The organism is Bacteroidota bacterium (assembly GCA_016706255.1).
Classification (GTDB): domain Bacteria; phylum Bacteroidota; class Bacteroidia; order Chitinophagales; family BACL12; genus UBA7236.
Window position 1 is genome coordinate 1 of record JADJJZ010000001.1, and the last position, 57,671, is coordinate 57,671.

Genomic DNA, 57,671 nt, shown 5'->3' on the forward strand with positions numbered 1-57,671 from the left:
TTACAAACCCTCGATAATATCATTCGTACTGTCAAACAGTATGGTTTTACAATTGTTTTTTTTCGGCTAAAGTGATGAATTACTCAGGCTTATATTCCAAGGCACGCCCACTGAAAATCGAGGCTATCTCCTACCTCACCCGAATGGACCGATTAACGCGGACAGTTGTCAGGGTGCTGACGGGGAATAGGGGTTGGATGATTTTCTTAAACCCTTAGAAAAGTGACTTCCAGCAACTTAGGACGAAATTAATCAGGTTTGGATCAGGTTCCAGATGAGCTGCTTGTTGAAATTCTGCTTCCTCACAAAGTAATTCAATCAAAACACGGCTGATTCAAAAGACTTATTTCCAACTTCCGAAAGGTACTTACAGAGGATAAGACCTACTTCACAAACTGTCATTTGAATAATACGGTTCTTAGTTAAGTAAGATAAAATTTATTGGTTTTAAGTGATGGGTTTGATTCACCTTCCCATTTATCATAGCAAGTTGACAACCATAATTACTATATGGCTTATCTACGATATTACATCACTTCTTTCTAGACTCCTGATAAGCACCCGATCTAAAATTCTGATAAGCGGGTAGTTTTTTCATTTGAAGGCCCTTCCCTTCTTCATAGAAACACAGATGCCATCCTTCTTCACATCACGACTGCATCGCATCTGAGGAAGTTGCCTGTATCTAAACCGTAAACAGTATTCGGTCGCTGGAATGCATGGAAGGTTTTGGTTGTCGGATTCCATTACGAGGGTATATTGGTTGTACCTACCGTATCGTTAATCACCTTTTTCTGCCCAGTTCGTTCCAATCGAAAGGCTTTGGTATGTTCGCCCACTTCCCACTTACCACCCATGGATTTTGCCCCTGCCAGGATTTTTCTACGCAGTCTTCGAGCTCGGAGTTTATTTTACCGTTGTCATAACCATCAACCACGCAATCTTTTAAAGGCAGCATCCGGTTGCAAACAAGAGCATTGGGATAACGCTATTTGCCATTTTTGTAAGACCTTTGTACAGATGTTGGAATTTCTACTAACACTGCGCCTGTTTTATGCAGTTATAGTCTCTCGGTTGCCTGTCGCCACCAGCTTTTGTTTTATAGTCCTCAAACATGGCATTGAAATGTCCAACCACAACGAAAATCCATCATCTCCCCATCCACAACCGGGTCAAAAACGCGACCGGTGCGACAAACAACGCAATAGGTAACCATTATTTCTTCCCCAACAACATCACGAACTTGATGATGGTAGCCGATTCTTTAAGTGGGATAAGCTTTCGCCTCTCCTTTTATCTGAACCCCGACAACCAATTTTGATATTTACATCATTGATGCGCCATGTGCAAGAGCATAGCTTGTTCGGGTTGGAGGAACATCTTATCTGCACTTAACCGAAATTGGAAATAAGCGATGAGACCATAAGGAGGATTAAAACGAACATGCTGATGCCCAATTTCCAGAATCGTTTGAACCTGATAAAGCAGGTACCAGTTGCCAGATAATCAAACCGAGTAAAAGCAAACGTATCCACCAAAAGGTTACGGAGAGGAAATAGGCCATGTTGATCGGTATTCGAATACTGACTGCCGGGAAAGGCGAGTGAAATAAACGCGAAAATTTCGAGGCAAATAACAAATCATTACAACAGGAACATCCATTTTCGTTTCTTAAATTTAAGCGGGAATAAAAAAACGCCGTTGGATTTACAATCCTTTTAAAAAAACTGCGGACAAATCACCATTTGCTATCTACCTTATCTCCTACCGTTCTTCTATCTTTTACGGCATGCTGAAGGAGTTACGCATTCCAGTGACGCCATAGTTAGTGGGGCGGAAATTGTGTCCATTGAGGGAATAGATATACATAACCGGAGAAACAGGGCCGGTAAATCTATTTTATTGGGTGCTTTTGGGTTTGATTTGGGTGAGCGTGCGGAAAGCAAGGTTTTGTTTAAAGGACAAAAAATGTGTTGTTGAGGGGTGTTTGATATCATTAATTACAAGCATTAAAGGTTTTGAAAGCAACGAAATAGATTACAAAAGCAGAAACCATTATCACGCCGCGAGCTGAGCGATAACGGAAAAGTCGTGCGTTTATAAATGATTCACCGGTTAATGTGAGCACCTTGCAGTTGTTTGCAGGGAAACTTATCACCATACACCCGGCATGACACACTGGATTTGGTTAATTCCGGATTTCAGTTAACGGTTATAGATGCTTTGGCAGAATCGGAAAATTGCTGAAACTTATCAGCATTATCACGCCTGGAAAATTTGTAATAAAAAACTGGAAGAAACCGAAGCACTGGCAGCTAAAGCACTTACTGAAAAAGATTTTATAGAATTTCAAATTTGGAACTGGATAAAGCGGAGTCGGAGGATATTGATCAGGTGCAAGTGGAAGCTGACCTCCACGCAACTTAGTCATGCCAAAGAAATAAAAACGCAATTGTTTATTGAGTGTAGATACACTCGAAAATGGTCGGGGTAATATTAATGACTAGTTGCGGATGGTGATAAATCAGTTGAATAGTATATCAAAATATTTACCTGATTGAAAATTACATAAGCGTTTAGAATCTGCGAATATTGAGTTTGCGGGATGTTACGCCGCGATTTGGATGACAATAAGCTACCTCTACCATTGCCGACCCGGTTCGCAGCAAACGGAATTCAAACACAGCTGAGTATGTTGTCGGATCGATTGCAGAAGAAACACAATACGAATTCGATGGAAGAGTGTATTAGACTGCGTGGTACGCTGGGTGAAAAATTGTTAGCCTGTAGATTCTGAAGCTACAATTTTGGCGCTGCAGCAGGAAATAGATAAATTATTTTCAAAATTATCGATAGCCGCAAAACAGTTATCGGATAAACGTGTAAAAGCATTCGACGGGTTGGAAAAATCCGTTCACAAATTACTCGGTGAAGTTGGTATGAAGGATGCCGTTTTAAAAGTGGAACATCAATTCAGCACCGAAACACATTTATCGGAAAGAAAAAAACACCACATCCACCCAAATAACATTATTAAATCCCGATGAACGGCTTACTGAAATTGCAAAAATGCTCAGCGGGGAGAGGCCGACGAAAGCGGCGATGGAGAATGCGAAGGAGTTGTTGGGGAGGGATTTTTTGATTGATCAGAAGTAATTTTTGAATTGATCAAAATTGAAACAAGATGGATTTTTGGATTGATCAAAATTGAACAAAATTGAATCAAAATTTGATTAACCGTAGGGGCGAATCAATATTCGCCCGAACGATAGGTTAATTGATTGATTGAACAAAATTGTTTGATTGAATCAAAATTGGAATACATCGTTGGGGCGAATCAACATTCGCCCGAACGATAGGTTAATTGATTGATTGAACAAAATTGTTTGATTGAATCAAAATTGTAATTCATCGTAGGGGCGAATAAATATTCGGCAGGACAGTCAGGTTAATTGATTGAACAAAGTTGTTTGATTGGATCAAAATTGAATACATCGTAGGGGCGAATCAATATTCGCCCGGACGATATGTTTATTGATTGATTGATCAAAATTGTTTTGATTGAATCAAAATTGGAATTCATCGTAGGGGCGAGATCAATATTAGCGGGGATGATGGTTTGATTTATTGATTAATCAAAATTGATTGATTGATTGAACAAAATTGTAATTTATTATACAAAAAAAATGGCCGTTTGATAACGACCATTTTTTTGGGATTAATATTTAATCCGTTTTGACGGAAATGTTATTCTACTACAATATTTCTTGAAGACGCTTGTCCGTTGCGGAGGCGGAGGGTGTAGACGCCGGCGCTGAGGTCTTTCTTTCGATTGTGTGGGTACAATAACGGCATTTAAATTACCATTCTGGTTACTTAACTACCTGACCTGTGATATCCAGTATTCGATATTTAAATCAGTTGATGTGGTTAAATTAAATTCGATGGTTGCAGCAGTTGTTACAGGGTTAGGAGAAATTTGTAAATCATTTAATCCTGTTATGTTATCGATACTGTTTGTCCGTAATAAATTCATCGGTTGAGTATATGCTGTTTCAACTAATGGTGATTCAACACAAATGGTTCTTACAGCCATTCGTAAGCTGTTATAGTGATAAATCGGAAATGGTTATTGACGTTTGCAGCAGTTGTTGTTAGTTTGCCATATTGCATCTGCTACACAGCCTTATATTCCACTTCATACATTACCACATACACTGGCATCCATGAAAGATTTGCCGTTGTTGCAGTTACAGTTCGTCCGCTCCGCAAATTCTTAAAACCCTTGCTGTGCAAGGGTTTTTGTTTTTTTGGTCGTGCTATTGTCGAGCAGTATGGTTTTTTCCCTCAACAAATTATCTGGTGTTATTCAATATTATCTATTTTTATGATTGGTATAGCAATAAAAACCATAATTAATATAAAAATAAAACCATGAAAGAAGATTTTGAATTTAATGAAGATGCCTTGTAGAGCTTTGGAAGCAGCAGCGGATAAGATTATTGAGAAAATGGTTAAAGTAAATAACAGTCCTACAAAGTAAAGAAAGTTGGATCTGGGGTTAATTCAAAACGCCAAAGACAATGTAGCCGCTGATTTTCCAAACAAAAAAGTTTCTATTTTAATTGAACTTAATAAAAATGAATTTATATTTTCCCATAACTACGGTTATTTTACAAATCCAACATTGAAGGTATTATCCGTCAAGTCAATAAAAGATTCAACAGTTGACGAAGTTGAGCATGAAAAACAAACTATTATTATAGGTAATTTTGGAACAGGATTCCTTACAACTCACCTTTTATCTAAGGTGATAGAAATAAGCGGATTATACAAAAGAAATGAAATTTTCAAAGAACTTGTATGTTTTTCAGTAGACAGGGGTGATATTAATAAAAATATTTTGGTGGAAAGTATTCGAAACTCGTTTATTGAAGCCGACAAAAGCGTTAAAAATGCAACTGCCATTTTAAAAGAAAATATAAATTTTTCATACCCTAATACAAAATTCACATATAGAATTGATGATGATAAACTAGCACTACTTGGTATAAATGATTTATATAAATCATTACCATATACATTAATTTTTGCAGAAGGAATTGAAAAAGTAGAAATTAAATCCTCAAATGGTAATGTTAAATTTTCCATGCTAGATCAACAACCACTAGATCAACAACCGCTAAATCAACAACCGCTAAATCAAGAAATTTTTCACATTAATCAAACAGTCCCGTCCCATTATAAGGACAAACCAATAGCAGTCAATGTTCGCATCGCAATTCAAGTAAAGACAATTGAAAATAACAAAATCGCAATCATTTCTTCTGATGATAGCCTACCCCATATTTTTCTTGATTTTCCACTTGTGGGTTCAGAAAATTTCACCTTTCCAGGTGTAATAAACTATGCCTTGTTTACACCCAAAGAACAACGTGATGGAATATTTTTAGATGAAGCGGGGAAAGAAAGCGCAGAAAATCGTAAAATTATTGAAATATGTGCTTTAGCCTATTTTTAAAACTAATTAAATATGCCACTTTAAATAAATGGTCTAATTTATTTAATTTGGCTAAAACTGATATCCCTAAAATTACCGATTCATTTTCTGCATCTTGGTATAAAAGGAAATACAAATTTTATTAAGAAAAAACTTACTTGAATCTGAAGTAGTAGAAACTGAAGTAGAAACAGCTGAAGACAGCAGGATAAACCTAAAGCAAGCGCTTTTCCCTTATGCTTCTGAAACTAATTTAACCATTCTTTGGCAATTGGCAATAAAAATCCATAAAAAAAGATTGCCAAAATTAGACCATGTAAAAATTTGGCACTCAATTATTGATAGTGAATGGAAAAGTGATTTCAAAATTGATTTAAGATATGATTTAGAAAAATGGTAATTGAAATTAGCAACCAGTCAAATATTACTAATTTATCCAAATTAATACATGAAGATAAGGCTTTAACATTAATTTGGTTAAATGAAGTAATTGAATATACTTTAAAAATAATGAAAGTCCACTTTCCAAATTCATGATTATTCCCAATCAGAGTGAGAGAATTTTTATAAAAAGATATTTTCTGGAAAGACAAAAACATACCTACTGAATTAAAAGAAGTACTCAAATATACTTGATCCAAAATTGGCTTGTCAATTTATTACATAAAGATATCCACACTTTTAAGCCTCAAATTGAAAAAGATGTGAAAGATTGTAGTGATCGTATTAATACACTAATCAAAGCAAACTATGACAGTAAAAAAATCTATACTGCAATTATGTTACTTTTAGCCTTGGATCCAAGTGATGAAAGTTTGTCGATTGATAGAAAAGAAATTAGCACTTTAGTTTCCGGCTTTTATAGGAATGAAAATGAATCTAAAAGTATAGAATCATGGTCGAGTGAAACTTGGGAACAATGTGATAAGTGGATCATAATAAAATTAATAACAGACCTAGAAAAGAAATCGAATGTACCAAACCTATACAATCACTTACAAACAAACAGCTTAGATTGGCTTAACAATTTGGTGCAGGCTATATCAAAATTAGGCCTTGAAAATCACATGAATCATTATTCAATACTCCCAAATCAAAATGGTGAATTTAGATTAAAAAAAGATTTGTCCGTAGATGATAAAATCGATCTTACATTGAAGGCAATTGCGGAAGAACTAGAATTAAAATGCAAACATGATTTATTAGCCAATGAGATCAAGCTGGAATTAGATGGTAAAAAACTTACTTCGCGGGAAATCGCAAATAAAATATCTGAGAAAGTTACAAGTATTTACTCAAAGGATTTGGGGAAGGAACAGAGAAGAAAAAGTAAAAGCAGCATTTTCTTCAATTTATAAGTGGTTTTACTATAACGATGCTAATGCAAAACTTTGGTTTAGGGAATTATATGAAAAACGGTCTATTATTTTACGGTCTGAGGAGGAAAATATTGAATCAATAGAATTTGAACAACAGTTAATAAACAATCAAAATAATTATTCAAAAGAGGAAATTATTAATTTGATAAATATTGATAGACATAAAATAAAACTGTTAAAAATATTTCAGATGAAGATTTACACGGCTTAGCAATTAATAGAGAGGAATATATATTAAAGGAGGCAGATAAATTAAGGAATAAACCAGTTGAAATTATAAACCAATTAGGAATGGTTGCTTCAGCACTTTCTACATTAGCAGAAGCAGAGGAAATGAATAAATCTTCAAAGAGATTACACTTTGAAAATACTCATTTCAATACAGGGAATTGGGAGTATGTAAAAATCATTATTACCAGAGCGGTTACAAAAGTTTTACAATATTTACAAACTAATACTAGGTATCATTTTCCAGAAGAACTCGGTGTTCTAATGGTCTCTTCTCAAACACCTACAGTTATCACAGGCGCTCTTAAAGATGGCCAACCGATTAATCTAGTAATTCGGCCAGCCGATGGTAAAAAAGTTCATGTTTATTATGGTGCTGAGTTTAAAGCCTTGCTTCAAGAAAATACAGAATTTTGGATTCAAAATGGAGATGACGTTCCAGAATTACTAACTATTGGAAAAATATTGCAATACACCGAAACTGAAATAATCCTCTGTATCCAAATAGGTTAATAAACTAATTGCAATTTTATAATTACTTAAATGCAAGCACTCTACACCAAAAAAACACGCCCACAACATCCTAATCACAATAGGCTATCTCGAAAACTTACTTAAATACAACCCTGAATTTAACAATACCCTTTCACTCAATTTAAAGCCTAGTGAAAAATCGAGCATATTAACAGATTACGAATCCATAAAGTATTTAAAATTGTTAATGGGGTCAGTTGTAGAGATGCCTAAAATGAATTTCACAAAGCCGTTAACAAAATGGGAATATTTAAGGAATGCTGTGAAAACGATACAAAATATTAAGCAGGATTATCTAAATGCGATAAACACTAAACTAAATGAGAATGAAAAAATTGACATTATAAAAGGTGTTAAAGCATTTTACAAATCAGGTAATCATAGGCTATTGTTTAGCTATTCCAGTCATAATGCAACAAACGAGGATAGAATTGGCCACTATGTTGTGACTATGGCTTTTACATTGGTGGCAGCATATTTTATTAAAGCCTTTTTACCTAAAAGTGATGATAGCACTGAGGTAGTTGAAACGGTTGAGAACGAGGAGGCAAATTTAGATGAATTTTTGATGCTATTTTTGACAACCCGGAATTAGAGGAATTATTAAGTGAAACGCTTAGAAGTAAAAATGAGTCAATTCGACTAATCTATAAAGAGTTGGAAAGTATTTTACCAAACTTCACCCCACATAGAAAATATATTATAACCGGCTATATTGCTGAAGGTTTTGGGCTGTTAAGCTTTGATGACAAAGCCGAATTTAATAATTACAATTCAAAGAACCACTATTTCGAAGCACGAGTAAAAAGCCTTGTTACAAGGTGACTACGAACAAAATTTAAAAAAAATAGCGTTTTTGTTCGTAGGCACAAAGAGTATTGTTTACGTTTTCATTCGTAAGTATAATAGTAAAAATAGTAAAATCATTGCATATCAGTTTCTTTTATTAAAGTTTTATTCGTAAGATCTTTGTGAAAAATAAATGACATGAGCCAATTTTTCACAACCTTAACAAAAGATGAACTCCGGGACATGTTTCGGGAGGAAATCAATCTCCTCAAAAAAAATGAGGCAAAAGAAACCAGCCAGTTAAAAAATCAGGATGAGTTTCTCACCGTTCAAGAAGCCTGCGATTTACTCAGGATTTCAAAACCAACCTTATATAAAAGAATGGATGATGGAACCATTAATTCTAAACGAATGGGCTCCCGTATTTTGTTCAACAGGGCAGAATTAATTAACACCATTAATAAATCAGGAGGTAAATAATGGAAAACGAATTATTGATGCCAACTGAGCAAGAACCTGCAACAAATAAAAAGGTATTCACCTTAAATGAGGATAAAATAAATGCCTTTGGCGGAAGAAAGACTGCCGAGCAGGTTATTCAAAACCTACTTGCCGAAATCAAACCTGTAAATTTCCGTGAATATCTGCAATTACCGGACAATGTTAAAACTGCTCAAAAACATTATGTAGTTGGAGTTGTAAAGCGGTTGCAAGAAATTGCAGAGGAAAACAGGTGGAATCTGGCAAAAGTTTACGATTATGTATACATTTTTAATGGTTGCTATTGGCTGCAATTAGAAAAGGATGAACTAAAATCCATGTTAGGGGAAGTGGCAATGGCTATGGATATTCCTTTATATGATGCACGCCACTTCGACTTTAAAGACAAACTCTTAAAACAGTTTATGACAGATGGCGATCTAAGTCCTCCAAAAAACAAACCGGATGCAATTTTAATTAACCTAACCAACGGAACCTTTGAATTTTCTCCTACCGGCGGCAAACTTAGAGATTTCGATCCTGTAGATTTTATAACCAATCAATTGCCATTTGATTATAATCCGTCAGCAAAATGTCCATTATTTGAAAATTTTCTGAATAAGGTATTACCCGATAAAAGTTGTCAGGCAGTTTTGCAAGAATATTCCGGTTATATTTTCAGTGACTTAAATCTTGAAAAGATATTGATGTTAACCGGTTCCGGGTCAAACGGGAAAAGTGTTTTCTTTAATATTATTTGTGCCTTAGTTGGAGAAGAAAATCTACTTAACTATTCCTTGGGTATGTTTGAACATGAATATAACTCGAGCAAAATTGACCAATAAACTGCTTAATTACAGCAGTGAAAAAGGAACGGAGATAAATCCTGATACCTTAAAAACACTGGCAAGCAGAGAACCAATGCAAGCTAGAGAACCTTACGGCAAAAGTTTTACCCTGTTTCCAAAAACAAGGTTTATACTCAACACAAATGAACTTCCTAAATTAACGGAACAAACAGAAGCGTATTACCGAAGATATTTGATTTTGCCCTTTGAAACAAAAATTTCAGATGCTGAAAAGGATATTGATCTGGCAGATAAAATTATTGCAAATGAATTACCCGGCATTTTTAATTGGTTACTAATTGGAATACATCGTTTGCATACTCAAAAAAAGTTCACACATAGCGAAAAAATTGATTTTGCAATAGAAGAATACAAAAAACAATCGGACAGCGTTGCATTATTTATTGATGAAAAAGCCTTAATACCCTCAACCACTAGAAAGGAAGCAGTTGCCGAGTTATACCAAGCATATAAAGCCTTTTGCTCTGAAGATGGATATAAGGCAGTTAGTAAAAACAAATTTTCTACCCGACTTGAAAACAAAGGTTTTGAACGCGCACGACTTAACGGTGGCAGTGCAGCCTTCCTTTTAGAAACTGACTATTCCCGCGAATAAAAATCTTTAAATCTCACTTTCACTGCTTCACTCTTTCACTGCTCGCATTGTAAATGTGTGAAGCAGTGAAACAGTGAAACATCAAAAACATAAGTATTTTATGAGTATTTTACATGCAAACGTAAGCTACTACCCTTCCATCCTTGCATCCGGTTCCGGCACAAATGTGCCACTTCTCAGGATTCTTGATACACGCAAACACCAATCTGCAATTATTAATTTAAGAAACGAACCAAATCCCGAACTTCAAAAAACCCTAAAAGAAAAGCTCCCCTGTTTCACCGTTGCAGGAATTTTCAATCGCAGAACTAATAATGGCCTCATCTCCTATTCCGGCCTTGCTGCCGTTGATTTAGACAGTGTAGAAGATTACGACCCGATTTTAGTGATGCAGGAGCTCAAAAAAATCCCTTATATAGCCTATTGCGGCCTTTCATGCCGCGGAAAACGGTTGTTTTGCATTATTCCATTTCTTTGCCCGGAACTATACCGCAGGCATTACACAAGGTTAATTCGTTCATTTGAAGATATTGGCCTGCCAATGGGTGATAATTGCCATAAAACCATTTCACAGCCGAGGTTTGTATCCTACAATACGAATGAAACGCACTTTTTTAATCATGATGCTAAAAAATATCACCTTTTAGAAACTGTAAGACAGTTCCACCAAGCAACCTATACCCCTAGCAAACAGTTTAATAATTCCAAAAACGCATTTCAATGGTGTGTGGAACAAATCAATAAGCAATATTCCTTTACGGAAAATCAAAGACACAATTACATTTTACATCTGGCAAGATATTGTAATCTAAAAGGTATAATTGAAACCGAAACCCTAAAAGAAATATTAAAGTTTACAGAACAGGATTTTACTGCACGTGAAATTACTAAAATTGTAAACCACGTGTATACAGCGCACAGCAATAGTTTCAATAGCTTCCCGTTTTCCAAATAAATAGAAATTTATTCGTGTAAATATGTTTTCACCATCAATTTACTATTGAGAAATTATAATTCTTTCGTGTAAAATTGCTTACAATCGGATTTCACTCGTTAAACAAAGTAAATTTTAGTAAATAAATACAAATACATCCGATTTTACTCTGTTTACAGAAAAATACTGTATATTTTTATGAAATGGAAACTTCATCAAGATCAAAAGTATGCCGAACATGCGGCGGCCTATTTCAAGGCAGGTTGAATGCATTTTACTGTTCCAACGAATGCCGATTTGAGTTTAACAATGACTTCGCCAGAAAGCAAAAATTAGAAATCAACGGAATTTACAAAATTCTTTTAAAGAACAGACAAATCTTAAAGCGATTCTTGGAAAACGGGCAGACTGAAGTAACAAGAGGTGATCTTATAGCCAAAGGCTATAATTTCACATACCTCACCCATCAATTGAAAGCAAGTCAAAACGAAAACTATGTGTTTTGCTTTGAATATGGGCATTCAATTTCTATTAACACTTTAAAACTCGTAATGTATGACCGAATCTTTTAGTCCTATGGACTTGTCAATTCCAGCCTTGCAGGCAACCAACCTCACAACTCCACCTTTCAGACAGTCAAAAGGTAACCTTGTCCTTATTCTGGCTGTTCTGGCAGCCATAATTATTTGGTCAATACTTTATTACAAGGCCAAAAGGAAATCCGTTGAAGTCGAATCCACGGAATTTCCCTTAGAAAAGAGGTATGGCTATTAATTAGATGCTTGATTGACATATCTACTTGATAATCAACATTAATTATTCATTTACCCTTTTCTGCACCAGCTACAACAAACACTACTCCGCATCCACGGAAATCGCCTCAAATTTTTCAGAATTATGATTATATTTGACTCAAATCCAAAGCACTCACCTTTAAATATCGGGGAATGCGCCGGTTTTAATCTTTAAACCCAATCTGTATGAAAATTTCACTTGTCGCATTAATTGCATTGTTCTCTATTGCACAAAGCTGCAAAAGCCTAGATGAAACCAATCCGGAGGAAGTATTGCGTGAATACATGGAACTAAGAATTAATCAGAATCATAAGGACGCCTATGATCTAATCTCAACAGACTCTAAGAAATTCGCCACTTTAAGTGAGTTTACAAAGTATTTTGAAATTCCGGATAGTATTAAACCACAAGGTATATTAATTAAATCAATAGTAGCGGCAGATGCAAATATTAACTTACCATCATATAGACGATTTAAAATAAACGGACAACAAATTTCACATGATGGAGATTCAATTAATTACTTGTCCTATTATACTCAAAAAATGAAGATGGAAATTGGCGAGTTGTTTGGGATGCCATAATCATGCAATTAGCCGTGGGATCAACCCGAAAGAGCTATAAGCTACCTAGATAAAGCCATTGAATGCAATCCAAATGGCCCATTTGTGTATTACAAATATGGTGTCATTTTGAACGACCAAGGAAAATATGAGGAGGCGAAAGAAAAATATGAAAAGGCATTGAACTTACCCGCAATGGAAAATGGCTTGCAAAGCGGTTTATATTATGCATATTCCAAATTATGCTTGAAACAATATGAATATCAAAAAGCTAAAGAATACATATTGAAGGCACTCGAAATGGACCCGAATAATGAATATTATCATGATCTTTATAAAAGAATAAATAACCATTCGGCGGATTTAAATTGGTAATTTTCCATCCTTCTTCAATATTTTTCTAGTTTAAATCAGGGCGGGGTGGTCAATTTGACCGGCGTTTGCACGAAATACCAATAAATCCAAAAAAAATTGCGCTGAAAGGCTGATTATTACCCCAAAAATGATACTTTTGACCAATGTAGTGCAATAGTATCTTTTACTTGCGCAGATACCTTGTTTTTTCCTTAAAGTTTACTAATTATTTCAAATAAATAACTTTTAAGCTAACAACTATGAATCACACACCTAAATTCACTAATAGAAATATTAGAAATTCTTAAAAAAATCCTATACTTTATTATTAGTTTCATTTATCCTTTTTAGCTCAAACTATTGCTCTGCGCAAAGTTTCTTTAAAGATGTCCCTGGTATTGATAGCCTCGCAATTATTCAATATCAAAATGGGAATTACTCTCAAGCTGCAAAATTATACACCAATGCAATTAACATTCTTGAAAAATATTATACCGATAGCTTAGAAAATTCTGATTACCTTATTACAATAATTGCTGATTTTAGAGAATTACTTGCGGGCGTTTATTACAAAAGGGCGCTCTGTCGTTCCAACTTAGGCGATCTAAATGGAGTTGTAATAGACTGTGAAAAAGCAGAAAAATATACAATAGTTAATTATGGTCCCATTTTGTATAAAAAATGCTTGTCAAGAATACAAGATGGGCAAGATATTGGAATAACTTGTCAAGAATTAACACTAGCATACAATCTCGGGGTCTATGAAGCCTACGAACTAAAGAAGCAGGTATGCAATCTTGACAGCGAGCTCAAATCTTATGAAACACCTGGATATGAGAATTACTCGCCACAAAAAAAAGCAATTATTCAAAACAACCTTGAAAGTTTACAGGAAGCGCTCAATCTTAAAGAATGGGACAATGTAATTTACTATGGTGAAAATTTAATAAAACAAGGGTATAATAATGCAAGTTTGTATAATAATATCGGCTGGGCCTACCTACTTAAAGTAAACCCTGCAAAAGCTGAAGAATACCTTTTGCAAGGATTAGAATACGACAAATCCAACTTATATATATGGTGTAATTTAGCCCATGCGTACCTTTTACAATTAAAAATAAACGAAGCCTATAACATTTACATGAAATTTAATTCACTTTCATTGGCCAATAAAACCACATGGACTTCTATGGTTATTGACGATTTCAACGTATTAACGAGTGCTGGAATATACATACCCTACATGCGAACTATTTTAAATGAGATCAAATAATCTAAGAACCGATAGGAATTTAGTAAAGGTATAGAAAAAACTATCTAGGTGATAAAACTGTTAAGTTGATTGTTTTGAATAACTTCAAACGAAGCAATAAACTTGATTCAATTACTTTATCAGACGCCTATTGATTTAGAGTCCATAATTATTTTGACTATGGTAATAACGAAGAAGTAATTTGTGATTTATCAATTTCTATTAGTTATGACCCTAAAAATGAATTAGCCCTTTTTAACACAGCCGGCATTTACAAATCCAAAGGAGCAAAAGATTTGGCTTGTGAGGAATATAGAAAATGTGCTGATTTAGGGTACGTCACCGACAATAAAATTAATGAAGGATATTGGAGAAATTAGTAATTTGTATATTAAGTGCCTTAGCTGACTAACTAATGCCGATTTCTCCTTATATCACTTTTTAATACAAAACTAGATTTGATCATGAAGGATTATATCATTGGCTAAATCCTAACTAATTTATAATTTCGTCCTGCATAATTAAATAAATATGGGAAAGTTAAAAAAAATATCAAATACTTCTTGGAGACAATTCTTTAATGGAAACAAAAAAAACTATTCTGCTATTAAATCTCAGAATGAGGTTGCAACTTTTTGCGGATTAAGGGATAGTACAAAAAGAAAATTGAACATTAAATTTGAAGATAAATTCAACATTAATGTGACAGATATTTTTACCATTACAAGCGGGCTTGAAATATTATTGCCTAAAGCATTTCGAGATAAAATTGGAAATATCATTTTGAATAATCCGGATTCCTTTTTTACGGTTACTGTCCTTGATCTTGTTCAAAAACCATTGTTATCAAAAGATGAAAAAGAACAAGAAGTAATTCAAAAATATTTACGAAAAAAATCTAAAGCAGAAATCATCAAAGAACTTTTAAACTTAAAAGATACTGATCCCGAAGAATATACAATAAATCACAAAACCTTTAAACGCGACAATTATACTATAACGCTGATTAAGAAAATCCGTGGTTATAAATGTCAAATTTGCGGAAATTCAATCCTAAAAGAAGATGGGGATAATTATATTGAAGCTGCCCATATTATACCAAAGCATGAAAAAGGCCGAGAAAAACCAGAAAATATTATTATACTTTGTCCTAACCACCATAAGGAGTTTGACCTTGGTAACCGTCAAATTATTAGTCATACCCATAAGCAAATTGTATTCTTATTAAATGAAAATAAACATAAAATAAAACTATCAATAAAGTAAAAATAAGGAAACAGATATACAAATTTGACTACTTTCAAGTTAAACTATGATTGAATTTCTACACTGAAACCCTTATATTTACTGCTCAATTTTTCATTAATTCCAATTATTGCACACCGAAAAGCACACCAGGAAAGAAATTATTGACCTCCGCCTTAAAAAAGCCGGATGGAATACCACTGACCGGACTCAGGTGATTGAGGAATTTGACATTGTAGTTGATAATGATCGTGTAGAAGAAGGCCTAACCCCATTTGCCGGACACCAATTCAGCGACTATGTGCTACTCGGCAAAGACGGGAAACCCCTTGCCGTGGTTGAAGCCAAGAAAACTTCCGCCGATGCTGCTATTGGCAGAGAACAAGCCAAACAATATTGCAATAACATTCAGACAACTAAAGGCGGTGAACTCCCCTTCTGCTTTTACACCAACGGTCACGACATTTATTTTTGGGACTTAGATAATTACCCTCCAAAGAAAGTTCACGGATTTCCAACCCGTGATGATCTGGAACGCTACCAATACATTCGTAAGGCACGGAAAATTTTAGCCGGTGAACTCATCAACACTAAAATAGCGGGCCGGGATTATCAAATCCGGGCAATCCGTTCCGTAATGGAAGCCGTTGAGAAACGGAAACGAAAGTTTTTATTGGTGATGGCGACTGGCACTGGTAAAACCCGTGTTTGTATCGCTTTGGTGGATGCAATCATGCGGGCAGGTTGGGCGGAAAGAGTTCTGTTTTTAGTGGATATAATAGCTTTGCAAAATCAAACGCTTGATGCGTTCAAAGAATATTTGCCAAACGAACCTCGTTGGCCAAAGCAAGGAGAAAAAATTATTACAAGTGATCGCCGTATATATGTTTCAACTTATCCAACAATGTTGAATGTAATACGAAACGAACAAAATACTTTGTCACCACATTTCTTCGATTTGGTGGTTGTTGATGAAAGTCACCGGAGTATTTACAATACTTATCAGGAAATATTGGACTATTTCAATACAATTACATTAGGGTTGACTGCAACACCAACCGATGTAATTGATCACAACACTTTTCAATTATTTGAAACCGATGATGGCGTTCCAACTTTTGCATATACTTATGATGAAGCTATAAATCATATCCCTCCTTATTTAAGTGATTTTCGGGTAATGAAAATCAAAACCAAATTTCAGGACGAAGGTATTAGCAAGAGAACAATTGCATTGGAAGACCAACAGAATTTAATTCTTGAAGGAAAAGAAATTGAAGAAATAAATTTTGAAGGAACAGAGATTGAAAAGAAAGTTATCAATAGAGGAACAAACGCTTTGATAGTTCGTGAGTTCATGGAAGAATCCATCAAAGATGCAAACGGCGTATTGCCCGGTAAAACAATTTTCTTTTGCATCAGCAAAGCACATGCAAGACGAATGGAAGAAATCTTTGATTCCCTATATCCCGAATACAAAGGAGAATTAGCAAAAGTAATTGTGAGCGAAGACCCGCGGGTATATGGCAAAGGTGGTTTGCTTGACCAATTCACCAATAATGATATGCCACGTGTTGCTTTAAGCGTTGATATGCTTGATACAGGAATTGACATAAGAGAAATAACAAATCTTGTTTTTGCAAAACCTGTTTACAGCTACACAAAGTTTTGGCAGATGATAGGCCGAGGTACAAGATTGCTTGAAGCCGAAAAAATAAAACCGTGGTGCACACAAAAAGATTCTTTTCTGATTTTAGATTGTTGGGACAACTTTGAATATTTCAAACTCAATCCAAGAGGCAAAGAATTGAAACCGCAAATTCCATTGCCTGTTCGTTTATTTGGTGTTCGCCTTGACAAGATTGTAGAAGCACAAAAACGAAATAAGACAAATATTGTAGAAAAAGAAATTGAAAAACTAAAAAAACAAACTGCAAAACTTCCGCAAAACTCAGTAGTGATAATGGAAGCCAGACATGAGTTGCAAAGATTGGATGATGAAAACTTTTGGAATAATCTTTCGCAAGACAAACTTGAATATTTGGATGGAGTTGTAAAACCATTGTTCAGAACCGTTGCTGATGTTGACTTTAAAGCCATGCGATTTGAAAAAGATATTGTTGGAAATTTCTTTGGCACACTTGAGAGAGGAAAAAGATAAATTTGAAACACTGAAAGAAAGTATCATTGAAGAATTAGGCGAATTGCCGTTGAGTATAAATATAGTTGCCAAAGAAGAAGAACTCATTCGCCAGGCACAGACAAATAATTTTTGGGCAACAATTACAGAAGCAAAATTTGATGAATTGATTCAGAAACTTTCACCACTGATGAAATTTCGTGAAGCAATAACTCCCTTAGCACCTGCTAAATTTAATTTGAAAGATTTTGTAAGCGAAAAAGAATTTATAGAGTTTGGCCCCGAACACCAAGCATTGAGTGTCGCAAAATACCGTGAGTTGGTGGAGCAGAAAGTAAATGAATTGGTTTTGGGAAATCCAATTTTGCAAAAATTAAAAGGCGGCATTGAAATCTCAGAACAAGAAGCTGAGCAACTTGCAGCCGAACTGCACGACGAACATCCACACATCACCATTGATTTATTGCGAAGAGTTTACAACCACCGCAAAGCGGTGTTTTTGCAATTCATCAAACACATTTTAGGAATAGAAATTTTACAATCGTTCCCCGCAAGGAATCAGAGGAGTTTTCAATCCAAATGAGATACAAGAAATATTAAAGTTTACCGAAAAATTAATAGCAGCATAAATGTTACAGAATAACTCCACACTAAAATCACTCATCGATAAACTCTGGCAAAACTTCTGGGAAGGCGGCATTGCCAATCCGTTGACTGCCATTGAGCAAATCACCTATCTAATCTTTATGAAACGCATGGATGATTTGGAAGCAAAGCGAGAAAGAGATGCCGATTTCACAGGAGAAAAATATACTTCAAAATTTAAAGGAAAATTCAAAATTCCCGGAAGCAATGCAGAAGTAAATAAAAACGAATTGCGTTGGAGTGTTTTTAAACACAAACCTGCCGATGAAATGCTGATACATGTGCAAATGAAAGTATTTCCGTTTTTGAAAACCATTCAGGACGGAGCATCAGGCGAGGGACTTTTCACTAAGCACATGGCAAATGCAGTATTCATTATGCCGAAAGCAAGTTTGTTGGTTACAGCAATAAATATTGTAGAAGATATTTTTAAAGAAATTGAAAAAGATGCAACCGATGGCGGACATGCCTTTCAGGATATACAAGGTGACGTTTATGAAATGCTGTTGAGTGAAATTGCAAGCGCAGGAAAGAACGGACAGTTTAGGACACCACGACATATTATTAAACTTATGGCCGAATTAGTTGCACCACAATTAGGACAACACATTGCCGACCCTGCGTGCGGCACTGGTGGTTTTTTGTTGGGTGCTTACCAATATGTGTTAACAGATTTAGTGCGGCAAAAGGATAAAAAGAAATTAGAAAAAGACGAAGATGGTTTTGAACGGGCAACCATGAGTGCAGCACTTACCGAAAAAGTAAAAAATATTTTAGATAAAAGTTTTACGGGTTATGATATTGACACCACAATGGTGCGTTTGGGTTTAATGAATATGATGATGCACGGCATTGACGAACCACAGATAGATTACAAAGACACACTTAGCAAAAGTTACAATGAAGATAACCGCTATGATGTGGTGATGGCCAACCCACCATTCACCGGCAACATTGACAAAGGCGATATAAACGAAGGATTTAAATTGCCAACAACAAAAACAGAATTACTTTTTGTTGAGCGTATATTTAAAATGCTGAAAATGGGAGGCACAGCCGCCGTAATTGTGCCAAGCGGTGTGATACAAAACAGTGGAAAAGCATTTGAAGCATTGCGAAAAATGCTGATTGAAAAAACAGAACTGAAAGCCGTAATTGCTATGCCAAGCGGAGTGTTTAAACCATATGCAGGCGTCAGCACTGCCATTTTTTTTTACAAAGGGTGGTGAAACAAATAATGTTTGGTTTTATGATATGCAAGCAGACGGTTATACATTGGATGATAAACGAAACAAAATCACCGACAGCGATTTGCCAGAAATTGTTCAACGCTACAAAACACGAAATATAAAAACCGACACTGACAGAAAACAGAAATATTTTTTTGTTTCAAAAAAAGAAATCGTTGGCAACACATACGATTTGAACTTAAGCACATATAAGATTGAACAATACACAGAAGTAATTTATGAAAAACCGAAATCAATTATTACCCAACTGGAAAAAATCGAAATTAAAATTCAAAAAGGACTATCAGAACTCAAAGAATTAGTATGATGAAATTTGAAACAAAATATTTAAGTGACGTTGTATTCTTTCAGGAAGGTCCTGGTGTTAGAAAATTTCAATTCAGACAGGAAGGTGTGAAACTTTTGAATGTTGGGAATATAAATAAAGGGAAATTAACAACCTCAACAACAAAGCTATATATTTCCAATGAAGAAGCATATGGCAAATACAAGCATTTTTTAGTAGATGAAGGCGATTTGTTAATTGCAAGTTCCGGTATTGTGGTTGACTATTTTCACAATAAAATTGCTTATGCAAAAAAGGAAGATTTGCCTTTATGTTTGAACACAAGCACAATTAGGTTCAAGACAATAAATAATAAACAATTTCATCTTGACTATTTAAAATTTTATCTTAAAACAAACCATTTTAAAATCAGTTACGAAAGTTAATTACTGGTGCAGCTCAATTAAATTTCCGGGCCTTCTCATTTGAAAAAAAAATAATTCTTCCAGATCCTTCACTACAAGACCAAATCAAAATAGCCAACATTCTAAGTAAAGCCGAAACACTTATTGAGCAACGCAAACAAAGCATTGGGTTACTTGATAAATTTTTGGAAAGCACTTTTTTGGAAATGTTTGGAGAACCTGTAAGAAATGATAAAAGTTGGAAATTGGAGAAGCTAGGATTAATAACCTCAATGAAATCAGGTCAATTTGTTGCAGCCTCTGATATTGAATCTGATTTCAGTAGCGAATTATATCCTTGTTATGGAGGAAATGGTTTAAGAGGTTATACAAAAACTTATACTCATAACGGTGAATTTGTGTTGATAGGAAGACAAGGTGCATTATGCGGTAATGTAAAAGTTGCTAAAGGAAAGTTTCATGCAACTGAACATGCAGTAGTTTGTGCTCAAATAATGAATTATGAAACATCATGGCTTTATTATCTTTTATACATAATCAATCTTAATAAATATGCAACAGGTGTAGCCCAGCCCGGTCTTGCAGTAGGCAAGTTAGAACAAATTGAAATAATATTTCCACCGATAGAAATCCAAAACCAATTCGCCTCCATTGTAACCAAAACTGAAACACTGAAAGAGCAATACAAAAACAGTTTGCAGGAGTTGGAAAATTTGTATGAAAGTTTGAGTCAAAAAGCGTTCAATGGTAAATTAAATATCAAATAAAAAAACTATTATGGCCGAGAATATAAGATTCAGTACCAATGAAATTCAGAACATGCAACTTAAATTTGAAGAGTTAGCGTTGATTTTTGAAAAAAACAATTTTGAATACATGTTTTACAAATCACACCCATTGAGATATTTAAGGAATTATGGAATAACAATAATAGGTTATATAACCAATGATGTTGACAAAAACAATACAAAGAAATATGTTCGTCAAACAGGAAACATTTTAAAGCATGAACCTATTTTCAATAGATGCACATGGTGTAAAGTAATTTCACTTACAGTTATTTACGCTATATGCGGTAAAGCGAGGTTAACGATTGATGTATTTTGGGGACTAAGTGAAGGCATACAAGAAGCTGTTCAAAATTTGTTTAACAATTCAAATAATCTTACAAATATCATCAACGAATTCTTTACAAGTTTTAGCAAATTTTTAAGTCCCTACGAATTTGCTAAATTATTGTGCGCTCAATTAGGTTATTGTCAATTTTAAAATAAAATCAGAGTGAAAACAATAATTAAACCTTACATAATTGAACAGTATTTTAACGAGATACCGAGTGAACTGACTAATAGTTCGAATAAAAAAAAGGCACTTTTAACATGGGAATGGACGAAATTATTTCCGGATGAAGCCGGAACCTATCTTGTATTTGAAAATGATAAATTAAAATATGTTGGGGAGACAGGTAATATTAAAGGCAGAATTGCTGATTTGTTAAATACAAAGAATCACACCTTAAGACGAACTTTGGGTGAGACTTATTTTTCAAATGTAAAAGGCTATGCAATGGCGAGTTCCCAAAAATCATTTGTACCTGATATTGAATTACAATTAAATAATTTTATCAAAATGAACTTGACAATTTCTTGGCAGACGTTGGAAATTGGGCGAAAAGAATTTGAAGAATGGGTGATTGAAAAGCACACAGATACCGTTTTTTATAATAAGCGTAAAAAGAAAATCCACTAAAAGATAATGCACAATCAAACCTATTATTAATTATGAACAATGATTTCCTTTTAGGCATATTTGCCGCACTTTTAAGCACCTACTTAACTTCACGATTTAAATTGGCTTATGATTTAAACAGAGCAAGAATTGCCTTACTTGGATATATGGATACCTTAATTTTAAGCAGCATTAATACATACAATAACCAATGTAATAAAGTGATAGAATATGTGCTTAATTTTGGAACAGAAAAAGGTAAAAGCATAAAGTATAACCACTTGCCCACATTAAATGCTGACTATTTTAAAAGTTTTGACATTACAACACTTCGAAAAGTAATACAGGCAGACTCTATTTTAGGCAAATTTATAAATATGCAATCATCGATCAATTATCTCCAAAATCCTTCTCCTTTTGAATTAGTAATGGAATTTCGAAGCAAAATGAACGAACACAAAGAGAAATATCACGAAAATGATTCAATTGATTTATTTAATAAATGCCAAGTCGTAATATCGTTAAAAGATGATTTAGAAACAGCACTACAATTTAAAGTAGAAGCGACTGTAGAAATGAAACGAGAACTGGAAGAAGTTACTAAATATCTAAACGGCAATTCCTTGAGTTGGATATTTATTTATGGGTTTTACAAAAAATCAATCTAATTTTTTATGAAAACGTTTTTAAAAAGCATTCGAAGACATTCTGATTTATTTCTTATTAATGGATTGGGACTTTTAATTGCGGGAATTATATACTGTGGGTCGAATCATAACTCGGACTTGTTTTTAGGAACTCTGGCAACAGCTATTTCCTTATCACTCGGATACAGGTCATATAAAATTGAAGATCATAAAATCTTCAAAGAATTGTTTGAATCGTTTAATAATAAATACGATGAAAAATTCAATGATAAATTAAATGGATTGGAGTCTGAATTGACAAATGAATTAATTGCAGATTATTTAAATTTTTGCGCCGAGGAATATCTTTGGTATAAAAAGAAAAGAATAGATGAGGACGTTTGGACTGCATGGAAAGCCGGAATGGAATTTCATTTTAAAAAATCAAAAATTAGAAAAATAATCGATGAAGAATTAAAATCACCTGATTCCTACTATGGCCTTTTTGACACAATAAATTTAATCCCCAATAATTGAAATAAAACTGCCTATGACTCGAATTACATCTATACTGTGCTGTTTTTGTTCAATTTTGTTTACAATATCATGTAGTGATAACAAGGAGTCTGTCAATCCTTCAGATGAACGGAGCATAATTAAGGTTAGTCCATCTATTTCATTAGAAAAAGATACTATATTCTTATCCTATATACATGGAATAAATAAGCAACAATTTGCAATAACAACTCAAAACCTCGAAGATTCCGGAATTATTAATAAGAACTGTTATAACTTTTATTTAGGCACTGATGAAAATGATTATTTTTCTTCTGAAATAGATGGACAATTCTCCAATGAACCAAATGAAAAACTAAATTTAATTACCTTGACCCTTATCGGGGACAAGATTGCAAATAAGGCCAGCGAAGACTTAACTTTGATGAGAGACTTTAATAAGGAAACCATTTTTTACTTTGATTCAAATAAAGTAACCAAGCTGATAAATTTATATAATTCAAAATATGGTAAACCGGCGGTACGTGTTGAAACTGAAGATTGGCATACAATTAGTGATTTAAAAAACTCAAGCAATGTTGATGAGGGATTTAAACCTAGTCCTATAAAATGTACAAAAAAAATCTATACCTACGAAAGTGCTGGAAAACACATTGAAATTCTTACATATAAATATACAACTCGGACAAATAATAATTATTCAGATGAATACCGTTTAATTTCAATAACCTACCAATCATTAAAATATTATCGACAAAATGAAAAACACAATTTAGAAACTAAGGATAGCATTGTAAATAGTATTAAAGAAAAATTAAAAAAACCTCGGATCAAATTTGATTTTATGTTTATATATTCTTACTACTGGACTAATTAAATCAATAACTCATAGGTCAGAAATCGCCATTTTCTCCCAATACTTCATCATCTCTCCTGCCGCCATCTCTCATCCACTTTAATATACTCCAAAAAGGCCTTTTCGGTCTTATGTCCACTAATTTTTCTAATTAGTAGATACAGCAATACCCTTCAAAAGCTGAATGGTGCGAAATGACAACCTTCAGGCTTGTGTTGAAATCTGATCAAATAAACTTATTAGTCGCTAGATTGCATGGCAAGATAATAGAAAAACTATTGAGCTATAATTATTGACTTTGTGATATTTATACCAGACGACTGAAACCTAATGATATACATTCCTGGTTGAATGTTTTCTAAGTTCAACACTGTGTTTCCCGACAACCCATTAAAAGCTCTAACCATAGCACCATAATTATCAATTAACACTGCATCAAATTGTGCGCCTAAATCCCCTCTGATTGTCAATTGACCATTGTAAACAGGGTTAGGATATAAACTGAAATAATCCTCAGTAATTATATTATTTGCACTCGTCCCTGTCACGACCGACAAAAGGGCCGCCTCTGTAGTGTCGTTGCAAGTCATAGAATATATCACGCAACGAAACTTCTGATTATTATTCGCCATGGTAACACTTGTAACTATCAAAGTGTCATTATTTACACCAAAGTATTTACCGGCATCTGATAGTAGAACAAATCCAAATCCCATATCTGATTCCCATTGGAAGGTCCCTTCCGGATCATTTGAGGCACATGTGAACTGGACGTCAGCACCAACTGAAGATTCCAGATCAATTGGGCTTTCAGTAATCTCAAGGTCACAACTTAGGTATAGTTGGTTTACTTCTAAATTCGAAAGCGGTCTCTCCCATATCCCAATATCATCAATGAAACCATTGAAATTGGCATTAATATCAGGCAAACAGTTACTTTCACCTATTAAAATCGGTAGTCCCGTGTTGGTATATGCACCAGCTGGGTAATCAATTTGATCTAATACAGAACCGTTCAAATAATATATTAATTTGCCTATACTTTCATTACGCACAATTACAATATGAAACCAGTTGCCAACTTCATTTATATCGTCAGGAATAATAAAATAGTCCGCACCTGTCATACCATATCTTATATTCAATTTGTTCTCAGAGTAGTATATAGACCAATCGTTGTCCGTGCCGCAAAATCTCTATCAATTAAATAGCCCGGATCAGCACTTTGCGGGTTAAACCAAAAACTAATAGAAAAATCATTAGTTATTTCTTCGTTACCTGCGAGGCTAATAAAATCGTCAACCCCATCACAACTGTAGGCACTATTGGATACACCGTTTCGATCGTTAACAAGGTTTGCGCCATAAACAATTCCATTATTATCATTAATGCTTTCATCGTTAGCATTGCCATTAAACGGATACCAAGAAACCAGACCTGCAATTGGCACATAACCGGGGACTTGACTCTAAAGAATTAAAACAAAATAAAACAGTCCAATGATAAAAAAAAGCACTTTTAAGATTTTTCGTATGAATTCATTTTTTTAAAATAAATATGATTATATCTATTGCTAAAATATTAGTGATTAATTGCAAAACATTTGACCGCTAAGATAATAAAAAGATAGTTAAAGAACTAGAAGGTCACTGGCTACTGTGCTTGAATAGGAATATTAGCTGATAAGTCCCAATACTTTATCATCTCCTTCGCTCCTAACTCCTGATCCACCTTTATATACTCCAAAAACGCTTTCTCAGTCTTATGACCACTTATTTTCCGGATTAGAATAGGTGGAACACCTCTCAAAAATTGATTTGTACAAAAAGAACGTCTACATGTGTGCGAAGCAATCATTTCCCATTTTTCGTATACCGCTTCCGTTGTTTTCGTTCCCTTTTTAGCAGGGACTACCACTTGTGATGTAAACCCCGCAAGTTTCATTATTTCCTTAATTTGCCTGTTAAAGTATTGATTGGTGATTTGGAAAACACCATAATCCTCATATTTGCTTAAAACTGTTCGTAGACGTTCTGAAATTGGAATAACAACCCTGTCCTGTGTTTTTAAGGTAGTAATTCGTATCATTTTGTCGCTGAGATGATCTTTTGTTAATCGGGAATAATCGGAAAACCGCAGCCCGGTTTCGCAGCCAATCATAAACAGGTCGCGTATAATTTCTTTTTCCGGTTTGTTACTTAGGTCGAATTTAATCAGTGTATCCAGTTCCTCTTCCTCGAGATATACATTAAAAGTCTTCTCTCCCATTTTCTTCATAAAGGATAAATCAATAAACGGAATAATTTCCCGGCGCATGCAGTTGTTGAGGAAGGTTTTTAGGTTCTTGTCTTGTTTCCCAACTGAGTTTGGCTTTAGACCACTACCACCGTTAGCGTTTTTCGCATTAATACGCAGGTAATCATTAAAATTATCATAGGTTTCAGCCTTTGTAATGGTTGTAAATGTTACCTTGGTTTTACTAAAGGCCTCAAATTCCATTAAATGTCGCTTCAGTGCGTTATAATCAGTAATTAACCCGGCACTAACCCTTGAACGTGCAGTATCTACATAACGGTCAAAAACCTCATAAAATCCGTAACCTTTTGGCGTTTCAGTTAATACCTCGGTGTGAAATTTTTCAATAACAAATGGAATGGTAGCATCAACCTTATTGAGAATTGCATCATCAATAATTGTTTCTAGCCTCAGCTTCAAGGTATTTACAAATTTATTAATTGCCTCAGCGTTTGGATGAGATCGCTTTACCCTTCCCTTTTCGCCATCCCAATAAGCAGGCTCAACACTCTTTCCGGTATTGAGCAAAGTTCGTTTTGTACGGTCATAGGAGAATTGAAAATAAATTGGCGTAGTGCCATCTGCTTTTGTGCTTTTACCTTTAGTAATAACTTTAATCGTTTTCATAGTTGTCGAGCATTTGTCGAGCAAATATAGGTAAAAAGCAATTAAAACTACTTAATGAAAAGGCAATTAAATTTCATAATTTACTGATTGTCAGTATATTTAGTAAAATAAGGTAAAGGCGAATAAAGTTAGTTCGAGTCCCGGTTGTAATTGAAACCGGTTTGCTGCAAGTGATAGTAATATTTGCACCGTTGTCTGTTCCAACTAATGTGAAATCAGGATCAAAAGCAACAGCACGCATTCTGTAATTTGTTCCATTTACGGTTGTTGCAGGAATGGTGCAAGCTACAACACCTGTTAGAGCAGTAGTTGCGAGACTGCCAATGTCAACCGATCCAGCAAAACTGCCTGTTTCATCACTTAATTGAATCGTAAATATGTTACCCGGATTGTAAGTTCCGGTTGCAGAATACGACACATTTAAATCTTCATCAGGACAATAAACCAGTTCAGGAACATTTATATTTAATGAAGGTGCGATGTAATCATATAAATCGCTTTTCCATACACTGCGGCCATATGTTGCTGCGTATATTTTATATTCAGCATAATCAATTTCCAATTCATGTACCATTACATTTGGTAAACCGGTCATATAAGGTTCCCAATCGCCTGAAATATCATCCATGTAAATACACCTAAATCGGTACCTACATATAACCGATTTGTTTCGCTCACATTTTCATAAACAATGGTATTTACCGGAACGTTTGGTAAGCTGCCGGAAATATTTGTCCATGTGCTACCGCCATTACTTGAAAAATATACTTTATTGCCATCATCATAACCACTTAAAGCAACATAAACATGTTCCGGATTTTCATCGCTGACAGCAATAAAATTAAATCCGATTCCACCTGTAGGTAAACCAGAAGTTATATTCGTCCAGTTAATACCACCGTCGGTTGAAACTTTTATACGTTGTAAAGCACAAGCATAAACATAATTGGTATTAGAAGGTGCAACGGCAATTTCAAAAACTTCTCCGGATAATCCGGCAGCAGAAGTTGACCATGAAGTTCCGCCATTGGTAGATTTTTGAATTGAACCGGATGATGTACCATAATACATGGTAAGATGATCAACAGGGTCCATAACGAAAGGCGTAAGCCATCCGCCGCCGGCTACAGGTAAATCAGTCCAGGAAAGACCACCATTGGTTGTCCGTGAAACATAACCATACTGATAAGAAGCATACATGCGGTCTTCATCAGTATAGTCGATTATAACGCCCATACCATCGCCACCTTGAACGCGTTCCCATTCGCTGCCATCCCACAAATTACATCCATTATCCTGCCATCCGCCTAAAACCATATCATTAACGGTAAAAGCCGGAGAAATACGGTAAATCTGAGCCACTTTCAGGCCTTCACTGATGTCTGTCCAGGTTTCACCTTTATCAGTTGATTTGAACACACCACCATCATTACAAGCATACACCACATTTTCATTTTGCGGGTCGCAGGTTAATCCTTTTTGGTCGGCATGCACATAATCGCTGCCGCCCCAGCCTGACCAATCCGATTTTCTGGACCAAGATGAACCACTGTTTGTAGAACGGGCTATATCAAGTCCACCTGTAAACACAAGTGCTTCATTAACAGGTGAAACACCTAATACGTTATCGTAATATCCATAATAAGAATTGGTTCCGCCGCCAATAGTATTGCTGGTCCAGGTGCCACCACCATCAGAACTTTTTTTAATTTGTGCATCAGGCCCAAACACATAAATTACGTTTGGATTGTCAGCAGTAGTTTCAATCGACATCCTGTCATCTGTTCCATAAAGATTATCTTCCAAAACAGTCCAGGTTGACCCTGCATTGTCTGAAACCAAAACATCTCTGTCGCCGACAGCATAAATTGTATTATTATCTGTTGTTTTAAATGCAAAATCGTAACAATGTGCTGCAGATACACTTGACCAGGTATCTCCCCCATCGGTAGTTCTGAAAATGCCATCTCTTGTAGCAGCCAATAATATATTGGTGTTTTCAGGATGCACAATTAAACGTTGTATGATTAACAGGTCAGATTGTATATAACTCAAACCGGTAGGTAACCAGGTTAAACCGCCATCCACAGATTTTAAAACGCCGGCAGAGTAAACACCGCCCCAAAAATCCTGATCCGCTTGCCAGGTAGCTTCATAACCGTAACCATCACCTGTTGCGATATAAATGATATCATTGTTTGTCGGGTCTACGGCAACGTCGGCAATGCCGGTTACCGGAATATTATCGGTAAGTGGCACCCATGTTCCACCAAGGTCCGGTGAACGCCATAAGCCGCCGCCTGCAGTTCCTGCATAAAGGGTATTTTCGTCAACAGGGTCAATCATAATCACATTCACGCGACCTACTCCCCCACCTGATCCGGGCACTTCTGCCGTTCCAACCGGTGTCCAGTTGGCAGCTCTTTCACCCGCAGCAAATCCGGAAGGATGTGTCTTGAGATAATTGTCATATTCCTTAAATAAAATACCAGGTAACGGGTAGTTACCATTTTCATCAACACGGGTTTTCATCATATAATCCCAGCGATTGAACTTGGAACGCAAGTCGTCAGATTCAATTTCCAGTCCCAACAAACCACTCTCCACCTCCAACGAATTCAGGTAGTTGAGGTAGTTTTCACGAACGGTGTAATAGTTGGGTGAATTTTGTAATACAGGTTTGTCTTTCTTCACCTGAGGCGGTGCCTGAGCAAAGAGAAACTGTGTGGTAGCAAGGGTGAGGAGTAAGGAATAGATTTTTTTCATGTTTGAAATATAAAAATTTTACTAAAGTTAATCTGAAAAAACGGGTTTAGAAAGTATGTCGTTCCAAAATGACATATTTCTGAACAAATGTTAAAAGTTGCCCAATAGTTATTAACAGGATATCAGGCCACCAAATTTTCACTAAAACAGCCGAAAACGAATATAGTTTACAAATCTGCTCCGATTACTCAATTACTAAAGGAACAGCATAAACTGCATTATCCGATTTAAAATTAATGGAATATATACCTGCACTCAAATCGTTTTTTTCAATTATAAATTGATGTGGACCGGCATTTAAATTGCCATTAAAAATGTTGCGTATTGCTTTACCTGAAATATCTACTAAAGTAATTTGTAACACTACCGGATTTAGTAATTCAAATTCAAGATTACTTTGACTGGTAAGTGGATTTGGTGAAATTAATAACGATGATAATCCTAAAGGTAAAATACCACTATTTGTAGCAGTAATAAATGTTATAGTATCTGCATTTTCAGTTGTAACATAGGGCAATTCAGAACAAATTGTTTTAACTGTCCATTCATAATTGGTTGCAGGTGTTAAACCTATTACTGTTGTAAATGTTGAAGTTGTTGTTGTTGTTAACCATGTTGCATCAAGTATTGGTTTATATTGCACTTCATACGCTGCTGCACATGCTGAACCACTCCATTGCAAATTGGCTGAAGTGGCAGTCACTATTGCTGTTACAGGCAATGAAGGTTTATCGCAAATAATACTAATATCACTGCCATTGTCAATACTCATAACAACGGGTGAACTACTTTTTACACGCATTCTATATGCTGTTCCATTTATTATTTCAGCAGGAATTACGCAACTGATAACGCCGGTTAAATCGGTTGAAATAAAACTGCCTATTATTGTTGGTGTAATAAATGCACCTGTCGCATCACTTAATTCCACTGTATAAATATTATCGGGTAAATATTCACCAAAAGCTGAATACGAAACATTTAATGTTTCACCCGGACATAAGGATAAATCGGCAACAGTTATTGATAATGTTGGTGCTGTTACATCATAATAATCAGACATCCATACACCGCGACCGTACGTTGCAGCATAAATTTTACTGTTGGTAGGATTTAACGTTAATTCATGCACCATCACATTCGGTAAGCCCGACATAAATGCCTGCCAGTCGGCTTCATCATCATCTTTTGTAAACACACCAAAATCAGTTCCGATATATAATCTGTTAGAAGTAGAATTTTTTTCAAATAAAATAGTATTTACCGGCACATTGGGTAAGGTTCCTGAAATATTTGTCCAGGTATTACCTGCATCATTTGAAAAATACACTTTATTACCATCACTATAGCCACTTAAGGCTACCCAAATCAAAGAAGGATCGCTATCACTAACTGCCATATAATTAAAACAAATTCCTGCTGTTGGCAAACCTGCTGTTATATTGGTCCAGTTTATTCCACCATCAAACGAGCGACAAACATTTTGAAATGCAGAAGCATAAACATAATTGGTATTAGAAGGTGCTACAATAATATCAGTAACGGTTCCACCCAAAGTTGTTGAATGGTCGTCCCATGAACTGCCACCATCATCCGATTTTTTTATGATGCCGGTTTCTGTTCCATAATACATGATTAAATGATTAACAGGATCCATTTCATAAGGTGTTAACCACCCTCCTTCACCGGGATTAATTAAGTAGGTCCATGTATCTCCAAAATTGGTAGAACGTGTTAATTTGCCATAAGGATATGATGCATATAAACGATTGTCGTTGGTATAATCAATTGCTACATCCATTCCATCACCACTCTGCACACGATCCCATGATGAGCCATCCCATAATATAGTCCCGCAATCCTGATATCCGCATAAAACATAATCGGGATGTAAAGGAGATGACGCAACGCGATAAATTTGAGCAATGCGCAAACCGGCGCTGATATTTGTCCATGTTGCTCCTTTATCCGTAGTTTTATAAATCCCACCATCAGTACATGTATACACCACATTTACATTTGTCGGATCAAATAAAAATCCTTTTGTATCTGAATGCACATAATTATCATCTCCATATCCGTCCCAGGTAGAAATTAACGACCATGAAGAAGCGCCATTTGTTGAACGAACAATTTCCACACCACCGGAAAACACCAAATTTGCATTTAAGGGTGAAACGCCCAATGCTGTATCCCAGTAACCATAATAGGTATTGAGATAACCCGGAATACTCAAATTGATCCAGGTATCTCCACCATTAATACTTTTTTTAATTTCACTATCCGGTCCGAAAATATAAATAACATCAGGATCATCCGGAGTGGTTTCAATCGACATTCTTGAATCAACATCGATTAAATCGTTTGCTTCAACAGTCCATGTTAAACCTGCATCTAAAGAAACCAAAAAATCTTTATCGCCAACAGCATAAATAATATTTGGATCGGCACCATTAAATGCCATATCGTAACAATGTGCAGATTCAACCAGAGTCCATGTGTCACCACCATTATCCGTACGATAAATTCCTGCTCTGGTGGCTGCTAGTAAAACGGCAGTATTATCAGGATGAATCAATAATTTCTGAATAATAATTTTGTCTTCTTGTAAATAACTTAATCCGGTTGGCAGCCAGGTCGCCCCATGGTCAACAGATTTAAATACACCTCCGGAATACAATCCACCCCAAAAATCCTGATCAGGATACCAGGTTGCTTCATAGCCATAACCATCACCTGTTGCAATATAAATGATATCGTTGTTGGTCGGATCAATAGCAATATCGGCAATTCCGGTTACAGGTATATTATCACTCAGTGGCATCCAGGTACCGCCTAAGTCAGGTGTGCGCCATAATCCGCCGTCTGCACTGCCGGCGTAAATCGTATTTGCATCCATCGGGTCAAAAACCATCACATTAATGCGACCAACAGCACCTCCGGACGTTGGTACTTCTGCATTACCTACAGGCTCCCAGTTTCCTGCGCGATTACCGCTGTTAGCGGTACTAGGGTGACTTTTTTGCCAGGCATCAAACTCGCGAAAAATAACTCCCGGGCTAGGGTATTCGCCATTTGGACTCACTCTCGATTGCATGAGGTAATCCCAACGCATATATTTCGCCCATAAGTCATCAGATTCTGCTTCGATACCCAACAATTCACTTTCCATTTCGAGGTTGTAGATATATTCCGTAAACCCGGCTTTTACATCATAATAGTTAGGTGAATTTTCCATTGCCGGCCAAACCTTTTTTTGATCGGTGGCGGTTTGACTATACAGTAGCCCTGCAGAAATCAGCAGGTAGCAGGTGGTAATTATGTGTTTCATAGTGGAATTTTACCTAAAATTAAATAAAATTGAAATTCTGAGCGGTTTTTAGGTAAGAAATTAGTGGAAAAAGCATTGTCCTTTTACATTATTACAAGGCGAAATGCCTTAAACCCAAGGATTCTCACATTTTAACAAACTATCACATTTTTTCGGTGACGCTTTAATATCTTCGCAACAATTGACAATCATTTTTAAATAAAATACTTACTGATGAAACAATTTTTTATTGCCGGTTTATTGTTGCTTTCGAGTTTTGGTTTAAGGGCAGATGAAGGTATGTGGCTCCCCATTTTACTGGAGCAATTGAATATTGACGATATGCGTGCAAATGGATTTAAACTAACTGCGGAAGACATCTATTCTGTAAACAAAAGCAGCATGAAAGATGCAGTTGTGTTATTTGGGGGTGGATGTACAGGTGCGGTTATTTCAAATGAAGGATTAATTGTAACCAATCATCACTGCGGATTTTCATCGATAAATAATCTGAGCTCACTTGAAAATAATTATTTGCGTGACGGATTTTGGGCAAAAAATAAAGACGAAGAAATTCCCGCTCCGGGACTTACCGTTACATTTATTATCAGCATGTTTAATGTAACAGATAGTATTGTTCCTTACCTAAATAATAGTATGGATGAAGCAACAAGAAATGCTACTATCAAACAACTCTCTGCTAATCTGGAAAAACAATATAAAAAAGGCACACATTACGAAGCAACTGTGCGCGCATTTTTTTATGGTAATGAATTTTATTTATTCCTGACTGAAACGTTTAAAGATATTAGGTTAGTTGGTGCGCCGCCTTCAAGTGTGGGCAATTTTGGGGGCGAGACGGACAACTGGGTTTGGCCGCGACATACAGGCGATTTCAGCATGTTCAGAATATATGCAGGTGCAGATAATAAACCGGCAAATTATGATGCTAATAATATTCCCTTTAAACCTAGATATGCATTCCCTATTTCATTAAAAGATGTAAAGGAAAATGATTTTACAATGGTATATGGTTTTCCGGGAAGAACACAAGAATATTTAACATCTTATGCTGTAGACCTTACGATAAATACAACCAATCCGAACCGAATTAATTGCCGTGACCAGCGACTGGAAATTATTAATAAATACATGGTAGGCAACGATACAGTTACACTTAAATATGCATCAAAAGTTCGTGGTTTAGCCAATGCCTATAAAAAATGGAAAGGCGAAATGATTGGATTAAAATTAAATGATGCTGTTACCGAAAAACAAACTTATGAAAAACGTTTTCAGCAATGGGCAAATACACATGAAGGTAAAGATTACCGCAATTTATTAAGTGAAATGGAATCTGCTTATACCGATTATAAAAAATATGCTGAACTCATCGATTATACTACCGAAGCATTTTATGGCGTAGAATTACTCAACTTTTCAGGTAATTATAAAAAAGTTGCAAACTTGCTGGCAACAGACACCGTAACTGATGAAGATGTAAAAAAAGAAGCAACAACATTATTGTCAAACGCAAATGGTTTTTATCAAAAATATGATGCACGTATTGATAAAGAAATATTTTCTACGATGCTAAAACTCTATGCTGAACATGTGGACCCGTCGTTACAATCTGTTTATTTTAAAAATGAATTAATTAAATATAAAAATAATTACACAGCATGGGCAAATGCGGTATTTAGTAAATCGGTTTTTGCCGACCAGAAAAAATTAAATAAAGCACTGTCAAATTTGAACGTTAAAAAAGCAAAAAAACTGCTTAACGACCCTGCTTATAAATTGTATTTTGAAGTATCTACTCAATATGAAGCACAATTTAAATCTGCCATCAATCCATTAAATGAAAAAATAAATATGCTAATGCGTAAATATATGCAGGCGCAACGACTGATGGAGCCGGATAGAGATTTTTATCCTGATGCAAATTCAACCTTGCGTGTTGCGTACGGTAATGTGAGTGGCTACACAGCTAAAGATGCTGTATATTATACATATAAAACAACTGACGCAGGTATTGAAGAAAAATATATTCCAGGCAACGAAGATTTTGATGCACCTGCAGGTTTAATTGCCTTGTTAAATAAAAATGATTTTGGGAGGTATAGTAACGATGCAGGCGAGTTACCAATTGCTTTTATTGCAACAAATCATACCACCGGCGGAAATAGCGGAAGCCCTGTAATTAATGCTAATGGAGAGCTTATTGGATTAAACTACGACAGGGTTTGGGAAGGCACAATGAGTGATATTAAATTTGACCCGGACAGATGTAGAAATATCAGTTTAGATATGCATTATTTATTATTTATCATAGATAAATACGGACAAGCATCAAATATTATCAACGAATTAAAAATTATTGAATAAACTCAACTTCTAGCATAAAAAAAATACTCAGTTTCGGCTGAGTATTTTTTTTATTGGTAATTTATTTTTATTTATCTACTTCAATAATCATTAACACAGCTTCCTGTCCGCTCAGTGAAGTGTCGAATCCTATTGTTTCACCTTGCGAAAAACTAATATTCGATTTTAAGGTATTACCTAATACGGTACGTAATTTCTGTTCGTAAGAACCTGATTGTTTATTTACGTTTGCATTAATTGTTTTGTAATCGATTGGTTGTTTGGTAACTAAAATTGCCATGTAATCCTTATTACCAATATTGTCTACTTCCATGCTATAATCTTTTGGAAATAATCGTGTTCCGGTGATTCCACAATACGGTGAATGTTTTTCGGTATAAGGGAATAAAACGGCACACTGACTATTTTCATCGGTTGCAAAAACATAAGTATAACATTCATTTGAATTAGTTACTTCAACCTTAAATTTTGTTCCCTTTTTAACCGGCGATTTTGTTACAAATACACCATTACCTTTTTGAGATAATGGAATTTTACGCTGATTACTATTATCCACCAAACCAAACTGGATATTTAGGTTGTTTCCGGTTGGTTTATCTACACTACCCATCGGATAAACACCATAAGCCTCAACCACAAAAGCATCAAAAACATTATAAGGGACCCAGGCAACACCATCTTTACCCCATTCCGGTCCCCAACTGTTCATAATTTGAAATGCACCACCTTCTTTAAAATCATCATAACCAATTACACACATACAGTGTCCGCCAAAACCGTACTGACTCATATCATTATCGGTAGGATGCCAAACTTCTTGTCCCATCATCGGCTGCATAAAGGTTCCGCCTACCATCATGCCAATAACCACCGGAGCGCCTTGGGCAAGATTTTGTTTTATAGCAAGCTGATCAATTTTTTCTTGCCCCACACCCTCACTGTCGCCGACTGTTAAGCGGTTAAAGCCAGTCATTTTGTATTGGCTCGCCTGTTGTTTTTGGCTTGAAGATGGTTGTTTGCTGCAATCCTGGTCAGTATAAGGAAAATCACGAATCGAAACCAATCCCTGGTCTTTCATCACCTCCATCGCGTTGTTAATATAGGCACCCTGGCAACCTTCCAGTCCGATTTGATTGTACAAATAGGCCGGACTGAACGCCAATTGGTCAGGATCGCGTCCGGTGCGTTCTGCTTCAAGAATGGTTCTGGCGGCATAAGCACTCCCCCAGCCCACACAACTGCCCTGAGAGCCCTGGTTGCGTCGGTCAGGTGCATATTTGAGTAAGGAAACTGATTCCGGAAGCGGGTTTTTAGTATTGTCTGCAATTGGTGGTTCAAAAATTTCAGTTGCATCGTATTTCGCAGCATCAAAACTGGCTCCGGTATTAAATAAATCGGTGATATTTCCGCCACCCCCACCGGTGTTGAGAAAATTGCCTCCCATAAAGTAAATAATGGCACCGCCAACTATCAGCACAAGGCAGCCCACCTTTGGGTTTTTGCGGAATAAACCAAATAATAAAGGGATTAACATCGTAATGATGTTTCCACCGCCGCCACCTGCGTTTCCACCACCTCTTCCGGGCAGTTTACGTTGCTGTTGTGGTTGATTGTCGTCCGGAACCATTCTAATTGCCATAGGTAATTATTTTGAGGGAAAGTTATCAATTTTTGACATATATACCTGCGAAATATTTGTGTGTATAAATCGTTAATTTGAAAATCAGCATGAAATTCACTAAAATTGTTTCGTGGACCATATTATAAAGTATTTCCCCAACCTTGACCCAAAACAAATGAGCCAACTGAAAATGGTTGCTCCTCAATATCGTTTTTGGAACGAAAAAGTGAATGTAATATCGCGTCAAGATATTGATAACATTTACGAACATCATGTTTTGCATTCGATGGCAATTGCAAAATTTATTGATTTTCTTCCAGGCACCAGTGTTATGGATCTGGGCACCGGTGGCGGATTTCCAGGCATTCCACTCGCTATTTTATTTCCGGAAGTTCATTTTCATCTTGTTGACTCAATCGACAAAAAAGTGAAAGTGGTAGAATCTATTTATAAAGCACTCGGTTTGAGAAATGTTTCGGTTGAACATGCACGCGCTGAAGATATTCGCGAAAAATTCGACTTCGTAGTTACACGTGCGGTTGCCGATATGATGATTTTATATGATTGGACCATTAACCTGATAAAACGTGGTGCATCGTTTAATGATTATTCAAACGGATTAATTATGCTGAAGGGTGGATTTTTAGATTTGGAAATTGCACCGTTCAAAGAAATTGTTTACAAATTTCCGATTACTGAATGGATGCCCGAACAATGGTTTATTGACAAAGCATTGTTATACTTACCCATGGATTAAATAAAATCTTAGTCAAATAAAAAAAGCTTCACCGGTTAAACAGTGAAGCTTTTTGTTGCAATTAATTTTCAACTAAAAAGCGCGGTTAATTCCGATAACATATCTGAATTTCACAAAATCGCTGTCCACAAATGGTGTGCGATTTAAAAATAATGGTAAATCAACACGCACTGTAATTGGTTTAACTGTTTCCAGCGGTCCGAACCAACTCCATGTGAAAGCTGTTCCAATACCGGCATCCATGCGTATATCACTCAGTCGGTCAAAATTTTCATCCGGAGAAATAATACCTGCATCTGCAAATAAATAAGGCTCCATTTTAATAAACTTAATCAGTTTGAAATTAAACAGACGATTAAATTGTAACTCAACATTCACACTCGTTCCGCTAATTCCTGAAAATGCATAAAAAGTGCCGTCTGTAGCTGAAGAATCTGCAACAAGATATCCGGCATACCCACGCAGGTTTAATCCGCCGCCATAATGAAAATGACCTGTTGTTTCACCAAAATTTACCCACTCGTCAGGGAAAAATCCGCGTGAACGGGTGTATTTATTATCCAACATATCTTCAGTATTACCACCCGCAAGCATCAGCGACGATTCAAATGGAACATCGTTTCCACTTCCCCATTGCGCAAAATATCGGGTGCGTAAATCAAATTTTCCTAAACGTGTTTTGTTAATTGCTTCGAGATTAATTCTTGAAAAATTATAATCACTTAATAAATCATTACTTCTGAACTTAATATTCACCTGACCACTGCCGGTGTAGTAATTATAATTGTGCTCGTAATCAATATTTACAGAATTATTTTTCGCTTCATCAATAAACGTATTATTATATAAATACATGGTATTAAAGAAATACAAATCTTTTACATAAACCGATAATTTGTCGCGTAAATTATTGCCCAATTTTTTTTCAAAACCGGTTTCGAAACTAAATACACCATCTAATACAGCAGAATTTAAAATAAAATCCGTTTGCGGTAAAAACCGGTCAATGGCAGTTGAATAATTGAGGTCGAAGTTAAATTTGTTGTATGCATCACTTACATCTTCAAAAATATCATCTTGCAATACAGCAAACTCAGGATCGTATAATGCTCCTTGTCCAATACCGGTATTATACCATGCCGTAAATTCCAATTTATGTTTATAGCCGAAATAATTTCCATTAATATGTCCGCCGATTTTTAAACCATCGTAAGCATTTCCCCATATTTCAGGACGCCAAAACATATCATAATGTTTCCAATCCTTCATATTATATACTTTACTGTCGAAACGCCATTCAACAGGGCATTTCCAGCTATTATCCAATAAATTTACATCTGCCAGCCTATAACTCGGATCAATAATTACATCTTTTATTTTTTGAGTGGTGATAATTTTCGCTACATATTCTTCATTTAATTTATCCCAACCATACCATTTCGGCAAGCTGATTACATTTTGAAAATAGGTTCTGTCTAAACGACCGGTTGTTGTTGCTGCAGCCTGCTCATTTTTATTAAACCAGGTATTGGGTATATAATATTTCAAGGTATCACCATTTTCAAGAATTACGATAAAATCAATTGGCATTTGCATTTGCCCTTTCCTGTTGAAGGTAATATCATAAATTTGTAATGTTTGTCCGTCAATATTAGTTGTTCCGGCTTTGTTCACCTGTTTAATGCCATAATCAATATTTTTTGTTGTTTCCAGCCATTGGTCAAAAAACCAGTTTAAATCTACATTTGTATAATTAATAATTGAATTTCTGAAATCTTCAAAATACGGGTGACATAATTTCCACTCTGTTGTATAATTTTTCATTGCGGCTAAAAACAATTCATCGCCCAACACATATTGTAAATTATACAACATGGTTGCCGTTTTAAAATAAACATGTCGATAACCGCCTCCATGTGCCAAAGCTGAATTAAACATATCGGAATGTGTATTTAAAGGCATATCTGCATTCCGCGCAGCATCAGCTAAATATGCCAGATATACTTCCGACATCATAATTTCATCAGCGTCCTGATATTTTGCTTTATATTTATTTTCTTCAGGAAAATCAACGCGATATTTACCGTCAATTTTCTGATAACCCCATGCCGTTAAAAACTGTGTAAAACCTTCATCCAATGATGCACGGTAAGTTTCATTATTACCAACCATACCGAAATACCACATATGTCCAACTTCATGAATCAATAAATCGCGATAGGCAGGGTCGTAACCACCATCTAATGTAAGCATCGGATATTCCATACCATCACGCGCATCAGCAACAATTATTTTTGGCCAGATATAAGGACTGAAATCATTACTAAAAGTTTCAATTATTTGTTTGGTATAATCTGCAGCATTTTGCCAAAACCCGGCATGGCCTTCCTGTGCAAGTGCCACAACACGAACCGTTTGCCCGTCAACTACTGCCATTGCTTCACCAATACGATAATTCGGGTCGGCGGTAAATGCAAAGTCGTGGACATTAATTGCATAATATTTCCATGTCTTTTTTTCACCCTCAACAAAAGGAATTACAACAGATGCTTTTTCTTCCCAAGGTTTTCCTGCAAAGTTTTTTATATCCAGTTTTTCACGCAGCGATTTTGGCATCATGTCCTGCTCATTTTCTAAATATCCTGTTGCATCAACAATGTAGTTTGAAGCAAAGGTGAGTTCAACTTCAAATGTGCCATAATCGCCATAAAATTCTTTCCCTAAATGTTGGTCAGTATCCCATCCAAATTTGCGGTCGTAAACACAAATGCGCGGATACCAATGCACGCCATCATAATGCATAAAATCACCGGATTGGAATTTTTTCATCCTTCTGCGCAAAGAACCACTATCGAAATATGTTTTAAATGGAATTTCAAATGTGATACTTTCTCCGGGTTTAATTGCCTGAGATAAATTAATTCTCAACACCGAAATATCCTGTATCATTTCAGTAGTTTCATTAACAGTTTTGCCGTTGCGCTGAATAATTTTCACCGTACTAACTTCTGTTCCCAAACCTTGCGCTTCATATTTTCCATAAGTAGGATCAACCGCATTAGCCTGATTTAATTCCGAAACATATGAATTCGGTTGAAATGCTTCCTGATATAAATGAAAATATACAAATGGTAAATCATCGGGCGAATTATTATAATATGTTAAAATCACCTTACCATCAATAATATCCGTTTTTTCATCAATAGCTGCTTTTATCTGATAATGTACATCTTGTTGCCAATAACCATCGAACGGTTTTTTGTTTTTCCAGTAGTACGGGTTTTGTTCACTTCGGTAGCTGTATGCAGGCCGAGAAAAATGATCAGGAAGAATTTGAGCATTTACAGAGCCAAAGCCGCTTAAGCAACAGATACCTATAAAAATGATTTGCAGATAACGCATGTTCTTATTTGATTTGTGAAAAATTGTTTACGCAAATATATAACCCTGCCCTTAATAAACATGTATCATTTTATTGCTTTAACCCTTATTCCGGGTATCGGACCTATTACCGGAAAATCGCTGCTGAGCTACTGCGGCAGTGCAGAAGAGATTTTCAGAACAAAAAAATCACAATTGCTCAAAGTTCCCGGAATTGGTGAAGCTGCAGCCGGAGCCATTGTAAATCACGAAGTTTTTGGCCGTGTGGATGAGGAAATGGCTTTTATTGAAAAAAATAAAATTTCCGGATTCAGCTACCTCGATAATAATTATCCGAAACGCCTAAAACAGTTTATCGACGCCCCGCTCATTTTATTTTTTTCGGGCAATGCCGATTTAAATGCTGCTAAAACAATTGGTATCGTCGGCACCCGCAAAGCAACCGAATACGGCAGACATATGTGCGAACAATTGGTTGAGGAATTAAAGAATGAAAATATTTTGTTTGTGAGCGGACTCGCCTACGGAATTGATATTGCTGCGCATAAAGCTTGTGTTAAACGCAATTTGCCCAATATTGGTGTTTTGGCGCATGGGTTAGATATGATTTATCCATATGCCCATAAAGAAACGGCCAAAAAAATGGTGCAGCAGGGCGGTTTGTTAACAGAATCGCTTTCACAAACTAATCCCGACCGCCAAAATTTCCCGAAACGGAATCGTATTGTAGCCGGTATGGTGGATGGACTCATTGTGGTTGAAACTGCTGAAAATGGTGGTGCTGTGTTAACTGCGCTGTTGGCGAATGAATATAATAAAGATGTGATGGCAGTCCCGGGAAATACCACAAGTGCGGTTTCAAAAGGTTGTAATGCCTTAATTAAAACAAACAGAGCCGCAATTATTGAAAATGGAAATGATGTTATGGATGTATTAGGATGGCGTAATCCAAATGAAAATACTACAGTTAAACAAACATCCTTATTTAACGATTTAAGTGAAGATGAACATGCTATTTTTTCGCTGATTAAAGATACCGGTGAAATAGGTATTGATGACCTTACCTTCAAATCACAAAAAACACCGGGAACAGTTGCAGGGGTATTACTTAACCTCGAGTTTTACGGACTCATTGCCAACTTACCCGGTAAAAGATTCAAAGTATTGTAATGTCTGAAACGCAGTAAAATCAAGCCTGACAGCAAAATTATCAAAACCGTTGCGTGAGGGTTGAAAAATATTTTTCGAAATTTACTCTGCTAATTAATTACTTCATTTCACAACGATTTTATACCATTTCACGCGAAGTGGGTTGTGCAGGTATATTATCCTTTCCATCTTGCAGCATCAATTAACATTTTACTCAAATAATCCTATTATGAAAAACAAAATTACACTGTTGCTGAGTTGTTTTTGCGCTACTTACATGTGGGCACAAACTCCTGGTACTCAAATTATTCTTCAAACCCATGGGGGTTCAATTAATTCCATTATAACCGGTGATATTAATGGGGATGGAACAGATGAATTTATCGAAAACATGGGCAATACTTTTTTGATAAAATATAATAATGGTGGATCACTTTGGCAAAATAGTTATACCATAAATGAAATGGCAAATTATTACAGTAGTGAAATTGTTGTTACAGATATTAATGCGGATGGTTTTAATGATATTATTACCTATTCATCATTATACAGTAATTGCAAATGGCTGGAAAATCCAACTGATGGTTCAACAAATTGGACCGAACATACTGTAATAGGTAATTATCATTTTATGATGGGTGTTTTTGATGTAGATGGCGATTTAATGCCGGATATATTTTTAGAAAATTTAGGTGGCACTTTGGGCTGGGTAAAAAATGTGGATGGTGAATTTACAACGTTCACAACTATTCCTGATACATACAGCGCAACACAGGCAAAAGGAATTGCAGATTTTGATCAGGATGGCGATACAGATATGACCCTTTATTTTGATGATTGCTGCATAAAATATTTTAGAAATAATAGTAATGGAACTTTTACCGCTTTAACAGTATCAAGCGATGAATATCAGAATGATATTATCGTTACTGATACGAATGATGATGGTTTCGCTGATATCGTTTATAATTATTACACCGGATATGATGTGGCAGTATTTAATTCTGTTACTAATGTATTTGGACCATCAGCAGTTTTTGGAACTTATTTTGCAGTTCAAACCACATTTAGTGATATAGACGGTGATGGTGATGATGATTTTATTGTAATAAGTGACGAAGGTGTTGAAGGTTTTTACTCATTAAAATATCGTGAAAATAATGGTGGTTTTGGAATCTTAACAACATTGAATGATTCAATCCCTCAACGTGATGGTAAATATTATTTTTACGATTATAATTTTGATGGCAGATCAGATTTATTTTCTACATTACTTGGTAAAATATATGTAGACACAAGCAATTTTGTTACTGATGAAATTAGTGCAGAATTTTCTCCAGAATCTAATTATTTACGTATGGATTTAATTCGTTATTTCGATGTGAATAATGATGGTGATGAAGATATTATGCTGGCAAATAATGATGGTGTTGTTGGTTGGATAGATTATGATGAAATTAATGATACAATCGACAATGTGCATCACTTACCAAAAATAGATGCAAGCCCCTACCCTGTTGCCTTTCAGGAAGCCGACCTCGATAACGATGGCGACATGGACCTGGTTTCGAGTTTTAAAAGTTTTTATGGTGGTGAACAGATTTCCTATTATTTTTTAAATAATGGCACCGGCAATTTTACGATGTATAATTTCAGTGACCATGCATACGGTCAGTTATATTTTTTAGATGCTGATGAAGATGGTGATTTAGATTTTGTTGGATACGATATTTCAGCTAAAAGTCTTGTTTTATATTTAAATACCGGAATTCCAACTGCCCTCTTAAGCTTTTCATCTACCCTTTCAACCGGAACAGTTTATGGTGCTGATATGTCTGACTATGATAATGATGGTGATTTAGATTTTATTCATAGTAAATATGCAAATACTTATTTACAGGTAATTAAAAATGAACCCGGATTGGCATTTAGTCCTTCAACAATGTTAGTTACACATGGTTGCACAACTGCAACATTAGTTTACACAGAAGATTTTGACGATAATGGTTTAATAGATATCGGATACACCTGTAATACAGGTACTTTTAATGTTAAATTAAACATAGATGGTGACTATGTTAGTAATTCTTATGGTTCATCTGTTGGATCCTTGGGTTATGGGCCTTCCTACACAACAACGGCGGATGTAAATCAGGATAATGTTGAAGATTTTATTGTTTCATCATATACAACCGGAACACATTTTAAATTATCAGATGGTCCGGGAATATATCTTACAACGGACTATACTTTTTCACCGGATTATGGTCGTTTTGCTTATGTTAATGATAACGATATTATAGATTTTATAGGAACAAGTAATACCGCTTTATACATAATATATGATGTAACAACTGTTGCACCGGATATCACCGTTACCGATCCTGCAGTTTTATGGCTGGAAGAAGGTGGTGCAACTGCTACTATTTCAATTGTTGCCAATACCATTCCGGCAAATGATTTAGAAATTTCATTTGTCCCTGATGCAACCATTAATTGTGGTGCAGGTGAAGGTTTACCATTTATAATTACTATTCCAAACGATTCCACTGCATTAATTCCACAAATTATTACATGTTCAGTTCCTGAAGACATTGAAGTAGAAAATATTTACAACCAGTCTGTTGCAATTACCACCTCCGCACCAACATGGGGCATGTTTGCGGGTTTAATTGATGATTCATTCGAGTTTATGATTTCAGATAACGATTTTGGTTTATTTGTTTCTCATACCGGCGTTAGTTTAGCTGAAGGTGTTGCTGCAACAACAATTGAATTTAATATCAATAAAGTAGTTTCCGACCCGGTTGAATTAACAATTAATCCGGATGCTGATATTGCATTAAATGGTGTATTAGGTACAGCTGCTGTAATCGATATCCCAACAGGATTAGGTGCAGTTGCAACCTTCAGTTATACTGTGGCAAATACTAATGATTATGTAGACGAAAATAGTGTTATTGAATACGTAAAGTACGATTTCAGCAGTGCAGATATGTATATCAACGATTTTATTGCCGACAGTCTCGAAGTAACATTAACCGATAACGACATAGCCAACGTGATTCGCGTGTCAGGTGGTGCGGTAATTACCGAAGGTATTGAGGTTTTCCCGCTTGACGTTAAAATAACCTCTGCTCCAACATCAGATGTGTTTGTAACCCTTACCCCAAATATTCAATTAGATTTAGGAGCAGGTGCAGGAATGCCGGTTACCCTAACTTTTAGTGCAGGTTTAACTATCCCTGATGCTATTACAACAAATGTTTATGCTGTTGAAGATGGTATTTCAGAACCATTACATTCAGGTATTATTGCATTTACTATTACCTCTGACGACCCGTTATATAATGATGAATTATTGGGTAATCTTACCATTAGTATTGAAGATGTGGAAACCGTTGGTATTGATGGACTTGTATCAGATGAAACAATAATTATCACACCAACTGTCGGAACAGGTTTATTTGAAGTTGCACTTTCAGAAACTGTTTCTTCAATAATGGTTGTAAATACATTAGGGCAAACAATTTTTTCAGAAGAAAATAATGGAAAAACAACCCAAACAATTGACCTTACCGGTTTACCTGCAGGCACATATTTTATTTCTGCAATCAGCTCAGATGCTGTAACTACAACTCCTTTTCATATAACCCATTAAAAACAGCGGTTTTAAAATTCAAACGCGGAGCATTTACTCCGCGTTTTTTTATGCACAAAACGGTGACCTAAGTTATTTCTTTCACAAAAAACACTGCCGTATCTTTGCACCTGAAACAACCCTTATTATAAATACTATGAAAGAACAAGGTCTTAAAAACCCCACGGCAACGCTTAGCAGTATTGGGCTTCAGCATAAAGCAACTGCCTATTGGAATCTCACCCCTGCTGAGTTGGTTGAACATACTATTGCCCGTGGAATGGGCGTTTTAGCCGATAGTGGCGCTTTAGTTGTAGACACCGGAAAATTCAGAGGTCGTGCTCCTAAAGATAAATTTACCGTTAAAGACAGTAAAACCGAAAACACTGTAGACTGGAATAACTTCAACATTCCTACAGAACCTGCAGTTTTTGAAAAATTATATCACAAGGTATTAAATTACCTTAGCGACAAAGACATTTGGGTGCGCGATAACTATGCCTGCGCAGAACCTCAATACCGTTTAAACATCAGAGTTATCAACGAATACCCTTGGGGTAATTTGTTTTGCGATAATATGTTTCTCCGCCCTTCAGAAGCGGAAATTAAAACGCAAAATCCGGACTGGCTTATTGTTAATGCACCGGGTTTTCAGGCTAATCCTGCTGAAGACGGCACCCGCGAGGCCAATTTTGCCATGATTGATTTCACTAAACGTATCATCCTGATTGGCGGCACCGGCTATACCGGAGAAATGAAAAAAGGTATTTTCACCGTACTCAACTACTGGCTACCGCAGGAACAGGGCGTTTTAAGTATGCACTGCTCTTCAAATGTGGGTAAGGATGGTGATGTAGCCGTATTTTTCGGACTTTCAGGAACCGGAAAAACAACACTTTCTGCTGATCCTAACCGCCGTTTAATTGGTGATGATGAACATGGTTGGACCGAAGACAGCGTTTTCAACTTCGAAGGCGGATGTTATGCTAAATGTGTGAACCTGACCAAAGAAAATGAACCTCAGATTTTTAATGCGATAAAATTTGGTTCTATCCTCGAAAACATTGAGTTTTTCCCGGGAACACGCAATGTCGACTTTGCCAATATCACTAAAACCGAAAACACCAGGGTAAGCTACCCTATCGAATATATCGATAATATTATGACCCCAAGCAAAGGTGGTCTGCCAAAAAATATCTTCTTTTTAACTTGCGATGCATTCGGTGTATTGCCTCCAATCAGCAAACTTACTCCGGGTCAGGCAATGTATCAGTTTTTAAGCGGCTATACAGCAAAAGTTGCCGGAACAGAAGCAGGTGTTACTGAACCACAGTTAACATTTTCAACTTGTTTTGGTGCTCCTTTCCTCCCCTTACATCCAACAAAATATGCTGAAATGTTGGGAGAAAAAATGCGCAAACACAATGTAAATGTATGGCTGATTAATACCGGCTGGACTGCAGGTCCTTACGGTACCGGTCACCGCATGAAATTGTCGTATACCCGCGCTATGATTACCGCTGCATTAAACGGCGAATTGGACAATGTTCAATTTGTTGCGCATGATATTTTCGGACTATTAATGCCGGCTACCTGTCCTAATGTGCCTGCAGATATTCTGAATCCACGCAACACCTGGAACGATAAAGCCGCATACGACCAAAAAGCGTCGAATCTGGCAGCTCAATTTGTGAAAAATTTTGAAAAATACGCTGATAAAGCAAATGCAGAAATTTTAGCTGCAGCACCAAAAGTGTCAGCAAGCGTATAATATTTTTAATATTCGTTATGACCCACTGCAAAATTTGTAGTGGGTCACTTTTTTATACTAAAACAGGGTAATTTAACGTTAGTCAAAAAAATATCAGCTATGAAAAAGTTTGTTTTACTCCTACTGTTTGGTGCCGTAGTAATTGGCACCGGTTCTGGTTTTCAGCGCATAAAACCTATGCAGAAATTCATGAAAAAAGAAGGTTTTGTTTTTGTTCCTTCCGGTACAGTTACCATTCAGGGAAAACCAACCACCATACAATCTTTTTTTATGTTGGCAGGCGAAGTAACAAACAAACAATACAATGCCTTTTTAAGCGACTTGCAACAACAGGGCAAAACTGCTGAATATGAAATTGCGAAAATTGTCCCTGAAAAATGGAAACTGGATAATGCTTCCATGGAAAATATGGTTAAATTGTATCATGTGCACGAATCGTTTACCAATTATCCTGTAGTAAATATATCGCAGGAAGGTGCCCGATTATATTGTAAATGGTTGGAAGAAAAATACAACGCTGCAGGTTATCAAGTTAAAGTACGGTTACCATTGGATGCTGAATGGCAATATGCCGCAAAAGGTGGTAACGATAACAATATTTATGCTTGGTCAGGAAGTGAATTACGCAGTTCAAAAGGTTTGTATTTAGCCAATTTCAAAACAGAAAAGGTGAGCGATGATGGTGGTTATTTTACAGCTATCACAAAATCGTATAATCCAAACGACTATGGCTTGTACAACATGTGTGGCAACGTAAGTGAATGGACCAGTGATGATGCCATGTCGAAGGGTGGCAGCTGGTGGAGCGATCCCAAATATCTTAAAATTGATGCGCCACAGGAATTTGGTAATTCGTTACAAGCTTCCCCATTTATTGGTTTCAGGCCGGTTATTACTGTAACAATGAATTAGGATAACTCAAAAATCACAAGTTATTGAGGTGGTAATATTTTCGCTTAGACGGTTCTCAAATTAATTTGCTACTTTTAAACATAATTTTTAATTATGCGCCTGAGTAAATTAGCCCTGTTAATTGTTATCATACTATCTTTTGCATTTTCCTCAATAAATAAATCCCCAAACCGATTTCTTAAAAATGAAGGATTTGAATTAATTCAATCTGCGGGCTCAACTGATTATTATATATCAGCTACCGAAATTACCAACAAACAATATTTACTTTTTTTAAATGATTTGAAAGCAGCCAATAACACTAAAGATTTGGCAATTGCTACGGTTGACTCATTGCAATGGCAAAATGAATTTTCTTATAATGCCCCTTATACCAATTATTATTTTCGCCATATTGCATATGAAAACTATCCTGTAGTAAATATTTCATACGATGCAGCAATTTTATATTGTAATTGGCTACAACTAAAGTATCAAAAATCAGGATATGATGTTATTGTTCGCCTGCCGACTGAAGCAGAATGGATTAATGCAGCAAAAGGTGGTAATGCCAATAATATTTATGGATGGGATGGCAATGACTTAACAGATAAAAAGGGTAATTATCTATGTAATTTTGCAGTGCAAGATTCAACAAATGACATATTAACACCTGTAAAATCTTTTAAGCCAAATAAATTCGGATTATACAATATGAGTGGCAATGTAGCTGAAATGTTATCGATAAAAGGAGCTCATAAAGGCGGCAGTTGGAACAATGCCATTGAACTCCTAAAAATCGATGCAGTTGATCCGTATACCGGCATATCTTCACCTTTACCTACAATTGGGTTCAGACCATTAATTGAATTGAATATAACAGCAAACTAAATCGAATGATTAAAAAATTTACTTTCTATTTATTATTACTTGTTGGCCTCGGATTTAATAATCAGGCCAATGCGCAAACTGCCTGCACTGATATTGTAATCCCGGATGTAATCACACCAAATGGTGATGGCATTAACGATTTATTGATTATCACCTGTATCGAAAATTATCCGGATAATGAGTTAACCGTTTATAGCCGCTGGGGCGAAATTGTTTATCATGCAATTGGTTATTCCAACAACTGGGATGGTTATGCTGAAAAAAATAAAAGTCCACTACCCGATGGCACTTATGTATTTATTTTAAAAGCAAAAATGAATGGTGAAGAAAAACAACTAACCGGAAACTTAACCATTACAAGATGATTAAACAATTACACTTAATTGTTTTACTTTTTTTATTTACAAATGAAGTGCTGAATGCGCAACAACCCTTTTTTACGCAATTTAATGAAAACCCGATTGTATTAAATCCTGCATATACCGGGAATAGTTACCATTTAAATATAAGAGGTCAATATAAAACGTTGTGGACAGGCTTGGAAACTACTCCTTCCACCGCTATAATTAGTGCCCACAGCCCAATTGGGATAAGCAGTTCATCTATTGGTATTATAGTATTGCATGATGTTTTCGGAATTAGTAATACCAATGCGGTTACGTTAAATTATGCTTATCGTTTTCAAACAACATTTGGCAGAATTGTAGTAGGTGCTGATGTATCTGCAACTAATTATCAGCAACAACTTACAAAAACGCATCCCGGCATGAGCAACGACCCTGCTCTGGCTGCAGATTTTAATGCCATGTATATGAATGCCGGATTTGGAGCAGCATGGGAAAATGAAAATGGTTATTTCGGAATTGCAATGCCCGGTATGTTAAATCCATCTAAAACAAAAGAAATAAATGATACCATTACTTTTATGCCTGCGCAACTTAATATCAATGGCGCATATAAATTTACATTAAATGAGGCATGGGAAATGGAGCCTGCTATGAGTTTTAGTTATATCGATAAATTACCATCACAAATGGCTTTACTTTTTTCGTTTGAATGGGATAATACTGTTGGATTTTTAGTGGGATATCGAAGTAGTAATGTTTATTCTGCAGGTGTTAAATTTCATTTTATGGATAATTTTTTAATCGGATATAATTACGATTATTACGCGTCAACATTAAATGTTTTAGGTGGTGGCCACGAATTAGTTTTAGGATTTGATTTAAATAAACCGGAAGGAGAATAAATTATGGTTTGTGTTTACGCTCCTGATTTAATTGATCAATCTGAATACACCTTAAGTGAACCGGAATCACATCATGTTACCAACGTATTACGTTCAAAAATTAATGATGTTATCCAGTTAACAAACGGACAAGGGAAATTATTTAATGCAATAATTACTGAAGTGCATAAAAAAAATACCCGTGTTCAAATTACTGCTCATCAAACTTTTACAAGGCAACCCGGCGCAATACATTTGGTAATTGCACCTGTTAAAACAAATGAACGTTTGGGTTTTTTATTGGAAAAATTAACGGAATTGGATGTTGCTTCAATAACACCTATATTGACACAAAACGGAGAGCGACGCGTATTTAACCACGATAAGGAAATGCATCATCTGGTAGCAGCAATAAAACAATCTAAAAACCCGTTTTTACCAATACTGCATCCCTTAATAAAATTTGAACAATATTTAACAGGAAGTAAACTAAACCTAGCACAAAAATTGATTTGTCATTGTCGCGAAACACCTAAACCGCTTTTAGCAAATACCTATAAAAAGGGTAATGATGTAATTGTTTGCATTGGTCCGGAAGGTGATTTCACAAAAGAAGAAGTTATTTTTGCTGAAGGGCATGGATTTAATTCCGTAAGTTTGGGTGATGGTGTATTACGCGCTGAAACTGCCGGAATTGCCGCAAGTATGATTGTTAAAACCTTGAACCAGATAAAATGAAACACAAAATTTTAGGATTGACCGGTTTGGTTGCAATGGCATTGTTGATGTCGTTTGCCCCAATTGCACCGAGCAATTCTATCGCTTTATTAAAATATAATGGCGGTGGCGACTGGTATGCCAACCCAACCTCATTACCAAATTTAGCTGCCTTTTGTAATAAAAACCTCGATTTAAACATTAACACCGACCCGCCAACGGTTGAAGTGGGTAGTCCCGATTTATTTAATTACCCATTCTTGCATATGACAGGCCATGGCAATGTGGTTTTTTCGACTGATGAGGCACAAAATCTGAGAACGTATTTAATTGCAGGCGGTTTTCTGCATATAGATGATAATTACGGTATGGACCCTTTTGTTCGTCCTGCCTTAAAAAAAGTGTTTCCTGAACTCGATTTGGTGGAATTACCTTTCACCCACCCGATATTTCACCAGAAATATGAGTTCAAAAACGGATTACCTAAAATACATGAACACGACAATAAACCACCACAAGCTTTTGGCTTATTTTGGGAAGGCAGACTCATTTGTTTGTATACCTATGAATGCGACTTAGGCGATGGCTGGGAAGATCCTGACGTACATAAGGACCCTGAGGAAGTTCGCCAAAAAGCCCTGCAGATGGGCGCTAACATCCTCCAATACGTTTTTATGAATAACTCGGGCAACTGAATACCTTACACCACACACAACATTTAACAATAATTTCCTACTTTCGTATTTGGGGGTGGGGGTAATTTTTTAAGTTAACCTTTCAAAGTTCAGGATGAAATCCCAAAAGGATGAAGTAATGCAGATTTTACTGGTGGAAGATAACCCCGGTGATATCCGATTAACGCAGGAAGCCCTGAAAGAGGGCTCCATTCGTAATGAATTGCATGTGGTAAAAGATGGCGTTGAAGCTATTGATTACCTTAAACGAAAAGGGAAATATACCAACCAGCCCACACCCGATATCATTCTCCTTGATTTAAATTTACCACGCAAAGACGGCCGTGAAGTATTGGCCGAAATTAAAGCTGACGAGAACCTTAAATTAATTCCGGTGATTATTCTGACAACATCCGATGCTGACCTGGATATACAAAAGAGTTACAAATTGCACGCAAATTGTTTTATCACCAAACCTGTCGACCTTGACCAGTTTATTTTTATTATCCGACAAATAGAAACATTCTGGTTTACTGTGGTAAAACTTCCGGCAAAAAAATTTTGAAGCCCTAAAAAATGGAACCTAAACAAACAACCAACATTTTACTCATCGAAGACAACCCTGCTGATGCACGATTAGTCGAAATTTATCTGAATGAATCCACACTGCTCATCCCTAAAATTTCACGCGTAGCCGAACTGAAAAAAGGTTTATTTATGCTCGAAGAAAGCGACTATGATGTTGTTTTACTCGATTTAACCTTACCCGATAGTTCAGGTTTTGATACCGTAAAAACAATTCTGAATGAGTTTCCAAGCCAGACAGTAATTGTTATGACCGGTTTAGAGGATGATACCGTTGCTATCAATTCAGTAAAAGCCGGTGCTCAGGATTTTATCGTAAAAGGCCAGTTCGACAGCAATTTATTGTCACGAACCATTACGTATGCCATTGAACGTCACCAGTTACAAATTAAACTGGAGGATTATGCCAAGGCTATAAAATTGAATGAACAACGCCTTATCGAAGCACAAACCATGGCCCGCATGGGTAACTGGGAACTGGATGTGGTAAATAATCAAATGTATTGGAGTAATGAGGTTTTTAGAATTCTCGGTTACAAAGAAAATTCTATTGAACCTACATTAAACGATTACCTCAAATATGTTGCTCCGGACCAATTAAATGAAGTGCGGAGCGCAATAAAACGCACTATGGAAAAAGGTCAGCCCCTACCATTGTGAATATAAGGTTATTCTCCCCGGCAATATTGAAAAAACAATTGCGAATCAGGGACTTATCCAAAAAAGTAAAAAGAATAACGGCTTGTGTCTTTCAGGAACAATACAGGATATCACCAATTTAGCCGGTAAAAATGAGACACAAATTAATTTGGATGCACTTACCAAACATCTTGAAAGAATTCAGGCTGAAATTGACAAAATGGAAGATAATCATGCGCTAAAGTCACTTATTGTTGACGTTATGCTCATGGTGAATAAAAAATAACTACATCTCAAAATAATTTTCAAAACCTTTTAAGGAAAAACTTGTTATAATGATATGGCAAAGTTTTTCCTTTTTTTATTTATCAATTTTGCAGCCCTGGGAATCGGTAGCTGGCTGATTGGTAATCCCGCATCAAACGAATGGTATAATATGCAAAATAAAGCCCCCTGGACACCTCCGGGATGGGTGTTTGGCGCTGCCTGGTTTACCATCATGTTTTGCTTTTCAATTTTTATGTACCGCGTGGCTTTAAAATTTCCCTATCAGGAAAATAAATATATCTACTTCGTATTTGCATTGCAGTTTGTATTAAATGTTATGTGGAATCCGGTGTTTTTTAGATGGCATATGGTGTTACCCGGATTACTTATCATTATTGCTTTAACTGCAGTCGTATTATATTTCTTAATTTGGGGAAAATCGCATGTTGGAAATGCTGCATGGTGGGTTGCACCGTATTTTATCTGGCTGCTTATTGCAACTTCATTAAATGCTTATGTGCTGGTAAAAAATTAATGTTATTCGGTAATTAATATTCTGTCAGTACCATCAAACATCGGCGTTTGAATACTTAAAACCTTTAATGGTGTTTCAGAGGTTACAATTACTGCGTGAGGTGTATTTTCAGGAATTACAATGTAATCGCCCGGCTTAATTAAAATCCATTCATTACCCAAACGCATTTTGCCGGTTCCTTCTAAAATATAAACCTGTTCGGTGTGTTCAGCATGTTTATGTAATACCACTTCCTTTTTAACGTGAATAATAAATGATGTGGCTGCAGAATCACTATATATTTTTTCTACATGTACATTATCATAATCATCAGCCGGTGTATATTTTCCGGTTTCAAACTGTTGAGCATAGGTTGGCTGAAAACATAGCAATAAAATCAATGTATATACATATTTCCACATAACATTTATTTTACTACGAATGTAGAAATAAAAATTAAAACTTAGCTACAATTTTAAAATTCAATCGCCTGTCGGTGAGGTAATTGGGGAAGGAATATTGCTGATTATTTACATCTTTTACCCAGATATAACTTATGGTATTTTGTATACCTAATAAATTAAATACTTCAATACTCGCCCACATACTTTCAAATACGGTGTTAATTGGTTTTTTACCGGTTTTGTCACGGTTTTTATCCAGCAACAATGCGCTGAAACCAATATCAACCCTGCGGTATGGCGGTATTTTTAAAGCGTTGCGATAATATTCATTATTCGGCGGACCGTAAGGCATACCGGTTCCAAAAAGGAAGCTTAAATGCACTTTAAAATTTTCATTTCCCGGCATATAATCCTGGAAAAACATCGCAAAATTCACTAACTGATCTGTAGGCCTGCGAATATATCCTTGTGGTGTTAAAATCAATGAATCAATACCACCTTCATCATTATAAATTTTAATAAAGGTACTGTCACCATCAATATCTTCTTTCGTGCGCATTACACTTAAACTCACCCAACTATCAGCATCCTGAACAATTTCTCCGTGTAATCGCAAATCTATTCCGGCAGTATATCCAACAGCCCTATTTTCACCATAATATCTGATGCGCACATTTTCCAAATCGTATGGCACTAAATCATATAAAGATTTATAATAGATTTCAGAAATAAATCGGAAATCACGATCCCATGCTTTGAATTTATAATCTGAACCAACTAATACGTGCACACTTTTCTGACTCTTTACATCTTCATTAATTGCTCCCTCCAAATTGCGTAATTCACGATAAAATGGCGGCTGATAATATAAACCTGCCGATGCCTTAAATTCTATATTACGCAGCGAATCATTTTTATCTGTCCATTGCGGCTGCCAGATATATTGCACACGTGGTGTAACTGTCACCTCCTTATTTAAATCCCAATAACTGGAACGAACGCCATAAGTAACGGCAAAATGTTTACCGCTTGGCTCCCAGGTATTTTGTACATAACCACTATAACGCATACTGTTTAAAGTGATTGTACTTTTAAATACTTCCTGCAATTGAACTTCTTCTCCGGTATAAGGCAATGAATAACCGGCACTGTCGAGCAATTCCCATTCTTTTAATTCATCATTAATTATTTCAGTTTGAACGCGTGCGCCCCATTGAATATAGTTGGTTCCACTAACCGTTTCACGCGAGCCGATATGACTCAAATTCACCACATCTGAAGTTAAATAATTACGCGCAAAATCCTGAAACGTTCCTACGCCTAGTCCATACACCACATCACCAAAATCTTCATCACCTAAATTTGTTTCAACAAGCCCTAACCAATATTGACCAATAATATCAAATGTTTCAGATTCGAGACTGTGATATGCTGATGCCAAAAATTTATAATTCGTTAACTCATTTGGCGTATATTGATATGAAATTCCGCCAAATCCTGTGATAAACTGATCTATTTCCTGCCCTTCAAAAAACACATCTAATTGAATAACTTCATTTACAACACCGGTTGCAGTGGAGCGACTTAATGGTAAAAAGGTGTAACTGTTATAACTTAAATTACCTAATATTTCCAGTTTCGATTTTTTCGAGATATTAATTCCCAGCAATCCCTGCATATCAACAAACACAGGATCATATTGTCCTTCAGTATTTAATGAATTCAATAAATATTTGCTGGTGCGATATCGTGTGCCGAATAAATAATAAACTTTTCCTGAATCAGGTCGGTCGTTAAAATAAAATGATGCGCCTAATAAACTTGCTGTAACACCGGCTTCAAATTCGGTGGGTACTTTATATTGAATATCTAAAACGCTGGATAATTTATCGCCATATTTTGCTTCAAATCCACCTGCACTAAATCCGATATTACTGATTAAATCATAATTCGGAAATGGTAAACCTTCTTGCTGACCGGAGCGCACTAAAAGAGGTCTGTAAATTTCAAAATCATTCACATAAACGAGATTTTCATCATAATTGCCACCGCGAATCGAATATTGTGATGTTAACTCGTTATTATTTCTTGCCCCCATTATTGCCAAAATTGCCGTTAATGGATCCATGGTTGATGGTATCGGCTCAAGGTCTTTTATCTCAATATGTCGCAGGTCATCTTTTGATGATACGGTAACCGTTCCTAACACACTACCTTCTTTTAATTGCACATATAATGGATAACGTTCGTTGGGTTCGAGATAAAATTTTTCGTATTCTGTTTCAAAACCCACGAATGAAAAACTCAATATCACAGTATCATTTGCTGGTAACGAGATGGTAAAATTTCCATCCGCATCACTCTGCGTAATAATATTTAAGTCAAGTGCTTTAATATTTGCAGACGGAATCGGTTTTTGTTTGGTATCAGTAATTTTACCGTAAATGGTAGCTTTTTGCTGGGCACTGGCAGAAAGGGATATCAATGCCAGCAGTGTGGAGAATAAAATGCGAAACATTAAAGCTACAAACGCCGTTTTTTGCATATTATTTTCTTACGAGCGATTTAAGTGTGTGGATTGCAGCAACAGGGTCAGTTTCTCCAAAAACACCACTTCCCGACACTAAAACATCGGCTCCGGCATCCAAAATACGTTGTGCATTATCCAGTTTTACACCGCCATCAATTTCAATCAGCGCCTTAGAACCACTGGTATCAATGAGTTTGCGCAGCTTTTGTATTTTATTGATAGATGTTTCAATAAAACTTTGTCCGCCCCAACCCGGATTCACAGCCATAAAACAAATAATATCGATATCGGTAATAATATCTTCCAAAACAGCAATGGAAGTGCCCGGATTTATTGCTACGCCTGCTTTTGCGCCTAATTTTTTTATTTCCTGAAGGGTAGCATGTAAATGTGTGCAAGCCTCAACGTGAACTGAAATAGAATCGGCTCCGGCTGCTCTAAATTCCCTTAAATAACGCTCCGGTGTAACGGTCATTAAATGCACATCAAGTGGCTTTTTGCTATGGCGTTTCATGGCAGCTACCACAGGAATTCCAAAACTCATATTTGGCACATAAACCCCGTCCATCACATCAACATGAATCCAATCGGCTTCTGAATTGTTGATCATTTCAATGTCTCGGGCAATGTAGGCAAAATCGCAGCTTAAAATGCTGGG

The 57,671-nt window shown here is 36.0% G+C and carries 48 protein-coding genes and 2 pseudogenes (1 of these 50 running past the window's edge); 37 read left to right on the forward strand and 13 right to left on the reverse strand.

The annotated features are described in order from the left end of the window. Positions 1 to 1,108 precede the first annotated feature (1,108 nt). The gene (locus IPI65_00005) at positions 1,109 to 1,216 is read right to left on the reverse strand and encodes a hypothetical protein (GenBank protein MBK7439945.1); all 108 of its coding nucleotides are present in this window, start codon (positions 1,214 to 1,216) and stop codon (positions 1,109 to 1,111) included. A 1,591-nt stretch (positions 1,217 to 2,807) separates the two neighbouring features. Here IPI65_00005 and IPI65_00010 point away from each other — a divergent pair. Beyond that, a complete protein-coding gene (locus tag IPI65_00010; protein MBK7439946.1) occupies positions 2,808 to 3,047 on the forward strand; it encodes a hypothetical protein in 240 nt (79 codons plus the stop codon). Between the two features lie 833 nt (positions 3,048 to 3,880). Here IPI65_00010 and IPI65_00015 read toward each other — a convergent pair. After that, positions 3,881 to 4,096 carry a hypothetical protein gene (locus IPI65_00015; GenBank protein MBK7439947.1) on the reverse strand — a complete coding sequence of 72 codons (216 nt, stop codon included), beginning with the start codon at positions 4,094 to 4,096 and terminating at the stop codon, positions 3,881 to 3,883. Positions 4,097 to 4,549: 453 nt separating this feature from the next. On the opposite strand from IPI65_00015, the gene IPI65_00020 reads away from it, so the two are divergent. From IPI65_00020 to IPI65_00120, 21 genes and pseudogenes are all read left to right on the forward strand, one after another. Further along, positions 4,550 to 5,521: a hypothetical protein gene (locus tag IPI65_00020; protein MBK7439948.1), complete on the forward strand. Its 972-nt coding sequence runs from the start codon at positions 4,550 to 4,552 to the stop codon at positions 5,519 to 5,521. 611 nt (positions 5,522 to 6,132) lie between these two features. Further along, entirely contained in the window at positions 6,133 to 6,858 is a 726-nt protein-coding gene (locus tag IPI65_00025) for a hypothetical protein (protein MBK7439949.1), read from the forward strand. A 312-nt stretch (positions 6,859 to 7,170) separates the two neighbouring features. Beyond that, a complete protein-coding gene (locus IPI65_00030; GenBank protein MBK7439950.1) occupies positions 7,171 to 7,620 on the forward strand; it encodes a hypothetical protein in 450 nt (149 codons plus the stop codon). A 208-nt stretch (positions 7,621 to 7,828) separates the two neighbouring features. Further along, positions 7,829 to 8,236 (forward strand): hypothetical protein, encoded by a 408-nt coding sequence (locus tag IPI65_00035; GenBank protein MBK7439951.1) that lies wholly within the window; start codon positions 7,829 to 7,831, stop codon positions 8,234 to 8,236. Positions 8,237 to 8,628: 392 nt separating this feature from the next. Then, positions 8,629 to 8,910 carry an excisionase family DNA-binding protein gene (locus tag IPI65_00040; GenBank protein MBK7439952.1) on the forward strand — a complete coding sequence of 94 codons (282 nt, stop codon included), beginning with the start codon at positions 8,629 to 8,631 and terminating at the stop codon, positions 8,908 to 8,910. Further along, positions 8,910 to 9,755 carry a hypothetical protein gene (locus tag IPI65_00045; protein MBK7439953.1) on the forward strand — a complete coding sequence of 282 codons (846 nt, stop codon included), beginning with the start codon at positions 8,910 to 8,912 and terminating at the stop codon, positions 9,753 to 9,755. Before IPI65_00040 ends, IPI65_00045 begins: the two co-directional genes overlap by 1 nt. Then, a complete protein-coding gene (locus IPI65_00050) occupies positions 9,724 to 10,374 on the forward strand; it encodes a hypothetical protein (protein ID MBK7439954.1) in 651 nt (216 codons plus the stop codon). The genes IPI65_00045 and IPI65_00050 overlap by 32 nt, the downstream gene beginning before the upstream one ends. A 73-nt stretch (positions 10,375 to 10,447) precedes the next feature. After that, positions 10,448 to 11,329, forward strand: coding sequence for a hypothetical protein (locus IPI65_00055; protein MBK7439955.1), 882 nt, complete (start codon positions 10,448 to 10,450; stop codon positions 11,327 to 11,329). Between the two features lie 959 nt (positions 11,330 to 12,288). Next, positions 12,289 to 12,687 (forward strand): hypothetical protein, encoded by a 399-nt coding sequence (locus IPI65_00060; GenBank protein ID MBK7439956.1) that lies wholly within the window; start codon positions 12,289 to 12,291, stop codon positions 12,685 to 12,687. A gap of 84 nt (positions 12,688 to 12,771) precedes the next feature. After that, positions 12,772 to 13,041 (forward strand): tetratricopeptide repeat protein, encoded by a 270-nt coding sequence (locus tag IPI65_00065; GenBank protein MBK7439957.1) that lies wholly within the window; start codon positions 12,772 to 12,774, stop codon positions 13,039 to 13,041. A gap of 664 nt (positions 13,042 to 13,705) precedes the next feature. Further along, positions 13,706 to 14,293 (forward strand): hypothetical protein, encoded by a 588-nt coding sequence (locus IPI65_00070; protein MBK7439958.1) that lies wholly within the window; start codon positions 13,706 to 13,708, stop codon positions 14,291 to 14,293. A 510-nt stretch (positions 14,294 to 14,803) separates the two neighbouring features. After that, positions 14,804 to 15,538: an HNH endonuclease gene (locus IPI65_00075; GenBank protein MBK7439959.1), complete on the forward strand. Its 735-nt coding sequence runs from the start codon at positions 14,804 to 14,806 to the stop codon at positions 15,536 to 15,538. A 109-nt stretch (positions 15,539 to 15,647) separates the two neighbouring features. Further along, positions 15,648 to 18,286 (forward strand): annotated as a pseudogene (locus IPI65_00080) (DEAD/DEAH box helicase family protein). Then, positions 18,287 to 19,859: pseudogene (locus IPI65_00085) on the forward strand (N-6 DNA methylase). Further along, positions 19,856 to 20,263 (forward strand): restriction endonuclease subunit S, encoded by a 408-nt coding sequence (locus tag IPI65_00090; GenBank protein ID MBK7439960.1) that lies wholly within the window; start codon positions 19,856 to 19,858, stop codon positions 20,261 to 20,263. Before IPI65_00085 ends, IPI65_00090 begins: the two are co-directional and overlap by 4 nt. A 164-nt stretch (positions 20,264 to 20,427) precedes the next feature. Then, positions 20,428 to 21,009 (forward strand): restriction endonuclease subunit S, encoded by a 582-nt coding sequence (locus IPI65_00095; protein MBK7439961.1) that lies wholly within the window; start codon positions 20,428 to 20,430, stop codon positions 21,007 to 21,009. Positions 21,010 to 21,061: 52 nt separating this feature from the next. After that, a complete protein-coding gene (locus tag IPI65_00100) occupies positions 21,062 to 21,511 on the forward strand; it encodes a hypothetical protein (protein ID MBK7439962.1) in 450 nt (149 codons plus the stop codon). A 12-nt stretch (positions 21,512 to 21,523) separates the two neighbouring features. Then, positions 21,524 to 21,991 carry a GIY-YIG nuclease family protein gene (locus IPI65_00105; GenBank protein ID MBK7439963.1) on the forward strand — a complete coding sequence of 156 codons (468 nt, stop codon included), beginning with the start codon at positions 21,524 to 21,526 and terminating at the stop codon, positions 21,989 to 21,991. 32 nt (positions 21,992 to 22,023) lie between these two features. Beyond that, positions 22,024 to 22,638 carry a hypothetical protein gene (locus IPI65_00110; protein ID MBK7439964.1) on the forward strand — a complete coding sequence of 205 codons (615 nt, stop codon included), beginning with the start codon at positions 22,024 to 22,026 and terminating at the stop codon, positions 22,636 to 22,638. 6 nt (positions 22,639 to 22,644) lie between these two features. Beyond that, positions 22,645 to 23,133: a hypothetical protein gene (locus IPI65_00115; protein ID MBK7439965.1), complete on the forward strand. Its 489-nt coding sequence runs from the start codon at positions 22,645 to 22,647 to the stop codon at positions 23,131 to 23,133. Between the two features lie 55 nt (positions 23,134 to 23,188). After that, the gene (locus tag IPI65_00120) at positions 23,189 to 23,989 is read left to right on the forward strand and encodes a hypothetical protein (GenBank protein ID MBK7439966.1); all 801 of its coding nucleotides are present in this window, start codon (positions 23,189 to 23,191) and stop codon (positions 23,987 to 23,989) included. Between the two features lie 254 nt (positions 23,990 to 24,243). Here IPI65_00120 and IPI65_00125 read toward each other — a convergent pair whose 3' ends face one another. From IPI65_00125 to IPI65_00150, 6 genes are all read right to left on the reverse strand, one after another. Further along, positions 24,244 to 25,113 carry a T9SS type A sorting domain-containing protein gene (locus tag IPI65_00125; protein ID MBK7439967.1) on the reverse strand — a complete coding sequence of 290 codons (870 nt, stop codon included), beginning with the start codon at positions 25,111 to 25,113 and terminating at the stop codon, positions 24,244 to 24,246. After that, positions 25,110 to 25,418, reverse strand: coding sequence for a hypothetical protein (locus IPI65_00130; GenBank protein ID MBK7439968.1), 309 nt, complete (start codon positions 25,416 to 25,418; stop codon positions 25,110 to 25,112). The genes IPI65_00125 and IPI65_00130 overlap by 4 nt, the downstream gene beginning before the upstream one ends. Positions 25,419 to 25,621: 203 nt before the next feature. Next, positions 25,622 to 26,890: a site-specific integrase gene (locus IPI65_00135; GenBank protein MBK7439969.1), complete on the reverse strand. Its 1,269-nt coding sequence runs from the start codon at positions 26,888 to 26,890 to the stop codon at positions 25,622 to 25,624. A gap of 73 nt (positions 26,891 to 26,963) precedes the next feature. Further along, on the reverse strand, positions 26,964 to 27,518 hold the full coding sequence (locus IPI65_00140) for a hypothetical protein (protein MBK7439970.1): 555 nt from the start codon (positions 27,516 to 27,518) through the stop codon (positions 26,964 to 26,966). Then, positions 27,482 to 29,656, reverse strand: coding sequence for a hypothetical protein (locus IPI65_00145; protein MBK7439971.1), 2,175 nt, complete (start codon positions 29,654 to 29,656; stop codon positions 27,482 to 27,484). Before IPI65_00145 ends, IPI65_00140 begins: the two co-directional genes overlap by 37 nt. Before the next feature lie 184 nt (positions 29,657 to 29,840). Further along, a complete protein-coding gene (locus tag IPI65_00150; GenBank protein ID MBK7439972.1) occupies positions 29,841 to 32,987 on the reverse strand; it encodes a T9SS type A sorting domain-containing protein in 3,147 nt (1,048 codons plus the stop codon). A 213-nt stretch (positions 32,988 to 33,200) separates the two neighbouring features. Here IPI65_00150 and IPI65_00155 point away from each other — a divergent pair, with 213 nt between their 5' ends. Next, a complete protein-coding gene (locus IPI65_00155; protein MBK7439973.1) occupies positions 33,201 to 35,354 on the forward strand; it encodes a S46 family peptidase in 2,154 nt (717 codons plus the stop codon). Between the two features lie 67 nt (positions 35,355 to 35,421). On the opposite strand, the gene IPI65_00160 is transcribed toward IPI65_00155, so the two are convergent. Next, positions 35,422 to 36,993, reverse strand: a complete 1,572-nt coding sequence (locus tag IPI65_00160; protein MBK7439974.1) for a peptidase C1 — start codon at positions 36,991 to 36,993, stop codon at positions 35,422 to 35,424. A 112-nt stretch (positions 36,994 to 37,105) separates the two neighbouring features. Between IPI65_00160 and rsmG the strand changes: the two genes are divergently transcribed. After that, entirely contained in the window at positions 37,106 to 37,732 is a 627-nt protein-coding gene (gene rsmG, locus IPI65_00165; protein ID MBK7439975.1) for a 16S rRNA (guanine(527)-N(7))-methyltransferase RsmG, read from the forward strand. Between the two features lie 72 nt (positions 37,733 to 37,804). On the opposite strand, the gene IPI65_00170 is transcribed toward rsmG, so the two are convergent. Further along, positions 37,805 to 41,134, reverse strand: a complete 3,330-nt coding sequence (locus IPI65_00170; protein ID MBK7439976.1) for a M1 family peptidase — start codon at positions 41,132 to 41,134, stop codon at positions 37,805 to 37,807. 60 nt (positions 41,135 to 41,194) lie between these two features. Between IPI65_00170 and dprA the strand changes: the two genes are divergently transcribed. The 13 genes from dprA (at position 41,195) to IPI65_00235 (ending at position 54,100) form a co-directional block, all read left to right on the forward strand. Beyond that, a complete protein-coding gene (dprA, locus tag IPI65_00175; GenBank protein ID MBK7439977.1) occupies positions 41,195 to 42,283 on the forward strand; it encodes a DNA-protecting protein DprA in 1,089 nt (362 codons plus the stop codon). A 208-nt stretch (positions 42,284 to 42,491) separates the two neighbouring features. Next, a complete protein-coding gene (locus IPI65_00180; GenBank protein MBK7439978.1) occupies positions 42,492 to 45,923 on the forward strand; it encodes a T9SS type A sorting domain-containing protein in 3,432 nt (1,143 codons plus the stop codon). A gap of 136 nt (positions 45,924 to 46,059) precedes the next feature. Beyond that, complete coding sequence (gene pckA, locus IPI65_00185) at positions 46,060 to 47,673, forward strand: phosphoenolpyruvate carboxykinase (ATP) (protein MBK7439979.1); 1,614 nt, start codon at positions 46,060 to 46,062, stop codon at positions 47,671 to 47,673. Positions 47,674 to 47,772: 99 nt separating this feature from the next. Then, positions 47,773 to 48,585, forward strand: a complete 813-nt coding sequence (locus IPI65_00190) for an SUMF1/EgtB/PvdO family nonheme iron enzyme (GenBank protein ID MBK7439980.1) — start codon at positions 47,773 to 47,775, stop codon at positions 48,583 to 48,585. Positions 48,586 to 48,678: 93 nt separating this feature from the next. After that, complete coding sequence (locus IPI65_00195) at positions 48,679 to 49,455, forward strand: SUMF1/EgtB/PvdO family nonheme iron enzyme (GenBank protein ID MBK7439981.1); 777 nt, start codon at positions 48,679 to 48,681, stop codon at positions 49,453 to 49,455. 5 nt (positions 49,456 to 49,460) lie between these two features. Further along, positions 49,461 to 49,820, forward strand: a complete 360-nt coding sequence (locus tag IPI65_00200; protein MBK7439982.1) for a gliding motility-associated C-terminal domain-containing protein — start codon at positions 49,461 to 49,463, stop codon at positions 49,818 to 49,820. Next, entirely contained in the window at positions 49,817 to 50,704 is an 888-nt protein-coding gene (locus IPI65_00205; protein ID MBK7439983.1) for a PorP/SprF family type IX secretion system membrane protein, read from the forward strand. The genes IPI65_00200 and IPI65_00205 overlap by 4 nt, the downstream gene beginning before the upstream one ends. A gap of 3 nt (positions 50,705 to 50,707) precedes the next feature. After that, entirely contained in the window at positions 50,708 to 51,421 is a 714-nt protein-coding gene (locus tag IPI65_00210; protein MBK7439984.1) for a 16S rRNA (uracil(1498)-N(3))-methyltransferase, read from the forward strand. Further along, on the forward strand, positions 51,418 to 52,095 hold the full coding sequence (locus tag IPI65_00215; GenBank protein MBK7439985.1) for a DUF4159 domain-containing protein: 678 nt from the start codon (positions 51,418 to 51,420) through the stop codon (positions 52,093 to 52,095). The genes IPI65_00210 and IPI65_00215 overlap by 4 nt, the downstream gene beginning before the upstream one ends. 94 nt (positions 52,096 to 52,189) lie before the next feature. Then, a complete protein-coding gene (locus IPI65_00220) occupies positions 52,190 to 52,639 on the forward strand; it encodes a response regulator (protein MBK7439986.1) in 450 nt (149 codons plus the stop codon). A gap of 11 nt (positions 52,640 to 52,650) precedes the next feature. Continuing rightward, positions 52,651 to 53,319, forward strand: a complete 669-nt coding sequence (locus IPI65_00225; GenBank protein ID MBK7439987.1) for a response regulator — start codon at positions 52,651 to 52,653, stop codon at positions 53,317 to 53,319. An 82-nt stretch (positions 53,320 to 53,401) separates the two neighbouring features. After that, the gene (locus tag IPI65_00230; protein ID MBK7439988.1) at positions 53,402 to 53,584 is read left to right on the forward strand and encodes a hypothetical protein; all 183 of its coding nucleotides are present in this window, start codon (positions 53,402 to 53,404) and stop codon (positions 53,582 to 53,584) included. 54 nt (positions 53,585 to 53,638) lie between these two features. Continuing rightward, positions 53,639 to 54,100: a tryptophan-rich sensory protein gene (locus IPI65_00235; GenBank protein ID MBK7439989.1), complete on the forward strand. Its 462-nt coding sequence runs from the start codon at positions 53,639 to 53,641 to the stop codon at positions 54,098 to 54,100. 2 nt (positions 54,101 to 54,102) lie between these two features. On the opposite strand, the gene IPI65_00240 is transcribed toward IPI65_00235, so the two are convergent. The 3 genes in view from IPI65_00240 to IPI65_00250 are tightly spaced (at most 34 nt apart) and all read right to left on the reverse strand, a layout consistent with a single transcriptional unit that may run on beyond the window. Beyond that, entirely contained in the window at positions 54,103 to 54,501 is a 399-nt protein-coding gene (locus tag IPI65_00240; protein MBK7439990.1) for a cupin domain-containing protein, read from the reverse strand. Positions 54,502 to 54,535: 34 nt separating this feature from the next. Beyond that, positions 54,536 to 57,028, reverse strand: a complete 2,493-nt coding sequence (locus IPI65_00245) for a TonB-dependent receptor (GenBank protein ID MBK7439991.1) — start codon at positions 57,026 to 57,028, stop codon at positions 54,536 to 54,538. Position 57,029: 1 nt separating this feature from the next. Beyond that, on the reverse strand, positions 57,030 to 57,671 hold the 3' portion of the coding sequence (locus tag IPI65_00250; GenBank protein MBK7439992.1) for a ribulose-phosphate 3-epimerase. Its footprint extends 18 nt past the window's final position; 642 of the gene's 660 nt are visible here — the last part of the coding sequence; its start codon lies off the right edge, out of view — the gene reads right to left on this strand; the stop codon is at positions 57,030 to 57,032.

Excerpts from the sequence above, each read along its gene's own strand:
- IPI65_00005 (MBK7439945.1), bottom strand. The coding sequence starts at position 1,216 with ATGGTTACCTATTGCGTTGTTTGTCGCACCGGTCGCGTTTTTGACCCG.
- IPI65_00015 (MBK7439947.1), bottom strand. The coding sequence starts at position 4,096 with ATGGCTGTAAGAACCATTTGTGTTGAATCACCATTAGTTGAAACAGCA.
- IPI65_00030 (MBK7439950.1), top strand. The coding sequence starts at position 7,171 with ATGGTTGCTTCAGCACTTTCTACATTAGCAGAAGCAGAGGAAATGAAT.
- IPI65_00035 (MBK7439951.1), top strand. The coding sequence starts at position 7,829 with ATGGGGTCAGTTGTAGAGATGCCTAAAATGAATTTCACAAAGCCGTTA.
- IPI65_00040 (MBK7439952.1), top strand. The coding sequence starts at position 8,629 with ATGAGCCAATTTTTCACAACCTTAACAAAAGATGAACTCCGGGACATG.
- IPI65_00045 (MBK7439953.1), top strand. The coding sequence starts at position 8,910 with ATGGAAAACGAATTATTGATGCCAACTGAGCAAGAACCTGCAACAAAT.
- IPI65_00050 (MBK7439954.1), top strand. The coding sequence starts at position 9,724 with ATGAATATAACTCGAGCAAAATTGACCAATAAACTGCTTAATTACAGC.
- IPI65_00060 (MBK7439956.1), top strand. The coding sequence starts at position 12,289 with ATGAAAATTTCACTTGTCGCATTAATTGCATTGTTCTCTATTGCACAA.
- IPI65_00075 (MBK7439959.1), top strand. The coding sequence starts at position 14,804 with ATGGGAAAGTTAAAAAAAATATCAAATACTTCTTGGAGACAATTCTTT.
- IPI65_00090 (MBK7439960.1), top strand. The coding sequence starts at position 19,856 with ATGATGAAATTTGAAACAAAATATTTAAGTGACGTTGTATTCTTTCAG.
- IPI65_00100 (MBK7439962.1), top strand. The coding sequence starts at position 21,062 with ATGCAACTTAAATTTGAAGAGTTAGCGTTGATTTTTGAAAAAAACAAT.
- IPI65_00110 (MBK7439964.1), top strand. The coding sequence starts at position 22,024 with ATGAACAATGATTTCCTTTTAGGCATATTTGCCGCACTTTTAAGCACC.
- IPI65_00115 (MBK7439965.1), top strand. The coding sequence starts at position 22,645 with ATGAAAACGTTTTTAAAAAGCATTCGAAGACATTCTGATTTATTTCTT.
- IPI65_00135 (MBK7439969.1), bottom strand. The coding sequence starts at position 26,890 with ATGAAAACGATTAAAGTTATTACTAAAGGTAAAAGCACAAAAGCAGAT.
- IPI65_00140 (MBK7439970.1), bottom strand. The coding sequence starts at position 27,518 with ATGGATGATATTTCAGGCGATTGGGAACCTTATATGACCGGTTTACCA.
- IPI65_00145 (MBK7439971.1), bottom strand. The coding sequence starts at position 29,656 with ATGAAAAAAATCTATTCCTTACTCCTCACCCTTGCTACCACACAGTTT.
- IPI65_00150 (MBK7439972.1), bottom strand. The coding sequence starts at position 32,987 with ATGAAACACATAATTACCACCTGCTACCTGCTGATTTCTGCAGGGCTA.
- IPI65_00155 (MBK7439973.1), top strand. The coding sequence starts at position 33,201 with ATGAAACAATTTTTTATTGCCGGTTTATTGTTGCTTTCGAGTTTTGGT.
- IPI65_00160 (MBK7439974.1), bottom strand. The coding sequence starts at position 36,993 with ATGGCAATTAGAATGGTTCCGGACGACAATCAACCACAACAGCAACGT.
- IPI65_00170 (MBK7439976.1), bottom strand. The coding sequence starts at position 41,134 with ATGCGTTATCTGCAAATCATTTTTATAGGTATCTGTTGCTTAAGCGGC.
- dprA (MBK7439977.1), top strand. The coding sequence starts at position 41,195 with ATGTATCATTTTATTGCTTTAACCCTTATTCCGGGTATCGGACCTATT.
- IPI65_00180 (MBK7439978.1), top strand. The coding sequence starts at position 42,492 with ATGAAAAACAAAATTACACTGTTGCTGAGTTGTTTTTGCGCTACTTAC.
- pckA (MBK7439979.1), top strand. The coding sequence starts at position 46,060 with ATGAAAGAACAAGGTCTTAAAAACCCCACGGCAACGCTTAGCAGTATT.
- IPI65_00190 (MBK7439980.1), top strand. The coding sequence starts at position 47,773 with ATGAAAAAGTTTGTTTTACTCCTACTGTTTGGTGCCGTAGTAATTGGC.
- IPI65_00195 (MBK7439981.1), top strand. The coding sequence starts at position 48,679 with ATGCGCCTGAGTAAATTAGCCCTGTTAATTGTTATCATACTATCTTTT.
- IPI65_00200 (MBK7439982.1), top strand. The coding sequence starts at position 49,461 with ATGATTAAAAAATTTACTTTCTATTTATTATTACTTGTTGGCCTCGGA.
- IPI65_00205 (MBK7439983.1), top strand. The coding sequence starts at position 49,817 with ATGATTAAACAATTACACTTAATTGTTTTACTTTTTTTATTTACAAAT.
- IPI65_00210 (MBK7439984.1), top strand. The coding sequence starts at position 50,708 with ATGGTTTGTGTTTACGCTCCTGATTTAATTGATCAATCTGAATACACC.
- IPI65_00215 (MBK7439985.1), top strand. The coding sequence starts at position 51,418 with ATGAAACACAAAATTTTAGGATTGACCGGTTTGGTTGCAATGGCATTG.
- IPI65_00220 (MBK7439986.1), top strand. The coding sequence starts at position 52,190 with ATGAAATCCCAAAAGGATGAAGTAATGCAGATTTTACTGGTGGAAGAT.
- IPI65_00225 (MBK7439987.1), top strand. The coding sequence starts at position 52,651 with ATGGAACCTAAACAAACAACCAACATTTTACTCATCGAAGACAACCCT.
- IPI65_00235 (MBK7439989.1), top strand. The coding sequence starts at position 53,639 with ATGGCAAAGTTTTTCCTTTTTTTATTTATCAATTTTGCAGCCCTGGGA.
- IPI65_00240 (MBK7439990.1), bottom strand. The coding sequence starts at position 54,501 with ATGTGGAAATATGTATATACATTGATTTTATTGCTATGTTTTCAGCCA.
- IPI65_00245 (MBK7439991.1), bottom strand. The coding sequence starts at position 57,028 with ATGCAAAAAACGGCGTTTGTAGCTTTAATGTTTCGCATTTTATTCTCC.